The 57,671-nt window shown below is 64.7% G+C and carries 54 protein-coding genes and 1 tRNA gene (1 of these 55 running past the window's edge); 28 read left to right on the top strand and 27 right to left on the bottom strand.

Annotated elements, in window-relative coordinates:
* The 4 genes from VFA60_14770 to VFA60_14755 all read left to right on the top strand — a co-directional run.
* Positions 1–2,060 carry the 3' portion of a DUF2339 domain-containing protein gene (locus VFA60_14770; GenBank protein HZQ93053.1) on the top strand. Its footprint begins 523 nt before the window's first position, so the window shows 2,060 of its 2,583 coding nt (coding positions 524–2,583); its start codon lies off the left edge, out of view; its stop codon occupies positions 2,058–2,060.
* Positions 2,057–3,031: a M48 family metalloprotease gene (locus VFA60_14765; GenBank protein ID HZQ93052.1), complete on the top strand. Its 975-nt coding sequence runs from the start codon at positions 2,057–2,059 to the stop codon at positions 3,029–3,031. Before VFA60_14770 ends, VFA60_14765 begins: the two co-directional genes overlap by 4 nt.
* A 36-nt stretch (positions 3,032–3,067) precedes the next feature.
* On the top strand, positions 3,068–3,481 hold the full coding sequence (locus tag VFA60_14760; GenBank protein HZQ93051.1) for a secondary thiamine-phosphate synthase enzyme YjbQ: 414 nt from the start codon (positions 3,068–3,070) through the stop codon (positions 3,479–3,481).
* 80 nt (positions 3,482–3,561) lie between these two features.
* On the top strand, positions 3,562–4,263 hold the full coding sequence (locus tag VFA60_14755) for an iron-containing redox enzyme family protein (protein HZQ93050.1): 702 nt from the start codon (positions 3,562–3,564) through the stop codon (positions 4,261–4,263).
* Between the two features lie 118 nt (positions 4,264–4,381).
* Here VFA60_14755 and VFA60_14750 read toward each other — a convergent pair whose 3' ends face one another.
* Both VFA60_14750 and VFA60_14745 read right to left on the bottom strand, forming a co-directional pair.
* On the bottom strand, positions 4,382–5,164 hold the full coding sequence (locus VFA60_14750; GenBank protein HZQ93049.1) for a hypothetical protein: 783 nt from the start codon (positions 5,162–5,164) through the stop codon (positions 4,382–4,384).
* Positions 5,151–5,978: a DUF692 family protein gene (locus VFA60_14745; protein ID HZQ93048.1), complete on the bottom strand. Its 828-nt coding sequence runs from the start codon at positions 5,976–5,978 to the stop codon at positions 5,151–5,153. The genes VFA60_14750 and VFA60_14745 overlap by 14 nt, the downstream gene beginning before the upstream one ends.
* A gap of 397 nt (positions 5,979–6,375) precedes the next feature.
* On the opposite strand from VFA60_14745, the gene VFA60_14740 reads away from it, so the two are divergent.
* Positions 6,376–7,350 carry an L-histidine N(alpha)-methyltransferase gene (locus VFA60_14740; GenBank protein HZQ93047.1) on the top strand — a complete coding sequence of 325 codons (975 nt, stop codon included), beginning with the start codon at positions 6,376–6,378 and terminating at the stop codon, positions 7,348–7,350.
* Positions 7,351–7,420: 70 nt separating this feature from the next.
* On the opposite strand, the gene VFA60_14735 is transcribed toward VFA60_14740, so the two are convergent.
* The 4 genes from VFA60_14735 to VFA60_14720 form a co-directional block, all read right to left on the bottom strand.
* On the bottom strand, positions 7,421–9,178 hold the full coding sequence (locus tag VFA60_14735) for a metallopeptidase TldD-related protein (GenBank protein HZQ93046.1): 1,758 nt from the start codon (positions 9,176–9,178) through the stop codon (positions 7,421–7,423).
* Positions 9,175–10,959, bottom strand: coding sequence for a metallopeptidase TldD-related protein (locus VFA60_14730; GenBank protein HZQ93045.1), 1,785 nt, complete (start codon positions 10,957–10,959; stop codon positions 9,175–9,177). The genes VFA60_14735 and VFA60_14730 overlap by 4 nt, the downstream gene beginning before the upstream one ends.
* Positions 10,960–10,985: 26 nt before the next feature.
* Positions 10,986–12,083, bottom strand: a complete 1,098-nt coding sequence (locus VFA60_14725) for a nuclease (GenBank protein HZQ93044.1) — start codon at positions 12,081–12,083, stop codon at positions 10,986–10,988.
* A gap of 330 nt (positions 12,084–12,413) precedes the next feature.
* Positions 12,414–12,503 (bottom strand) — tRNA-Leu (locus VFA60_14720).
* 302 nt (positions 12,504–12,805) lie between these two features.
* On the opposite strand from VFA60_14720, the gene mgtE reads away from it, so the two are divergent.
* Complete coding sequence (gene mgtE, locus VFA60_14715) at positions 12,806–14,158, top strand: magnesium transporter (protein HZQ93043.1); 1,353 nt, start codon at positions 12,806–12,808, stop codon at positions 14,156–14,158.
* Between the two features lie 13 nt (positions 14,159–14,171).
* Here the strand turns inward: mgtE and VFA60_14710 are convergent, their stop codons facing one another.
* Together VFA60_14710 and VFA60_14705 are read right to left on the bottom strand one after the other, a co-directional pair.
* A complete protein-coding gene (locus VFA60_14710) occupies positions 14,172–14,495 on the bottom strand; it encodes a PilZ domain-containing protein (protein ID HZQ93042.1) in 324 nt (107 codons plus the stop codon).
* A 255-nt stretch (positions 14,496–14,750) separates the two neighbouring features.
* The gene (locus tag VFA60_14705) at positions 14,751–15,074 is read right to left on the bottom strand and encodes a PilZ domain-containing protein (GenBank protein HZQ93041.1); all 324 of its coding nucleotides are present in this window, start codon (positions 15,072–15,074) and stop codon (positions 14,751–14,753) included.
* Positions 15,075–15,415: 341 nt separating this feature from the next.
* Between VFA60_14705 and VFA60_14700 the strand changes: the two genes are divergently transcribed.
* On the top strand, positions 15,416–15,832 hold the full coding sequence (locus tag VFA60_14700) for a hypothetical protein (protein HZQ93040.1): 417 nt from the start codon (positions 15,416–15,418) through the stop codon (positions 15,830–15,832).
* 142 nt (positions 15,833–15,974) lie between these two features.
* On the opposite strand, the gene VFA60_14695 is transcribed toward VFA60_14700, so the two are convergent.
* Entirely contained in the window at positions 15,975–17,651 is a 1,677-nt protein-coding gene (locus tag VFA60_14695) for a carboxypeptidase-like regulatory domain-containing protein (protein HZQ93039.1), read from the bottom strand.
* A gap of 577 nt (positions 17,652–18,228) precedes the next feature.
* Between VFA60_14695 and VFA60_14690 the strand changes: the two genes are divergently transcribed.
* From VFA60_14690 to VFA60_14680, 3 genes are all read left to right on the top strand, one after another.
* Complete coding sequence (locus tag VFA60_14690) at positions 18,229–18,456, top strand: hypothetical protein (protein ID HZQ93038.1); 228 nt, start codon at positions 18,229–18,231, stop codon at positions 18,454–18,456.
* A gap of 196 nt (positions 18,457–18,652) precedes the next feature.
* Complete coding sequence (locus VFA60_14685; protein HZQ93037.1) at positions 18,653–19,270, top strand: DUF47 family protein; 618 nt, start codon at positions 18,653–18,655, stop codon at positions 19,268–19,270.
* A 96-nt stretch (positions 19,271–19,366) separates the two neighbouring features.
* Entirely contained in the window at positions 19,367–20,392 is a 1,026-nt protein-coding gene (locus VFA60_14680; protein ID HZQ93036.1) for an anion permease, read from the top strand.
* A 76-nt stretch (positions 20,393–20,468) separates the two neighbouring features.
* Here the strand turns inward: VFA60_14680 and ribB are convergent, their stop codons facing one another.
* Positions 20,469–21,632, bottom strand: coding sequence for a 3,4-dihydroxy-2-butanone-4-phosphate synthase (ribB, locus tag VFA60_14675; protein ID HZQ93035.1), 1,164 nt, complete (start codon positions 21,630–21,632; stop codon positions 20,469–20,471).
* 100 nt (positions 21,633–21,732) lie between these two features.
* Between ribB and VFA60_14670 the strand changes: the two genes are divergently transcribed.
* The 5 genes from VFA60_14670 to VFA60_14650 all read left to right on the top strand — a co-directional run bounded on the left by VFA60_14670 (position 21,733) and on the right by VFA60_14650 (position 29,352).
* Positions 21,733–22,749: a YncE family protein gene (locus tag VFA60_14670; GenBank protein HZQ93034.1), complete on the top strand. Its 1,017-nt coding sequence runs from the start codon at positions 21,733–21,735 to the stop codon at positions 22,747–22,749.
* A 111-nt stretch (positions 22,750–22,860) separates the two neighbouring features.
* Positions 22,861–24,051: a TolC family protein gene (locus VFA60_14665; protein ID HZQ93033.1), complete on the top strand. Its 1,191-nt coding sequence runs from the start codon at positions 22,861–22,863 to the stop codon at positions 24,049–24,051.
* A gap of 16 nt (positions 24,052–24,067) precedes the next feature.
* Complete coding sequence (locus VFA60_14660) at positions 24,068–25,135, top strand: efflux RND transporter periplasmic adaptor subunit (GenBank protein HZQ93032.1); 1,068 nt, start codon at positions 24,068–24,070, stop codon at positions 25,133–25,135.
* Positions 25,132–28,182: an efflux RND transporter permease subunit gene (locus VFA60_14655; GenBank protein ID HZQ93031.1), complete on the top strand. Its 3,051-nt coding sequence runs from the start codon at positions 25,132–25,134 to the stop codon at positions 28,180–28,182. Before VFA60_14660 ends, VFA60_14655 begins: the two co-directional genes overlap by 4 nt.
* 231 nt (positions 28,183–28,413) lie before the next feature.
* Positions 28,414–29,352 (top strand): alkaline phosphatase family protein, encoded by a 939-nt coding sequence (locus VFA60_14650; GenBank protein HZQ93030.1) that lies wholly within the window; start codon positions 28,414–28,416, stop codon positions 29,350–29,352.
* A gap of 12 nt (positions 29,353–29,364) precedes the next feature.
* Here VFA60_14650 and VFA60_14645 read toward each other — a convergent pair whose 3' ends face one another.
* From VFA60_14645 to VFA60_14625, 5 genes are all read right to left on the bottom strand, one after another.
* The gene (locus VFA60_14645; protein ID HZQ93029.1) at positions 29,365–29,775 is read right to left on the bottom strand and encodes a hypothetical protein; all 411 of its coding nucleotides are present in this window, start codon (positions 29,773–29,775) and stop codon (positions 29,365–29,367) included.
* Between the two features lie 133 nt (positions 29,776–29,908).
* Positions 29,909–30,172 carry a hypothetical protein gene (locus VFA60_14640; GenBank protein HZQ93028.1) on the bottom strand — a complete coding sequence of 88 codons (264 nt, stop codon included), beginning with the start codon at positions 30,170–30,172 and terminating at the stop codon, positions 29,909–29,911.
* 151 nt (positions 30,173–30,323) lie between these two features.
* Positions 30,324–30,830: a MerR family transcriptional regulator gene (locus VFA60_14635; protein HZQ93027.1), complete on the bottom strand. Its 507-nt coding sequence runs from the start codon at positions 30,828–30,830 to the stop codon at positions 30,324–30,326.
* A gap of 232 nt (positions 30,831–31,062) precedes the next feature.
* Positions 31,063–31,278 carry a sulfur carrier protein ThiS gene (thiS, locus tag VFA60_14630; protein ID HZQ93026.1) on the bottom strand — a complete coding sequence of 72 codons (216 nt, stop codon included), beginning with the start codon at positions 31,276–31,278 and terminating at the stop codon, positions 31,063–31,065.
* Positions 31,279–31,391: 113 nt separating this feature from the next.
* Entirely contained in the window at positions 31,392–31,685 is a 294-nt protein-coding gene (locus tag VFA60_14625) for a hypothetical protein (GenBank protein ID HZQ93025.1), read from the bottom strand.
* Between the two features lie 133 nt (positions 31,686–31,818).
* Between VFA60_14625 and VFA60_14620 the strand changes: the two genes are divergently transcribed.
* The 12 genes from VFA60_14620 (at position 31,819) to VFA60_14565 (ending at position 45,891) form a co-directional block, all read left to right on the top strand.
* Positions 31,819–32,232, top strand: coding sequence for an NADH-quinone oxidoreductase subunit A (locus VFA60_14620; protein ID HZQ93024.1), 414 nt, complete (start codon positions 31,819–31,821; stop codon positions 32,230–32,232).
* Complete coding sequence (locus VFA60_14615) at positions 32,225–32,713, top strand: NADH-quinone oxidoreductase subunit C (protein ID HZQ93023.1); 489 nt, start codon at positions 32,225–32,227, stop codon at positions 32,711–32,713. Before VFA60_14620 ends, VFA60_14615 begins: the two co-directional genes overlap by 8 nt.
* Positions 32,714–32,812: 99 nt before the next feature.
* Positions 32,813–34,018 carry an NADH dehydrogenase (quinone) subunit D gene (gene nuoD, locus VFA60_14610; protein ID HZQ93022.1) on the top strand — a complete coding sequence of 402 codons (1,206 nt, stop codon included), beginning with the start codon at positions 32,813–32,815 and terminating at the stop codon, positions 34,016–34,018.
* Positions 34,019–34,218: 200 nt separating this feature from the next.
* Positions 34,219–34,701: an NAD(P)H-dependent oxidoreductase subunit E gene (locus VFA60_14605; protein HZQ93021.1), complete on the top strand. Its 483-nt coding sequence runs from the start codon at positions 34,219–34,221 to the stop codon at positions 34,699–34,701.
* Positions 34,702–34,704: 3 nt separating this feature from the next.
* A complete protein-coding gene (nuoF, locus tag VFA60_14600; GenBank protein HZQ93020.1) occupies positions 34,705–36,024 on the top strand; it encodes an NADH-quinone oxidoreductase subunit NuoF in 1,320 nt (439 codons plus the stop codon).
* Positions 36,025–36,114: 90 nt separating this feature from the next.
* Positions 36,115–38,502 (top strand): molybdopterin-dependent oxidoreductase, encoded by a 2,388-nt coding sequence (locus tag VFA60_14595; protein ID HZQ93019.1) that lies wholly within the window; start codon positions 36,115–36,117, stop codon positions 38,500–38,502.
* A gap of 176 nt (positions 38,503–38,678) precedes the next feature.
* Positions 38,679–39,710, top strand: a complete 1,032-nt coding sequence (gene nuoH / locus VFA60_14590; GenBank protein ID HZQ93018.1) for an NADH-quinone oxidoreductase subunit NuoH — start codon at positions 38,679–38,681, stop codon at positions 39,708–39,710.
* Between the two features lie 127 nt (positions 39,711–39,837).
* Positions 39,838–40,359 (top strand): NADH-quinone oxidoreductase subunit J, encoded by a 522-nt coding sequence (locus VFA60_14585; GenBank protein HZQ93017.1) that lies wholly within the window; start codon positions 39,838–39,840, stop codon positions 40,357–40,359.
* The gene (nuoK, locus tag VFA60_14580; protein HZQ93016.1) at positions 40,359–40,661 is read left to right on the top strand and encodes an NADH-quinone oxidoreductase subunit NuoK; all 303 of its coding nucleotides are present in this window, start codon (positions 40,359–40,361) and stop codon (positions 40,659–40,661) included. The genes VFA60_14585 and nuoK (VFA60_14580) overlap by 1 nt, the downstream gene beginning before the upstream one ends.
* A 3-nt stretch (positions 40,662–40,664) precedes the next feature.
* Positions 40,665–42,929 carry an NADH-quinone oxidoreductase subunit L gene (gene nuoL / locus VFA60_14575; protein HZQ93015.1) on the top strand — a complete coding sequence of 755 codons (2,265 nt, stop codon included), beginning with the start codon at positions 40,665–40,667 and terminating at the stop codon, positions 42,927–42,929.
* Positions 42,926–44,437: an NADH-quinone oxidoreductase subunit M gene (locus VFA60_14570; GenBank protein HZQ93014.1), complete on the top strand. Its 1,512-nt coding sequence runs from the start codon at positions 42,926–42,928 to the stop codon at positions 44,435–44,437. Before nuoL (VFA60_14575) ends, VFA60_14570 begins: the two co-directional genes overlap by 4 nt.
* Positions 44,434–45,891 carry an NADH-quinone oxidoreductase subunit N gene (locus VFA60_14565; protein HZQ93013.1) on the top strand — a complete coding sequence of 486 codons (1,458 nt, stop codon included), beginning with the start codon at positions 44,434–44,436 and terminating at the stop codon, positions 45,889–45,891. The genes VFA60_14570 and VFA60_14565 overlap by 4 nt, the downstream gene beginning before the upstream one ends.
* Positions 45,892–45,988: 97 nt before the next feature.
* Here the strand turns inward: VFA60_14565 and VFA60_14560 are convergent, their stop codons facing one another.
* Positions 45,989–46,690 carry a hypothetical protein gene (locus VFA60_14560; protein HZQ93012.1) on the bottom strand — a complete coding sequence of 234 codons (702 nt, stop codon included), beginning with the start codon at positions 46,688–46,690 and terminating at the stop codon, positions 45,989–45,991.
* On the bottom strand, positions 46,687–47,601 hold the full coding sequence (locus VFA60_14555; protein HZQ93011.1) for an ABC transporter ATP-binding protein: 915 nt from the start codon (positions 47,599–47,601) through the stop codon (positions 46,687–46,689). Before VFA60_14555 ends, VFA60_14560 begins: the two co-directional genes overlap by 4 nt.
* 300 nt (positions 47,602–47,901) lie before the next feature.
* Here VFA60_14555 and VFA60_14550 point away from each other — a divergent pair, with 300 nt between their 5' ends.
* Entirely contained in the window at positions 47,902–48,252 is a 351-nt protein-coding gene (locus tag VFA60_14550) for a hypothetical protein (protein ID HZQ93010.1), read from the top strand.
* 29 nt (positions 48,253–48,281) lie between these two features.
* Here the strand turns inward: VFA60_14550 and VFA60_14545 are convergent, their stop codons facing one another.
* The 10 genes from VFA60_14545 to VFA60_14500 form a co-directional block, all read right to left on the bottom strand.
* Entirely contained in the window at positions 48,282–48,593 is a 312-nt protein-coding gene (locus VFA60_14545) for an ATP synthase F0 subunit C (GenBank protein ID HZQ93009.1), read from the bottom strand.
* 183 nt (positions 48,594–48,776) lie between these two features.
* Entirely contained in the window at positions 48,777–49,508 is a 732-nt protein-coding gene (atpB, locus tag VFA60_14540; GenBank protein HZQ93008.1) for a F0F1 ATP synthase subunit A, read from the bottom strand.
* A gap of 16 nt (positions 49,509–49,524) precedes the next feature.
* Entirely contained in the window at positions 49,525–49,968 is a 444-nt protein-coding gene (locus tag VFA60_14535; GenBank protein HZQ93007.1) for an ATP synthase subunit I, read from the bottom strand.
* Positions 49,965–50,207: an AtpZ/AtpI family protein gene (locus VFA60_14530; GenBank protein ID HZQ93006.1), complete on the bottom strand. Its 243-nt coding sequence runs from the start codon at positions 50,205–50,207 to the stop codon at positions 49,965–49,967. The genes VFA60_14535 and VFA60_14530 overlap by 4 nt, the downstream gene beginning before the upstream one ends.
* A 124-nt stretch (positions 50,208–50,331) precedes the next feature.
* Positions 50,332–51,861, bottom strand: coding sequence for an NADH-quinone oxidoreductase subunit N (locus VFA60_14525; GenBank protein ID HZQ93005.1), 1,530 nt, complete (start codon positions 51,859–51,861; stop codon positions 50,332–50,334).
* Entirely contained in the window at positions 51,858–53,447 is a 1,590-nt protein-coding gene (locus tag VFA60_14520; protein HZQ93004.1) for an NADH-quinone oxidoreductase subunit M, read from the bottom strand. The genes VFA60_14525 and VFA60_14520 overlap by 4 nt, the downstream gene beginning before the upstream one ends.
* A gap of 200 nt (positions 53,448–53,647) precedes the next feature.
* Positions 53,648–56,143 (bottom strand): NADH-quinone oxidoreductase subunit L, encoded by a 2,496-nt coding sequence (gene nuoL, locus VFA60_14515; GenBank protein HZQ93003.1) that lies wholly within the window; start codon positions 56,141–56,143, stop codon positions 53,648–53,650.
* A gap of 204 nt (positions 56,144–56,347) precedes the next feature.
* Complete coding sequence (gene nuoK, locus VFA60_14510; protein ID HZQ93002.1) at positions 56,348–56,653, bottom strand: NADH-quinone oxidoreductase subunit NuoK; 306 nt, start codon at positions 56,651–56,653, stop codon at positions 56,348–56,350.
* Positions 56,654–56,660: 7 nt separating this feature from the next.
* Entirely contained in the window at positions 56,661–57,161 is a 501-nt protein-coding gene (locus VFA60_14505; protein ID HZQ93001.1) for an NADH-quinone oxidoreductase subunit J, read from the bottom strand.
* Positions 57,162–57,166: 5 nt separating this feature from the next.
* Positions 57,167–57,671: NADH-quinone oxidoreductase subunit H (locus VFA60_14500; GenBank protein ID HZQ93000.1), on the bottom strand; the 505-nt coding region annotated here is incomplete at its 5' end.

The following is a 57,671-nucleotide window of genomic DNA, read 5'->3' as shown; positions in this document are numbered from 1 at the left end:
TGGTACTGCGGCGGCGCTGGTACCAACTGGAGGTCTTCGGAATTCTGGCGGCGTTCCTGGACCACTACCTGTGGCTCAGGCCGGTCATCGAGAAGCTGCCCTACCCACGGCCGCCGTTTCCGGAGTTCATGATCAGTGCGGGCCTGCTTGCTTTCTACTGGGCGATCTTTCGCGCGTCCTACCTGCTGCGGCGCGACATTGACGAGGAACAGGAAACGATCTCGACCGTCGCCGCCATCCTGAACGGCGCGCTCTTTCTCGGGCTGATGAAGTACCAGTCGGCGCATCCGGAATGGGCGTACCGGTTCCTGCTCCTGCTGGGTGCAGTCGAATTCCTGCTGGCGCAACTGCCCGCCGCGCGACGGCGCCGCACGCCGTTTGTGGTACTTGCGATCATCGGGTCAACGCTGATGGTGGCGGCCATCCCGTTCCGCTACTCGGGGTCGTCGCTGGCGGTACTGTGGCTGGTGGAGGCGGAGGCGCTGTTTCTGGCCGGCCTCTGGCTGCGCGAACTGGTGTTCCGGCGCTTGGGGATGCTGGTCGCGACGGTCACGACCGCATACCTCTTTGTCTGGGAGGCGCCGCGCGCTTACCACGCAAACAACTGGCACGTGAGCGTGACCTTGGCCGTCGCCGCTGCGGTCTTCTATCTCAACGCTCTATGGTTCGGCCGGCGCAATCGGCCGCTCTTTGCCGAGGGCATTGATCACGCGGCGTTGCGCGCGATCTCCCACTTCGGCGCCGCCGCCGTCCTGGTGGCGATCGGTCTGGCGGCGTCTGACGCGTGGGTGGGGCCGGGCTGGCTGGCGGCGGCCCTGCTGATGGCCGTTGCGGCCCGCGCGCTCGATGAGACCGACCTGACGCTGCAGTCCGTGGCCTTCGCGACCATCGCCGCCGCCCGCACGCTGGCCGTGAACACGCAACTGGAAACATCGTGGCACGGCGTCTCGGAGCGGCTGCTCACACTGGCGCTGGCGGCTGCGCTGCTTTACGCGCTGGCCGCCGCCCTGCGGCCACGCAAGCTGGGCCCGGTCAGCATCGCACCGGGGTTCACATGGGCGGCGTCATTTTTCGTCGCGCTGCTCGTCTGGTATGAATTGCGCCCGGTTGCGGTCGCGCCGGCATGGGCCGCGTTCGGCTTGGTCTTGGTTGAGACGAGCATCCCTCTTCGATCACGACACTTGCGTTGGCAGGGATACGCGGCGCTGGTGGCCGCCTTTGTCCGGATTCTCTTCGTCAATCTGAACGCAGACGGCGCGCCGGGCGAGATCAGCCCGCGTTTCTACACTACCGTGCCGGTCGCCCTGGTCCTTTATTACGCCTATACACGCGTGGCAACACTGGCCGAGCAGCATCCGAGAGAGGCGCGCTTATTCAGCAACCTCTATGCGTGGCTGGGAACCACGACGCTGGTCGCCCTGTCTTATTTCGAACTGGACCGCGACTGGGTGGCGGCGGCGTGGGCCGGCGTGGCCTTCGCGCTGGTGATAGTGGCGTGGGCAACGTCGCGTCGCACATTTCTGCACCAGGGCGTGCTGCTTGGATGTGCGGTTGCGGTTCGCGGATTGACGTACAACCTGCTGCAACTCCCGTATTTCTCGGTTACGCCCTGGCACAGCCGCTCGCTGACGACGGGCGTCGCCGTAGCGGGATTGTTGGCGGCGATGGCGGCCGCCATGCGGCTCGGCGACCGCGAGGCAACGGACGTGGGCCCGCTCGCATACCTGTGCGACGTCCGCCCCGAGCAGCCCCTGTTCTTCTCCGCGGTTGCCTTGCTCACCCTCATGCTCGGCTTCACCACGCGCAGCGGCATGATCACCGTTTCCTGGGGCCTGGAGGGCGTGGCCGTGTTTTTGTTTGCGCTGTGGGCCGGCGAACGCAGCTTCCGGCTGTGCGGTCTTGGCCTGCTCCTGCTCTGCGTGGGCAAGATTGCGGTCGTGGACTTCTGGGACCTGACGCTGCGCGACAAATGGATTACGCTCATCATTCTTGGCGGCGCCCTGATGCTGGTTTCGTTCCTCTATTCGCGGCATCGTGAAACTATCCGCCAATATTTATGAAGCGCTGGCTCGCCCTGCTTGTGGTATTGGCGTCGGCGGTCGCCGCAATCATCGTCGCCCAGCGGCGCAAGGCGGAAGCACCGGTCGGGGCACAGGCGGTGCTGAGCGCGATCGCCGACAGCGAACGGGGAGCCACACGCATACCCGCACGGCTCACCCGCATGCCGGACGAAGACGAGATCCGGTACGGAAATGAAATGGCGGGGCGCTGGCACGCTCGCACCTCGGTCGACGCGGCGGTGGAAGCGTATGTCAGCCGCGTCGGCTCGCGACTGGGGGCCTTCGCCCACCGCAAGCTTCCGTATAGGTTTCACTACATCGGAGACGCCGGCTTTATCAATGCCTTTGCCGTGCCCGGCGGGCATGTCTTCATCGGCGCCGGCTTGCTCTCGTTCATGGACAGTGAAGACGAGCTCGCTTCCGTTCTGGCGCACGAGATCGAGCACATTGACCACTACCATGCCGCCGAGCGCCTGCAGACGCGTGTCACCCTGCAGAAGTTGCCTGCCGGCGGCGCCTTGGCGGCCATTCCCATTGAGTTGTTCCAGGCGGGCTATGCGAAGGAACAGGAGTCGGAGGCGGACGTGGACGGCGTCAACCTGCTATGGCTCGCCGGCTACGCGCCCGTGGGCGCCCTGCGGATGTTTGAGAAGTTTGAGAAGTATGGGCCCGCCACCCCTACTCGCAAAGCGGCGTCGCCCGCGGGCGAAGTACTGCACATTGCCGGGGACTTGCTCGCGGGATATTTCCGCTCGCATCCTTTGGCCCGCGAGCGCGAGCAGGCAATTCGTGCCCTGATCAATGACAAGGGATGGCCCGCACGCGCCGAGCGCAGCTTGGAACTCGATTGCAGCGCCGGACGTGAGCAGCTGTCGACGCTCCGCCGTCGGTCACGCCCGGCCAACCCCCAAAAACCGGCCCCTCCGCCATGCGTTGTTCCCGGTATGCTGCGCCGCGACACCGGGCGTTGACCATTGCGCGCCGCGTGTTCGTTTATCCTTCCCCGCATGAAATTCCACACCGAATACCTGACGTTCAATACGAAGAAGCATCGCGAGTACGTGCACATCACGCCGCAGGTGGAGGCGGCGGTGCGCAAGAGCGGCGTGCGCGAGGGCATGGCGCTGGTGTCGGCGATGCACATCACCGCGGGCGTGTATGTGAATGACGATGAACCGGGGCTGATTGCCGACATCGACAAGTGGCTCGAGCAGCTGGCGCCGTTCCGGCAGGAGTATCTGCATCACCGGACCGGCGAGGACAACGGCGACTCGCATCTGAAGGCGCTGCTCATTCATCACCAGGTGACGCTCCCCATCACCAGCGGCAAACTCGACCTGGGGACGTGGCAGCGCGTGTTCTACGCCGAATTCGATGGGCAGCGGTCGAAGCGAGTGATCGTGAAGGTGATGGGCGAGTAAAGAGATTGGAGACGTGCCAATTGCCGAACTGCTAAATTTACCTTTACACTCTCTGAATCTCACTCGGAGTCAACTCACGAATGAACGACGCTGCTTTCGTTGCCGAACTTGATCGCCGCATTGCGAAGTACGACCTGCTATGCCATCCCTTCTATAAGGCATGGTCGGAGGGCTCGCTGACCCGCGCAGACCTGCGCGAGTACGCCGCCGATTACTACCACCACGTTGCGGCTTTCCCGGAGTACCTGGGCGAATTTGCTGCGCGGCTGCCGGAAGGCGAGCTATGCGCCGCGGTGAGTGCCAACCGCGACGACGAATTGGGTGTGAACTCTCCCGACGGGCGTCCGCATCATGAACTGTGGCTGCAGTTCGCTTCGGGCATGGGCGCTGGTGCGGGCCAGGTGAAGGACCGCGAACCGCTCCCGGAGCTGGCTGATCTGATATGGCACTTCCGGCGCGTGGCGCGCGAGGCCTCGCCCGTGGAAGCGCTGGCCAGCTTCTACGCCTACGAGTCGCAGGTGCCGCGAGTGGCGGCCGAGAAAGCGCGCGGATTGCGCGAGCGCTATGGCGCCGACGAGCATACCTGCCGATACTTCACGCTGCACACCACCGCTGACGCTCACCATTCACGCGTGTGGCGCGACCAGGTGTTGGCGGCGGTCGATTCGCCCGCAGCGAAAGCAGCCGCCCTCGACGCCGCGGAAGCTGCGGCGCGGGCATTGTGGACCGCGCTGGACGGCATCGACGCTGCGCGCCAGGAGCGGATGGCGAGCGTTCGGTAGCCGGCAGAAGTAGTCGATAGGAACGTAGCTCGGCTACGTCTTTATTTTTTTTTGTTGCGAAAAGGAAAACCTAAACGCAAGGGACAAGAAGGAACGAAGGGAGCCGTGCTGCCGCCGGCTATGTGGCCGGCGAAACTGCCTGTTGCGGCAAGATCACCGCGCCGATGCGCTCCAGGTCCGCCAGCATGGGCTCGGCGATCGAAGGCCGCACCCCGGAGGCGTGGATGATCTCCTGGCGCGCGCGCTTCCCGTCTACCGCTTCGAACAGCGAAAGGGCGTCGCTATCGATTTCCATCACGTACACGCGGCCGCCGTGCGTGCGCGAGAACAGCAGGCTCCACTTTCGTTCCATTTCCGGTGTCGGTTCCTGGCGCGCACGCAGACTGCCAACTACTTGCGGCAGGTACCAGTCCAGCTCCGCGGTCATGGCGCTTGTACCGCGGCGCGGCAACTGGGACGGCGCGCCGGGATCGGAGGTGGCGAGCTGCATGAAATACGCAATGTCGTACCGGAGCATGTCCCACCACCACGGCCCGAGTTCGGGGATGTGCGCCATCAGGTGTTGCTTGGCGAGCTGGGCCACGATGCGCGAGGTGAGGAACGAGCCGAGGACGCCGGTTTCCAGGAGCGGGCCAAAGCCGGGCTGGTCCACTGTTTCTTCGGGCAGGCGCCCGTAGTGCTCGGCCAGGAGGCGCGACGTGCGAAAGCCGCGCGCGAGGCGATCGCGGTAGTAGCGCCGGATCAGGAAGCGGGCGAAGCGCTCGGCTTTTTGTGCGTCGGCAGGAGTGAGCGGCAGGTTGGCGCTGCCCTGGGCGCGAAATTCACCGTCGGCGAGGTAGCGGATGATCTCGTCCTGCACGTCGCGGTCGCCGGACGGCGAAGGCTTTTCAGGCGATGCCAAACGCCCTCCGCGTGGCGCGCACCGATTCGAGCAGGACACCGGCGGTGAGCGAGGGCGCGAACGCGTCGAAGGTCACGGCGCGCAGCTTGGGCGCGCGCTCAGCCAGCCAGACGGCCAGCGCCAGGATCTCTTCTGACGGCGCCGCCGGCGCAATCCACGGCCCGTCGAGGTCGTGGTCGTGCTCCACGCCGGCCACGTGAATCTCCACCACGCGCTCCAGCGGAAATTGCGCCAGGTACTCGCGGGCGGCGCGACCGGAGTAGTGCGCGGCCAGCCACACGTGAGGCAGGTCGAGCAGCAGGCCGCAGCCGGTCTGGTCGAAGAAGCGGCGCAGGAATTCGGGCTCGCTCATCTGCGCGTGCTGCAGTGAAAAGAACCCGGGAATGTTCTCCATCACGAGCTCGGCCTGCACCGCGTCGCGCAGAATGCGGGCGTTGGCCACGAAGCGCGACAAAAACTCTTCCGTGTAGAGCGGCGGAAAGACGTAGTCGAGCGTGCGCCGGTGGTCCTGCGTGTGCAGGCACTGGAAGTGCTCGGCCACCCACGGGCCCTGGTAGCGCTGCTGCAAGTCGCGGGCGCGCGCCAGCGCGTGCTCACTGAGCGGATCGGAGAGCTGGCCCAGGTAGTCGTGCAGCAATAACGGATAACGCTCGCGAACAGTTTCGAAGTGGGCGTCGTTGGCGGCGGGCGGATCGGCCATGGCGAGGTGGTCAATCTCGTCACGCGCCTCGAGCAATGCCGAAGCGAGATGCGGATTGTAGAAAGCGCCGACCGCCAGGCGTCCTTCCGGCAGCGCGCGCGGGTCATTCGTCATGGACCAACCGCCGCAAACATCAGTGCAGCCGCCCCTGCACAGAAAAACTGACCTCCGCGGGACACTCCATGGTGGCCGCCGCGGAGGTCTGGGTGCAAGGTCAGCAGGAAGTTAGTGGCACGTGGGGGCTGTTTCGGAAGTCTCCACGAGCTTGAAATGGCTGTGACAAGTGGGAGCGACCTCCGCCGTCTCCACCAGTTTGAAGTTGTGGCAGGCCGGGGCCACGTCACTGATTTCGACAACCTTCATGCTTTCTCCTTTCGGGCAGGTGGCAGTTGCCCTGCGCACCCAGTCCCTAAAGACTTGGATTGTACGCCTGCGGCGCGCGTTGCGTGCAAGCCGGCCTCAAAAGAGCACCATGCGACAATACCGCTGAAAAATAATTGCGACCCGCTGCATGACGTCTTCATGGCAATCTGCCGATCAGGACTTTCCGGTCCGCGTGATGCTCACCGAGGCCGAGATAGCGCGCGACTTTGCCGCCGCCATCGAGCAGCGGTATCTCGACGAGAAGTTCTTCTACTGGCTGCCGCTCTCGGTGCAGGCCTGGGTGGACCTGGGTTCGGCGCCGGCTTACCGCAACGCGGACCGCGCATTGCAGGTGCTCACGGCCAACGCCGCGCGGCTCGCGGACTTGTGGCCGGATGCCCGCGTTCTCTGCGGCGTGGGCTGCGGCGACGGCAGCAAAGATGAAGCCCTGCTCCGCGGATTCGCGCACAAAGGGCGCCGCTTGCGTTACGTCGCCGCCGACTTCAGCGAGTCGCTGCTGGAGATGGCGTGCCGCCGCGCGCTCGCTGCCGGATGCGGCGCCGAAGGGGTGAAGTTCGACGTCACCAGCGCCGCACAGCTCGCTTCCCTTGCCCGAATCGCCGCCGGCAATGGCGGCGCAATCTTTGCGGTGCTGGGCAACACGCTGGGCGCCTTCGATCCGACCGGCTTTCCGGCGCGGTTGCAGAAGGTAATGCGTCCCGGCGATAGAACGATCTTCGATGGCGAGGTTTTCGCGGGTGAAGAAACCCTGCGCGGCTACGACCATCCCGTGAACCGTCGCTTTGCCTTTTCGCCGCTCGCCGGGCTCGGGCTGGAAGAGGGACGCGACGGCAAGCTGGTGTTCGAGCTGAGCAGCGCGCGGGCCGGCGAAGGCTTGCACGAGGTGGTGAAGTACTTCGTGCCCGCGCGGGACTTGCGCCTGAACGTGGCCGGGCGGGAGCTGGGGCTGAAAAAGGGCGAGCTCCTGCGCATGTCGGGCTCAGTGAAATACGACGAAACGGCGTTTTTTCGGCTCATTGAAGATGGCGGGTTCAGAGTGGAGCTCCGCGCGAAGTCGGAGGACGGTAAATTTCTGCTGGCCGGCGCGAGGCCCGAAGGCTAGCGGCCGAGGACGCACGGGACGCAGAGGAAAAGACAATCCAGAGCGCTCCCCGTCCTCTGCGGTCCGGGTCTTACGGGTGCTGCGCCGCGCCGCCCGGCGATGTCGTCCCGGGCGCCTGGAGCGCGACCTTGGTTCCCGGGGCGGGATACTGCGGCAGCTTGTCTTTGGCCTGAGCGCTGGGCTTGATGACCAGCTCGCCCATGAGGATGGACGGCGCGATCACTGAGTAGTTCACCACTTCGGCGTGGTTGTCCACTTTCGGATCGTCGCCGGCGGCGATCAGGTCGTTGCGCAGCGCGCGGGCGTCGAGCTGGCTGAACTCGGCGCCGCGCACCAGCTCCTCGCGTCCGTCGTTCACCCACACGCGGTAGAGAATTCCGGGCGCCAGGCCCAGCCCGGCGCCGCCCAGCGCTTTCACGTAATAGCCATAAGGCAATCCACGATCACGGCAAATATCAATCAGTTTTTGCCGCATGGCGGCGAACGTCTGCGGGGTGGAAACGTTCACGAACAGGTTCCCCACGTGCGGCATGGGCGCCATCATGCCCGGGCCGCGGCCGTGTCCATTGGAGCTGGGAAAATCGCGGATGGGCTGGCGGCCGAGCAGGTAGCTGACCAGCTCGCCCTTCTGGACCACGTTGACCGCGCGCGCTTTCACCCCCTCGTCGTCGTATTGATAGCTGCCCAGCAGGGTGCGGCCACCGAAAACGGAAACCGTGGGGTCATCCACCAGCGAAATGAAGTCGGGCAGCACGCGCGACTTGTAGCTGGAGGCGTATTCGCCGAGCGTCCGCGAGGTCGTCCCGGGACCGGGCTTGCGTCCGGCGACCGAGGGCGCGATGAGCCGCGCAAAGACGTTGCCGGCGGCGTCGCTGGAGAACAGCACCGGCCCGTGATACTCGTCGTCAACCAGCGGGGCCTTGCGCAGCTCGGCGAGCTGCGCGACCACCTGCTCGGCGGCCGCGCGATATTGCTCGGGCGAAGGCAGCTCAGCCGCCGCGCCCACCACGAACGAGCGGCTGCGTTCCAGGCGCATGCCGTCAGGAGCCTGCGTCTCGCCCTGCACATTGACGGCGTAAAGCGGCTCGGAGCGCCGCAGCACGGTACCTTCGCTGTTCACCAGGTAGCGCGTCTGCTCGCGGAACATGGCGTGGGCGACAAGCAGCTGCACGTCAGGATCGCTGCGATAGAGCGCGGTGGCCGACTCGAGCAGCCCGCGCCACTTCGCCGCGTCGAAGTCAAGCTTCTGCACCGGCGCCTCGTAGAAGGCCGGCTCCTCGTGCGAGAAATCGTCAGACGGCGTGGTGGCGCTCTCAAACTGCTTCAGCGCCGCCTGCTTGCGCGTGAAGGCTTCGATGGCCATCTTGTACGCCTTGTCGGTGGCGAGCCAGAGCTGGTGGCGCAGCGCCTGGACGTCGCCGTCAATTGGCATGAGGTCAATCGAGCCCTGGCCGGCGCCGAAGTAGCTGTCCTGTTTGTAGTCGCCAATGCGGACCACCGCGCGCAGCAGGCGCGCGCGCTGGCGCTGCTCCACGCGCACCGCCCCGAAGGCGGCCTCGGCCGTGTAGAGGTCCAGATCGGTGACGACGTACTCGATGTAGTACGGCCGCTGCATCTGCTCCAGCTGCAGCTGGTCCCTGGAGCGCGCCAGTTCCGCCTGCATGGCTTCGAGCACCGGATCGGCGGCGGGCACGGGGGCCGGCGCGGCGGCAGGCGGTTTTTGGTCGGCCGATTTTGCTGTTGCTTTTTGAGCGAGTAGCGGCGCGGCCGGCGACAGCAGGCAGATCAGCAACGCGCCGCGGATGGCGGCTTGGCAGGCGCGCGTCACGGCCGGCCTCCCTTCCCCGGCGCCGACGGCGCTGTGGGCGCGGCGTCTCTTGCGCCGGCCTTCTTTACCGGCGCGCCGGGCGCCGGCAGGATGGGCGGGCGGTCCTGCGTCTGGCGGCGCTTCTGCACTTCGATTTCCGAGAACAGCAGCGCCGGCGCCACCGCCGCAACCGGCACGGCGCCGGATTCGGCGCCGCACACGCCATTAAACACCTGCTGCTTGTCGCCGGCGGCGATGATGCGCGTGAGCGCCGCCAGCGGCGTGCCCACAATGTCCACGCCGCGCACCAGCTCGTCAGGGCGTCCGTCGGCGTAAACGCGCCACACCATCAGCGGCAGGATCTGGAAGGCCTGCGGCAACTGGCGCGTGGTCAGCGTAAATCCGCCGGCGATGTCCTCAAAGTAGAGGCCGTAGGGCTTGTTCTGCTTCTTCAACTCTTCGATGAAGCGGGCGCGCAGTTGCGAATCGGAGAGCGTTTGCGTGGAGCTGACGATCAGATTGCCCTGCCGTCCCACCGGCATCATGCCCGCTTCGCCGCGGCCGTGGCCGTTGGAGTTTTCAAAGCCGTGGATCGGCAGCCGCGAGAGCAGGAAGTCCTTCAGCACTCCGTCGCGCACCACTTCGACCTTGCGCGCGCGCACGCCCTCTTCGTCGTAGTCGTAGCTGCCGCTCAGGTCCACGCCATTGAGCTGCTGCACGGTGGGATCGTCAACCACGCTGAGAAATGCGGGCAGGACCTGCTGGTTAAGTTTTTTCGTGAACGTCTGGCCTTCCTGGATGCCGCGCTGGCGGTGCCCCTCCACGCGATGCCCGAGCACTTCGTGGAAGAACACGGCGGCGGCGCGTCCCGAGAGCAGCGCCGGGCCGTTGTAGGGCTCCACGACCGGCGCCACGCGCAGCTTCTCCAGGTCGCCAGCCATCTTCTCGATGCGCGCCATCACTTCGGCGTCGGAGGGCAGGCGGTCGAGGGTGGCGTCGTCGAAGTTCTCCGAGCGCAGCAGCTCCATGCCGTCATTGGCGCGGGTTTCGGCGACCGCGATGAGCCGCGCGCTGGGACGATGGCTCACGATGCGGCTGCCTTCGCTGGAAACGAAGTAGCGCGCCGTGTCGTCCACCACCAGCGTGACCGACGAGCCGTACACGTCAGGATGCGCGCGGAAGACCGCCGAGAACTTGCGCAGCTTCTGCTCCCAGGCGCCCACGTCAATGCGCGGCGGCGGCCTGACCGCGGCCACGCGCGACTCGGGCTGCTCCCTGGAGAAATCGGCCGAGGTGTCCTCTTCCTGCGCGCGCACGGCGGTGTTGGTCTTCACCTGGAGGTAAGCGCGGGCCGCGGTCTTGTATTCCTTGTCGGTGGTCTGCCAGAGGACGCGGGCGATGGCGTCAGGATCGTCGTTCAGCGGCAGCAGCGCGTTGGCAATGCCCGAGCCGCGGCTCTCGCCGTGCGTGTTGTCCAGCTCCGGCCCGGCCACGCGCACCGAAACGTCAACCATGCGGGTGTGGCGCACGGTGGTGCTCATCAGCGCGCCATGCGAGCCCACGATGGTGATGTTGTTCTTGTCGGTGGCGGCGTAGCTCAGGTAGTAGGGCGCCGGGTCGGCCTTCGACAGCGCGCCCATCGCCCGCTTCAGCTCCTGCTCCATCACGTTGAGCAGGACGGGAGCGGGGCCAGACGAATCCACGGCCGCCGCGACGCGCGCGGCTGCACCGCGCGCGGAAAACTGCGAAGGCAGACAAAACAGACACAACACCAGTGCGGCGAACGAAGCGGACTTCTTCATGGCGAGGTGACCAGTTTACCTGAAAGTTACTTCGGCGGCGGCCCCGGATTTTCCGGCTTCATCGGCGCCGGCGTCTTCGGCCCAGCCTTCCCAGACGCCGTGCCTGCACCCTTAGACACCGGCTTGGCGCCGCTGGCGCGCGCTTTCTGTCCCGGCGCGGCCGGCCTGGCGGGCTCGGCAAATGGATTCGGCGGCTCGACCGCGCTCTCCAGCCACGCCGTGTACCACAGGTTCAGCAGCATCTGCGCGCCGGCGGCCATGCGCGCGCGGACAAACTCCACGCCTTCCGGCGTTCCGGCGTCCTTGAACGCGCCGGTTTTTTCCAACTGGTAGAGCCGTTTCACCTGGCCGTTGGACTCGCGGATGTAGGCCATGTAATCGTCGAACGGATGCTGGAGCTTCACCGGCGGTTTAAGGCGATCGCCGATGTTCTGGAGATCCTTGAGATGGTTCTGGACAAACTGGCCTTCGAAGTTCCAGTGCGTCTTCTTGTCGGTGGTGTAGCCGTTGGGATTCGGGCCGGTCCAGCCGTTGTAATGAACGGTGGCGTGCAGCGGCTGCGAGGCGTCGGCCACGTAGTGCCCGAGCCATCCGGCGTAGAAAACGGCGTTCTGCTCGGCGGGAAGCGTGGGTTTCTTCTCCCGGCGCAGGCGCCGATACTCGCGGAAGGCGACCTTCAGCCGCCCGTAGATCTCCATGGCGATGTAGGGCTGCAAGCCCACGTGTTCGGGCAGAAGCGCCTCGACCTCGGCCGGCTTGGCGCCGGCGGCGACCGCGGCCGCGCGCTTCTCTTCCAGCTTGCGATAGAAGTCGTAGCGTCCCGGCGGCAGCGGTATGCCGGCGATCGTTTCCAGATTCAGGTAGTGGTCGGGCTCCTGCGACTGCTTCAGCTCGGGCTCGGTGTTGAAGCGCCACCGGTCCGGCTCCGGTCCCAGGTACTCGATGCGAGCCCGCGCCGACGCCGTGCGAAAGAACAGCGGCATGCTCTTCGGGACATGGCGCGCGGCCACACCGCTGATCAGCAGGTGTCCTTCATTGCCCCAACTGAAGAGGAATTCGAGGGGAAGAAGCACTGCCGCACACAGCAGCAGCGCCAGCAGGCGGCGCACGAGGTTGGGTCGCATAGGAGAGAAGCACGAACCTAACACAGCCGGGCCAGCCACTGAAACGCTTTCCGCAACTCTGACTGGGAGCGTCGTTCTCCGCTCGATGGCTGCCGGCCAACTCGTCCCCTCATTTCCGGCCAGGGGCGAGTCGGCTGAAAACATTTCTTCCCGCGCCCGTGACGTTGCTTCCTCGAACTCCGGTTTAGGCGCAAAGACAGCATCGAGGTTGCGGTGCAGATCAACGTCGAAGGAAGCTTCCGGTTTTACTGACGAACAGCAACGGGCCCACATCTGTCCTGGGCCGATCTCTGTCGTCTGGAGGTGGGCTTGTCATTGGGGGACCAGGTTTGGTGCCCGGGGACGGAGTCGAACCGTCACGGCCCTTTTGGGGCCTCGGGATTTTAAGTCCCGTGCGTCTGCCAGTTTCGCCACCCGGGCACGCTGCAATTCTAAACGCCGGTTTCGAAGGAGCGATCACTCCCGTGCGAAAAATGCCACCAAAGTCCGATAGACGCCTGCGCGCGGCAGCCGTTACTATGCCAACAGAGTTTGAACATGACCGACGACGGCAGTAGGTGCTGGAACCAACAACGCTGACCGACCTTATCCGTTGAGGACGCTCGTTTCCTGACCGCCCTCGTCCGACAAGGCCCGCCAGCCTGGTCGAGACGCGGGGCACAACTCTCGCCTTTCGCTTCTCGCGCTTCCCTGCTCGTGCCGTCGCTCGAAGGGAGATGACTGTGCGCGAAACACTCATTGAAAATCTGCGCGAAGCCCTGGGGCATCGCGGAAGATCGCTGGATCCGGCGGCCATCGGGAAGCTTGTTGGCGGCCTGCATCCGTCGGATGTCGCGGTGGTCCTCGACGAACTCACCTTGCCTGAGGCGGAACAGGTGTTTCGCCTGCTCGACAACGCGTGCGCCGCCGAGGCGCTCACGCACGCCGCGCCGGCGACCTGCGAGTACCTGCTGCGCACGTCGCCGCCGGCTCGCGTAGTGGCACTGCTCAACCGGCTGCCGGCCGACGAGGCGGCCGAAATCGTCTCGGAAGCAGGCGATGAAGGCCGCCAACTGCTCGCGCTCATGCCCAACGGCAACGCTCGCGACGTCAGGCAACTGCTCGACTATCCGGAGCAGACGGCCGGACGCCTGATGTCGACGCGCTTTGCGGCGGTGCCCCTCGGCATCTCGGCCGGTCGCGCGCTCGACTATGTGCGCGCCAGCGCCGCGACCGCGGAGACGATTGCCGCCGTCTATGTGCTCGACGGCGCCGACCGGCTCGCAGGCGTTTTCAGTATCCGCGACTTGTTGCGCGCGCGTCCGGAGCAGCCCATTGCCGAGATCATGACGCGCGACGTTGTCGCAGTGCACCCGGAAACCGATCAGCAGGAGGTGGCCCAGATCATCTCCCGCTACGACCTTCCGGCGGTCCCGGTCACCGACGCGCAGGAACGGCCGCTGGGCATCGTTACCGTAGACGACGTGCTCGACGTGGTCGCCGAGGAGTTCAACGAGGACATTGCCAGCCTGATCGGCGCCGACGCGGCCGAAATGGACCGCCGCACGCCGGCGCAGGTCGCGCGTCTGCGCCTGCCGTGGCTGCTGGGTACGATGTTGATCGAGCTGGGTGCGGGCGGCATCATTGCGCAGTTCGACAACGTGCTCCGGCAAGTGATTCTGCTGGCATCGTTTATGCCGGTGATTTCGGCGGTTTCGGGAAATGTCGGGCTGCAAGCGGCGACCATGGTCGTCCGCGGGCTCGACACCGGTCACGTGACGCTTGCGAACTGGGCCAAAGCAGTGCGGCGTGAACTGGCCACGGCGCTGGCCATCGCGCTGGTGGCCGGCGGCGCGCTGGCCGCGGTCGCCGTGCTCTGGTCGCGGCGCATCCCGTTTGGCTTTGTGGTGGGCGCGGCGATGATGTGCTCCATCATCACCGCCGGTCTCATGGGCACGGTGATTCCCATGCTCTCGAAGCGCTTCGGGTTCGATCCCGCCACGACGGCTGGACCGTTCGAGACCGCGTTTCAGGACGTGATCGGGTTCTCGGTTTTCCTGGGAATGGCGACGTGGCTGTCGCGGTTCCTTGCATAGCTGATGCCCGAGGCTATGCCTTGCGCAGCAGAATCGCGCGGCGGTCGTCGGTGCGTAAGCCGCTTTCCCACTGCTGGCCGGCGGGGCGCGTCCAGACCACGATGGCGGGCAAGTCCAGGTCGGCGGTGAGCACATGGACGGTGAGTCCCGATTGCATCTCCTTTTCGTGCCGCACGCGGAGGCCGCGCTCGCTCACGTCCAGGACGCGACCGGCGCACAGCACCTTGGCCTCGCCTTCGGTCTGGAGTACGACGACCTGGTCGGCGACGAAGCGCGGGTAGGCGCGGCGCTCGACGGGGTTTTTCGGTCGCTGTGGAGGCGGTTGCGGCATGAGCATGCGGCGGTGATGTGCCAGCCGTCGGCCAGAATTATTCCGCAACGCGAGCTGGCGGGACAGCGGAATCGGGGAGCGCGCATTACAAAGGTCACCTGGTAAAGCAGTGAAAAGTGGATAGTGAATATGCACGCCGGGAGCACTTGGAAGTGGAAAATGGCGAGGATGGCCGGGAGTCGAAGTGAGGCTTTCGGAAAGCGAGCCCGACGCCGATGGCCGCTCTTCTCGCTATTCATTCACTGTCCACTCTCCACTTCCTCAGCGCCCGGTAAGCAGCATGGTGCGGGCATCGTCGGTTCGCAGGCCGCTCTCCCAGCGGTTTTCGATACGGCGGGTCCAGACGACGGTGGCGACCAGGTCCATGCTCGGCGTGAGTACGTGGACCACTCCCCCCGGACTGAGCGGATGATCATGTTCGAGCCGCATGCCCTTCGGGCTGGCGTCGCGCACCCGTCCCGACATCACCAGCGGCTTTTCACCTTCCACGCTGACGACCACCTGCTGATCGGCAAAACAGCGAGGCGCGGCGCGCCGCTCCACCTCCGCCTTCGACGCTGCGCCACGCAGCACCTCTTTGAACATACAGGGCCTCCCTTGCGTACAGGAAACTGCGCCTGGTTCAGCTTACGAAGAAGATGCGCCCGCCGGCGCGGCAAGCTGCCAAACAGGGATTACCAGTGGCGAAGCGATTTCCCAAACTGGTCCGAGTTCTCTTTTTGCTTGGTGCAGGCTGAGCCCGGCTCTACCATCGTTTTGACCCGGACGCCCGGGTTGGCCGGGCCTGCCGGAAACTTTTTCGTCGTCGGTCGTAATGATCGGAAAGAGGCGTCATGTTCTGCAACCAGTGCGGATCTGAGGTAACGCGTGGGATGTCGGCCTGCCCGAAGTGTGGCGCGGTAGTACCGGTCACAACCGCTGTTCCGGTGGCAGGGAGACCCAGCGCGCCGGGGGCGGGGCGGGTTGAGCGGCACATCGGCATTCTGGCGGTATTGTGGATGATTTACTCGGTGCTGCACGCCATCGCGGGCGCGTGCATGCTGCTGGTGTCGCGCGTCATCCTGGCGCACATAGCGGCTGCCGGCGGCGAGGGGCCGCCCCCGTTTGTGCGGCCGCTGATATCGGCAATCGGTTTGGTCATCCTGGTGAAGGGCGCGTTGGGTCTGGCGGCGGGTGTTGGCCTGATGCAGCGCGCCACCTGGGCGCGCATGCTGGCCATCGTGCTGGGCGTGATCAGCCTGATCAATATGCCGTTCGGCACCGCGCTCGGCATTTACACGCTGTGGGTGCTGATGGGCAGCGGCTCGGACCGCGAATACGAACAGCTGGCCGCAGCTGTGTGAAGGGCAGCAGTCAGCACTCAGCACTCAGCAGTCAGCACTCAGCCCCCGAACGGCTTCAGCGAGGGTCGCGGCTTGAGCCGGGATGTGCAAGGGCTGAATGCTGAGTGCTAACTGCTGATTGCTGACTGCTGAGTGCTGCCGTTTACTGGTCCGCGCTGGTTTCGCTCGCCGGAATCAGCTTGAGGGTCAGCGAAGGCTGCGAGCTTTCGCCGATCTCCACGCGCGAGCCGCGGTCTTCATACTTGCGCATGAACTCCGGGTCCTGCCACGCCCCGGCTTCGATCTGCTCAAACGCATAAACGCGATACTTGCCCGGCGTAATGCCGCGAACGGAGAAGTGTCCGTACTGGTCCGAGCGTCCCGAGGCGAAGAGGCGGCCCAGCTCGTTCTTGCGCTCGGGCACCAGCACCACCTGAGCGCCGGCCCACGGCTTGTGGTCGCCATCTTCCACCGCGCCCTGTACCGCGCCGGCATTCTGGCTGACGACGATCTCCAGCGGCTGCAGCTTGGCGCCGGTCTGGACCACCAGTTCCTTGTCGAGCAGGTCCTGGTTCCCCATGCGGACGGACTTCAGATACGAGGTCTCGCCGGCGTTGTTCACGTTCACGCGGTAAGACCCCTGGCCGAGGTTCTCGATGACGAAGCTGCCGTCATCTTTCACGCGGGCTGAGCCGCCAAAGCCCGAGAGCGGCAGGAACGTGGCCTGCGTCAGCAACACCGTGACCGGCGGGCGCCCGGCCGGGAGTGGCGGCCCCTCGATGCGCACCTGGCCTTCGATCGTGGAACCGGCGGAAAGAACCAGCTGCACGCCTTCCACATCCTGCGTGCCCACGTCGAGGTTCATGTAGGCGCTGTAGCGCTTGCCTTCATCCATTTGCTGCGTCATCAGGACGTAGGCGCCGGGCAGGATGCCGCGCAACTGGAATTCGCCTTCCGCGTTCTGGACGTAGGCTGTCGAGGAAAAATTGCCGAAGAAGCCGCTGGTGATGGAGCTTCGTGGCAGGACAAAGACCGAGGAATTGATCGCGGGTTTTCCGGTTGCGGCGTTGATCACCCGGCCGCGCACGCTGACCGCGCGCTGCGGAACGAGCTGAAAATCAACCTCCTGCTCCTCGCCCGCCCGCACCAGCATGGCCTGGGCGCTGGCGGCATCCGTCGTGGCCGGGTAGTAGGTGGTTGGATAGCTCATGTCGGCTTCGGTGCTCACTGTGCCGTCGCGAACGAACTCGACCTGGCCGGGATCGCGATAGGTGGCGCTGACGTAGTACTTCCCCGGCGGCAGGTCGTGGATGCGATACATGCCGCGGTCGTCGGTCTGACCGTAGCCGCGCGGACGCAGCATGCGCTGCCCACGCTGGTATCCGTACTGCATCGCCTGCACGCCGACGTAGCTGAGCGGCTCGCCGTCATTGTCGAGCACGCGGCCGCTGATGACGGCGGCGCGCGTCATGCGCAGCGCGATGTCTTTCGTGTTCGACCCCGGCGCCAGCGTGAGCGGTGTTCCCGGCCGGTTCGCGGCTGTGGCGCCGTAGTACTGCTGCGCGTATCCGTTGCGCGTGGCGCTCAGCGTGTAGCGCCCGGAGTCAAGTTCTTTAAAGATGAAATGACCTTCCTGGTCGGTGGTCGCCACAAATTGGCGCATGCGCTGCGCGGCTTGGTTCGTGCCGGGCGTCTGCGGCGTGAGGGTCTGCTCGCGAACCATAATGACGCGCGCCTTCCTCAGCGGCTCACCGGTGTCGGCCGCCAGCACGCGGCCTTCGAGCGTGCACAGCTCCGCCGGCTTGGCGGTGAGCGGCGCGGGCGTCTTCGGCGTGCTCATCGATGGCGCCGGGTTTTGGCCGTGTGCGGCCGTGGTGGCTGCTAGGGCGATCCATAAGACGAGTTGCCGCCGCGAAACGTGCATGCGCAACAACCTCCAGGGCAAGCTGTGCCGAGGAACGAAGGCCCGCGGGATTATTGCTGAGTTCCTGAAGATTGGGGTAGGTCAATTAACGCCATGCGCGCCAATGGTTCGTATCCACGCCGTAGGGTGACGATAACCAGTCACTTTGGCCTTAAGCTGCTGAAAAATAAACTAGTTGCAGTGGAGTCCAGGGAGAATGCCTGGACCTGCCCTCCGGGCGAGGCCCCTCTACCCTCTTCTAAGCATCAGCAAACAAAGCGTTTACTATTAAACCAATGCCCCATTTTCTGATTGCTACAAGGGCGCGGTTCGCGTAAAATAACCGGTCTTTTTGAGCGCGGTTTCTGTCCGTGAACATAGGTCGCGGGTCTTTGTAACCTCGTGAATCCAAAATACGACCCGGGGAATCCAAATTTGCGTAGGCCCGGTGCAAGGGCGGTTTTGATACCCGATCAGTTGATAAGGACCTTTTAGAAAGAGGCAGGACTCATCCATGGCTAAGCGACGCGGCAATCCAAACTGGGGCAAGCCGGAGCCGATTGGCCCGGTCACTCCCACCATCACCGAGTTCGAGCAGGTGGTGAAGGAGTTCAAGCTCCAGCCCGACCAGTACATCCGCTCCACCCGTTTGCGCGAATGGGCGCGGCGCAACAAGAACTCGAAGTTCATCCCCGAGCCACTGCTCGAGGCCTGGGGTTTCGAGATCGAATCCACTCTGTAACTGCTCCTGCAAGCGGAAAACAGGCCGCCGGAAACGGCGGCCTGTTTCTTTTTCCGCGCTCACGGACGGGGCCCGGCGACGCCCTGACGGCCAGCAGCCGCCGGTTTGACGCTACTTTTGCCTGCGTGAGATATTGAGTGGCTTTTTCACGCTGCCCCGTGCAGTGGGGCCCAACGTCGCCTTCGGAGCCGCCCGATTGGTCCGCATCGTCCCGCGTGACGTCAAGTTTTTCGACATGTTTGCCCAGATGGCCGGGAACCTTACCGAAGGCGCCCGCCTGCTGGCCGACATCCTGGCCAACTACAACAGCTCTGATCCGCGCCTGCAGAAGATCAAGGACGTGGAGCACCGTGGCGACGAGATGACTCACGCCATCCTCACCAAGCTCAACCAGACGTTCATCACCCCCTTCGACCGCGAGGACATTCATCACCTGGCGTCGTCGCTTGACGACGTCCTCGACTTCGTCAATGCGGCCGGAGAGCGCTTGCAGGTCTACAAGATCACCAACCCGCCGCCGGCGGCGGCCGAATTGGCGCAGCTCATCGTCCGCCAATGCGAGCAACTGGAGAAGGCCATGGCGCTGCTCGACCGCAACAAAAGCGGCGTCCTGAACTACTGTGTGGAGATCAACCGCCTGGAAAACGAAGCCGATGGCGTTGCCCGCGAGGCGATCGGGCGGCTGTTCGAGCGTGAAAAAGATCCCATCGCGCTGATCAAGCTGAAAGAGCTGTTCGAGGTGCTCGAGACGGCCACCGACAAGGCCGAAGACGTGGCCAACGTGCTGGAGACCGTGGTGCTGAAGAGCACGTGAGCCGCAATTCGGATCGTCCTGCTTTGATTTCCCTTTTGGCTTCGCGCGAGCCGTTGTTCTCGCGGACATCGTCGCAAGCGGAGATATAAGGACACAGTGGAAACCTCCACCTGGCTGCTGCTGATCACGGTCCTGACCGCGCTGATATTCGACTTCCTGAACGGCTTCCACGACGCGGCCAACAGCATCGCGACCGTGGTCTCCACGCGCGTGTTGTCGCCACGCCTGGCGGTGGTGTGGGCGGCGGTGTTCAACTTCCTGGCCGCGTTCTTCCTGGGCACGGCGGTCGCCAAGACCATTGGCAAGGGGATGATCCACCTGGAGGTGGTCACACAGTACGTCGTCCTTGCCGGGCTGGTCGGCGCGATCGTGTGGGACCTGCTCACGTGGTGGTGGGGACTGCCGACTTCGAGTTCTCACGCGCTGATCGGCGGCTATGCCGGCGCCGCCGTGGCCCGCGCCGGTTTTGGCGCCATCCTGCCCGAGGGCTGGACCAAGACGCTCATCTTCATCGTGGTGGCGCCGGTCATGGGCATGGTGCTGGCGCTGGTGTTCATGACCACCGTCTACTGGCTTTTCCGGAACAAGGCGCCGCAACAGGTGGACTCATGGTTCCGAAAGGCGCAGCTGCTTTCCGCGGCCGCCTATAGCCTGGGACACGGCGGCAACGACGCGCAGAAGACCATGGGCATTGTGGCCGGCGCCCTCTACACCGCCGGGTTGATGAGCAAGCAGGAGGTCGCGACGAACTGGGGCGTCTACCACTGGCCAATTATTCTCGCCGCGCACTTGGCGATCGCCCTTGGAACGTACTTTGGCGGCTGGCGCATCGTGCACACCATGGGCTCGAAGATCACCAAGCTGAAGCCGGTGGGCGGCTTTTGCGCCGAAAGCGCCGGCGCCGTCACGCTCTTCGGCACCGCGCTGGCCGGCATTCCCGTCTCGACCACGCACACCATCACCGGCGCCATCATCGGCGTAGGCGCGATCAATCGCCTGTCAGCGGTGAGGTGGGGCGTTGCCACGCGCATCGTGTGGGCGTGGATCTTGACCATTCCGGCGTCGGCCGCCGTGGCCGCGCTGGTCTACTGGGCGATTCGGTTCTTCCATCCGGGAGCCTAGCTCAATTTCAAAATACAAAGTGAAAATCAATGCCAAGTGCGGCGCTGCTGACGCGCCCAACACCTGGGGGTGGTCCCTAATTTTGAATTTTTAGTTTTGAATTGGCGATCGGCACCTGCTCCACGATCTTCACCGCGAAGCCTTCCAGGGCGGCCACGCGCCGGGGGTGGTTCGTCAGCAGGCGGATGCTGTGCAGGTTCAGGTCCGAGAGGATCTGCGCGCCGATGCCGATCTCGCGCTGGGTGGTGCGCTGGTGCTCGAGGCGCTGCGGATCGCGCACTTCGCGGTGGAAGGTGAGGACGCGCTGCCCGTCCACGCGCTCCACGGTAAAGCCCCGGCCGGTGGAGTGCAGATAAATCACCGCGCCGAGCCCTTCCTTGGCGATCCGCTTCATGGATCCTTCCAGCGACTCGCGGCAGCCGCACCAGGTGGCGCCAAAGATGTCGCCGGCAACGCAGTGCGAGTGCATGCGCACCAGCACCGGCCCGGAGGCGTGCTCCACGTCGCCGCGCACCAGCGCCATGTGGGTGGAGCCGTCGCTTTCGCTCTCGTAGGCGATCATGCGGAAGTCGCCGAAGCGCGTGGGCAGCAGCGACTCGCCAACCCGGCGCACACAGCGCTCGTGCTGCAGCCGGTAGCGGATGAGTTCGGCCACCGTCAGCATCTTCAGGTTGTGCCTGCGGCAGAACTCGATGAGGTGCGGCACGCGCGCCATGGTGCCGTCTTCATTCATGATCTCGCAGATCACGCCCGCCGGAACCAGTCCGGCCATGCGCGCCAGATCGACGGCCGCTTCCGTCTGCCCGGCCCGCACCAGCACGCCGCCCTTTTTCGCCTTCAGCGGAAAAATGTGACCGGGGCGCGCCAGGTCGCCGGGGCGCGACTTGGGATCGATCGCCACCTGAATCGTATGGGCGCGGTCGTAGGCGCTGATGCCTGTCGTCACGCCTTCGCGCGCGTCGATCGATTCGCAAAACGCGGTGCCGTAGTTGCTCGTGTTCTCCACCGTCATGGGGCCGATGCGCAGGTGGTCGAGCCGCTCTTCGGTCAGCGCCAGGCACACCAGCCCGCGGCCCTCGCGCGCCATGAAGTTGATCGCTTCCGGCGTGACTTTTTCGGCAGCCAGCGTCAGGTCGCCCTCGTTTTCGCGGTCTTCGTCGTCCACCACCACGACCATGCGTCCATCGCGGATGTCGGCGATGGCGGTGGGGACGTCGCTAAATGGCGCCTGCGGTGACATGGCTGGAGGAAGCAATTTTAGCAGCTACGGAGCAAATTTTTGCCGGTGCTGCGCGGTGAGAGAGCTGCGCTGCCCTATAATTCCGCCCTTCGGAGGGATCATGAAGAAGTTCACGTCTGTCCTCTTATTGGTGTTCTCGGCCGCGATCTCGGCGTCCGGCGAGACCGGCTACAAGGTGGTTGCCAAATATCCCATTCCCGGCGACGGCGGCTTCGACTACGTGTACATCGACAGCGCCGCGCGCCGCGTCTACCTCTCGCACGGCACGCAGGTGGACATCGTGGACGCCGACTCCGGAAAAGTGGTTGGCGCCATCGCCGACACGCCCGGCGTGCACGGCGTCGCCGTCGCGCCCGAGTTCAAGCACGGCTTCACCAGCAACGGCCGCGAGAACAAGGTCTCCATGTTCGATCCCGCCACACTGGCGCTGATCAAGAAGATTGACGTGGGCAAGGGCCCCGACGGCATCTACTACGATCCCGCGACAAAGCGCGTGTTCACCAACAACCACGGCACGCACGACATCACCGCCATTGACGCTTCCACTGGCGAGGTCGTCGGCACGGTCAAGCTGGAAGGCGACGGCGAGCAGGCCGTGATCGGCTCGAACGGACTGATCTACGTGAACAGCGAGGAGAGCGGCGAGGTCGTGGTGTTCGATCCCAGGTCGCTCGAAGTGAAAAACCGCTTCGCCATCGGCGTCGCCAAGGTGCCGACCGGCCTGGCATACGACAGCAAAACCAACCGTCTGTTCATCGGCACGCGCGACGAGCCCAGGATGGTGGTGATGGACGCCGCCAATGGCAAGGTCATCGGCAGCTTCCCCATCGGCAAGGGCGTGGACTACGCGGCGTTCGATCCGTCGTCGAACCTGGTTATGTTCTCCTGCGGTGAAGGCGTGCTGAACCTCTTCCACGAGAAGTCGGCCGACCAATACGAAGACGCGGGCGCAGTGAAGACGCAGCCCGGCGCCAGGACCATGGCATTCGACCCCAGGACGAAGAAGGTGTTCCTTTCCGCGGCCGAGTACGTGGAAACGCCTGCGGCCGACCCGTCACAGCGTCCTCGGCGCACCATCAAGCCGGGGTCGTTCGTGATCCTGGTAGTGGGCAAGTAACGTTTTCCGCTCCGGCGGCGGCGCATTGCGCGCTCCGCAGCGGCGGAGTACGATGCGCATTTCCTGCTTCCTAGCGCGGGCGTCTTACTCTTGACACGTCATCTTCCGGCGATGTGCTCATTGCTGTTGCTGCTGCCCCAGCCGGCGGCGGCGCAGCAGGCGCTCGACCTGAAGACTGCGCTTGCGGCAGCCCAGACGGGCAACCTGGAGCTGCGCGCCGCGCGCCAGCAGCGCGCCATTGCGCTGGCCGGCATCACCACGGCGCGACAGCTGCCCAATCCTGCGCTGGGATTCACGGCCGCGCGCGATACGCCGCACGAAGGCGTCGCGCTCGACCTGCCTATCGAACTCGGCGGCAAGCGGTCCAAGCGCATCGCGCTGGCGCAGGAAGAGCAGAAAGCCATCGAGGTCGACATCGGCGTGCTGGAGCGGCAGGTGCGCCGCCGCACGCGCGAGGCGTTCTTCCGCTCCCTGGTGGCACGCGCGCAAAGCCAACAGGCGAAGACCGCGCTCGACCTGGCCAACCGCACGCGCGACATCGCGCAGAGCCGCTTCGATGCCGGCGACGTCGCCCAGCTCGACGTGTTCCAGGCCGACGTCGAGGCCGCCCGCGCCGCCGCCGATTACCAGCTGACCGTGCAGGCGCAGCGCTCGGCCGATGTCCTGCTGGCGGCGCTGCTGAATCGGCCCCTGAGCGATCAGCTTGGGCTGGCCGGCAACGCCGAGGAATTGCCGCCGGCCGCGACGCTCGAGACGGTCACGGCGCAAGCCATGGAGTCGAACTCCGATCTGCTGAAGACGTCGCAGGACCTGCGCAGCGAAGAACGCCGCCTGGCCCTGGCCAGGGCGCAGCGCATCCCGAACGTAGATCTCTCCGCCGGCGCCGACTTCAATTCGCCCCCGGACTTCCAGGCCGGCGCCAAAGGCGGGATCACCGTGACGCTACCGCTGCTCTACCACGGCCAGGGCGAAGTCGCCGCGTCCAGCGCGCGGCTCGAGCTGCTTCGCCTCACGCTTGGCTTTCAGCGCATCAATGCCTCGGCGCAGGTGGCCGCGGCCTATTACGACTACCTCGCCAAGGCCAACCAGGCGCAGCAGTACTCGCAGCGCATCGTGCCGGAGATGGTCCGGCTGCTGGAGATGGCCGAGGAAAGCTACCGCTCCGGAAAGAGCAACCTGCTCACGCTCATTGACGCGCAGCGCCGCCTGAGCGACACACGCAAGTCCTATTTGGACACGCTTCTCGCGGCGCATACTTCCTTTGCCGCGCTGGAGGAAACCGTGGGAGCGCCCCTTGACTAACGCTCGCCGACGTCTTTTGTTCCCACTCGCGCTCACGCTCGCGCTCTCCGCCTGCGGCAAGAACGCCGCGGAAGAAAAAACCGAGAGCGCGGTGCCGGAAGTCACGGTCACGAAGGTGAAGAAGGGCGAGATTGCGGCCAGCCTGATCGTTACCGGCAACCTGGCCTCGCTCCCGAATCGCGACGCCAAGATCGCGCCGCTGGTGCCGGGACGCATCGCGCGCGTCTCGGTGGTTGAGGGCGACCGCGTCGCCGCCGGACAGGAGCTGGCGGAACTCGACAGCACGCTGCTGCGCGAACAGGAACGCCAGACCGAAGCCGCAGTGGCCCAGGCGCAGGCTTCGTTGAACAACGCCCGCATCGCCGAGCAGCGCGAGGAAGGCCTGCTGGGGCGCGGCATCTCGTCGCGCAAAGAAGTGGAAGACGCGCGCACCGCCGCGGCCGTGGCCGAGGCCACGCTGAAGCAGGCGCAGGCGGCGCTGGCCACCGCGAAGGCGCAACTCGAGCGCGCCATCGTGCGGGCGCCCTTCGCCGGCACCGTGGTGCGGCGCTTCGTCAACGCCGGCGAGCAGGTGGACGGCACCGCGGCGCAGCCGGTGGTCGAGGTCGCCGACGTCAATCCGCTCGAGCTTCTCGGCACTGTACCCGCAACGCGGCTGGGCGAGATCAGGACGGGCGAGAAATTCCAGGTCGAAACCAATGCGGCTTCCGGAAGCAGGTTCACCGCCGTCGTCGTTTCGGTTCTCCCGGCGGTTGATCCCGCCACGAACAATGGCACGGTGCGCATCCGCATCGAGAACCCAAGCGCCGCTCTCAAGCTGGGCGAATTCCTCTCCGTCGAGTTGCCGCTCAGGCAGCGTGGGCCGCGCCTGGTGCTGCCGCGTGCCGCCGTCTATCCCGACGAGAACGGAGCGCCGCACGTCTACAAAGTCAACGGCGACTCGACCGAGTTCGTGCCGGTCGAAATCGGCATTCAGACCAGGGACGCGGTCGAAGTCCTCTCCGGCGTGAACGAGGGCGACACCGTGGTGCTCACCGGCGGATACGGCCTGCCGGAAAAAGCAAAAGTGCGGATTCGGCAATGAACCTGGTCCGGGCATGCCGCAACAACAGCCGCGCGGTGTTTCTCCTGACCGCGATGCTGACAATGGCCGGGGCCGTCGCGCTCACGCGCCTGCCCAGCAATATTTATCCGGAGCTGAACTTCCCGCGCATCGTTGTTCTTGTGCACGCCGGCGACCTCTCGCCCGAAACGATGCTGCTCACCGTCACGCGGCCCATCGAAGAGCAGGTCTCGACCGTGCTCGGCGTCCGCCGCGTGCGCTCGCGGACGATCCGCGGCGGCAGCGAGATTTCCGTGCTGTTCAGCGACAACATGGACATGCAGCAGGCGCTGCAACTGGTGCAGGCGCGCGTCAACGAAGCCCGCGCCAACCTGCCGCCCGATACCGAGATCCAGGTCGAGCGCCTGAGTCCAACCGTGTGGCCCATCCTCAGCCTGGTGCTGAACGGCAACGTCCCCGACGCCGACCTGCGCGACTATGCCGTCTACAACCTGCGTCCAGCGTTCAGCCGCGTGCCCGGCGTCGCCCGCGTGGAGGTTGACGCCACCGACACGCGCGAGATCTCCGTCGTCATCGATCCGCAGAAGGCGCTTGCGCACCGGCTCAGCCTTACCGACATCGCGGACCGCCTGAAGGCGACCAACAACATCTCGAGCGTTGGCCGCCTCGACGCCAACTATCAGCAGTTTTTGGTGCTTACCAACTCGCAGTACAGGAGCGTGGACGACATCGGCAACACCGTGGTCGGCGCCGACGCCACCAACCCTGTGCGCCTGCGCGACATTGCCATCGTGCGCGAAGGCACGGCCGACCGGCGGACCCTGGTCACCGGCAACGGCAAGCCGGCAGCCATCATTAACGTGACGCGCCAGATCGGCGGCAACATCCTGAACGTGGCAAGGCAGGTGAAGGACATCGCGTTTTCCTCGGCGAACCTTATCCCCGCCACGCTGCACCTCTCGGTGGTGTACGACCTGGCCGAGTTCGTGGCTGAATCGATCGCCAGCGTGCGCGATGCCATCATCATCGGCGCGGTGCTGGCAGTGGTAGTCCTGTTCGTCTTCCTGCGCGACCTGCGCATCACCGTGGTCGCCGCCCTCAGCCTCCCGCTGACGGTGATCGCCACGTTTTTCTTCGTCGCGCTGCTCGGCGGCACCTTGAACCTGATGTCGCTCGGCGGGCTGGCCATCGCCATCGGTCTGGTGATCGACGACGCCGTCGTGGTCGTCGAAAACATCTACCGTCACATCGGCCAGGGTGAGACCGCCGAAGCCGCCGCCGAAAAAGGCACGCAGGAGTTGATCGGCCCGGTGGTGGGCTCCACGCTCACTACGGTTGTCGTTTTCCTGCCGCTCGGGTTCTTGAAGGGCGCCGTCGGCGAGTTCTTCGTGGCGCTGTCGGTCACCCTCACCGCGTCCGTGCTGCTCTCTCTGGTCTTTTCGCTGTTCCTGGTGCCGCTCGTCGCGGAATTTCTACTGGGGCGCAGCAGCTTTCGCGAGTCGTCCGCGCGGTTCATCGAGCCGGTGAACCGGCTGTACGAGCGCGGCATCCGCTGGGCGCTCGGCCGCAGGCTCGTGGTCAGCGCCGCCGCGGCCCTAATGATCGCCGCCGCCGTGGTCGCATACCTGAACCTCGGCACCGGTTTCTTGCCCGAGATGGACGAAGGCGGCTTCGTCATCGACTACTTGACGCCCGCCGGCACATCGTTGAGTGAAACCGACGCGCTGGTGCGCCAGATCGAAGCCAAAGTCGCCAAGCTGCCGGAGTTGGCGGCATTCTCGCGCCGCACCGGCGCCGAGCTCGGCCTGTTTGCCACCGAGCAGAACAAGGGCGACATTTTGGTCAAGCTCAAGCCGCGCTCGGAGCGCAACCGCAGCGCCGACGAGATCATGGCCGGCCTCCGCCAGCAGATCACCTCCGGCATCGCCGGCGTGGACGTGGAGTTCATCCAGATTCTGCAGGACATGCTCGGTGATCTGGAAGGTTCGCCCGAGCCGGTCGAGGTGAAGATCTTCGGCAACAACAGCGACGAGTTGAACCGCATCGCCGACGAGCTCGGCCCGCGGATCGAGAAAGTCGCCGGCATCGTGGACTTCAAGGGCCCGCGGCGCGGCAATCCTGAGCTGGTCATCAATGTTGACCCGGCGCTGGCGGCGCACGTCGGGCTGACGGTGGACCAGGTCTCGCAGCAGGTGAGCTCGGGCCTGCTGGGAAACTCGGCGACCGACTTCCGCCTGAGCGACCGGCTGATTCCCATTCGCCTGCGCTATCCCGACGCGTTTCGCTTCCAGGAAGCCAGCATCCGGCAATTCCCCATCGTGACGCCCGCCAAGCAGACCGTGCCGCTGCAGTCGCTGGCAAGCATCGGGCAATCGCGCGGGCAAAACGAGCTGCTGCGCGAGAACCAGCGCCTGATGGTGGTGCTCACCGCGCGCCTGGAGAACCGCGACCTGGGCAGCGCCATCGCCGACGTGCGAAAAATCCTGGGCGACGCCCGGCTGCCCGTCGGCTACACGTGGGAGATCGGCGGCCAGTACGAGAGCCAGCAAAGCTCGTTCCGCGAGCTGTTGTTCGTGCTGGCGCTTTCCATCGCGGCAGTCTTCACCGTGCTGGTGATTCAGTTCCGCGCGTACCTGCCGGCGCTGGTCATCATCTCGGCCGCGCCCATGTCGCTGGTCGGCGTCTTTCTGCTGTTGCTCGTCACGCGCACGCCGCTCAACGTGTCTTCCTTCATGGGCATCATCCTGATGGTGGGGCTGGTGGTAAAGAACGGCATCATCCTGTTCGAGTACTACGAGCGGCTGCACGGCACCATGCCGGTCAGCGAAGCGCTCGTGGCCGCCGGGCGCATCCGCCTGCGCCCCATTCTGATGACCACCCTGTGCACGCTCTTCGGACTGCTGCCCCTGGCGCTGGGCATCGGCTCCGGCGCCGAGCTGCAGAAGCCGCTGGCCATCGCGGTGATCGGCGGGCTCACAGTCTCCACGCTGATCACGCTGGTCGCGATCCCGGTCTTCTACAGCTCGGTGCAGAGGATCGCGACCCCGCCGGAGGCCGGGCAGAACTGATTCCCGCGCCGGCGACTGATGCTGTCGCTTTCCGCTGCCCTTTCGGCGGCGATGCCTCTTCCCTGGTGAGCCAAATTGATGTCTGGCTTGAACCCGGCCGCGTTCAGTCGGCCGTTCACGTCTTGGCCGCGAAGTGGTTGAAGACGAATACGTCCCTGGCCGCGAAGGGCATCCGCACGCGGCGGCAGGGAATCTAACCCCCTGATGTTCACAAGAGCATTTTGGAACCGGATGCGCCGTCTGGCGGCGCCGCTGGTGGCTGCCGGTATGTTTTTCGGTTGCGGCGGCTCATCGTCTTCCGGCGGTGGGACGACGGCCGGCTCCCCGCCGCCGGAGGCGGTCCAAGCTCAAGCGACGCCGATCTATCTCGTCGTGCTGGAAAACACATCGTACGCATCTGTCATCGGCAACCCGGTGATGCCCTTCTTTAATTCCCTGCCGGCGCGCGGCGCGCTGGCAACGGCCTACTTCGGCAACACCCACCCGTCGCTGCCCAACTACTTCATGCTCACCACCGGCCGGCTGATCGCCGGCGACGACAGCTTCTCCGGCACGGTCGATTCCGATAACGTCGTGCGCCAGCTCGCGGCCGCCGGAAAGACCTGGCACGCGTACCTGGAGAGCCTGCCGTCTCGCGGATATCTGGGCGATGACGTTTATCCCTATATCAAGCACCACAATCCGTTCGCATATCTCACCGACGTCGTCAACAATCCAGCGCAGGCGGGGAACCTGCGGCCATTTTCCGAGTTCGCGGCCGATTCTGCCGCGGACCGCGTCGCGGACTTCAATTTCATCGTCCCCAACAACCTGCACAATGCACACGACTGCCCCGACGGCACATCGAACTGCTCCCTGAGTGTGAAACTCGCTGCGGCCGACGGCTGGCTGGGTTCACATATCGGTCCGTTGCTCGGGAGCAGCTCGTTCAACCAGCACGGCCTGCTGATCATCCTGTTCGATGAAGGCGCCGTTCATGACACGCAAAACGGCGGCGGACACGTTGCCTGCCTTCTCATCGGACCTGCCGTGCGGCAGGGCCTGCAATCCGCGACTTTGTTCCAGCACCAGAGCACGCTTCGCCTGGTGCTCGAGTTGCTCGGCGCCGGCGGGCTGCCGGGAGCGGCCGGCGGAGCAGCCCCGATGAACGGATTCTTCAGCGTCGGCTGAGCGTCGGGCAGGCTACGGCTCGGGACCGTACCCCAGGCCATGCAGCAGCGTGTTGGCCTCGGTGAGCGAGGCAACGACGAAGAAGTTCGGACGCGACGACCGTACCATCTTCTTGTAGCCGCGCGCCATCTCCCGCGCCAGCGGCGCGGGCGCCACCACGATGTGCGGCGTCTGCTCGCTGAACAGGCTTTTGCTTTGCGCCAGCCGGGAAAGCGTCTCCGGAGAAATGGACGCGGTCAATGCGGCTGCGCTCAAGTCCACCACGTCGGCGAACTCGGGGTTGAAGTCGGGATCGCCCTGGATGGTCGCCTGGTGGCGCAGCAGTTCGTCGCCGGTCACAGGACCGTGGAAGGTGGAGTAAACGATCCGCCGCCGCGGATCGATCTTCACAATGGCCGGCATGCAGGAAAGTCGAAGGGCCATCTTCTCATGTCCGGGAAGTCGCGGAACGCGTTCACGGAGAAGCTAAGGGATTTGCCTGAGGCAAAAAAAAATCGGGAGCGGCGACGTGCCGCTCCCTTGCTCTGCTCAGGCCAACTTGGCCGGCGCGCGCTCCTCAGCTGGGCTTGCGCACCAGAATGTCGCTATCGCGGATGAAGAACTGTGCCGAGCACTGGTCCGATCCGCAGATCACCGGCAGCAGTCCCGCGATCTGGCGCTTGGTGATCAGGCCCAGCGAGCCGCATTCGGGGCAAGCGAGCACGGCCCAGTAGGGATCTTCGCTCTCGCCCACCTCGCCGGCATTTTCCAGAACGAACAACGTGCCCGGGCCCATCTGCTCGGGGATCCACTCGTTCAGGACGTTGATCTCTGCGACCATGGCACCTCCGTGTTCGGTGATCGGGTTGCTGTCGTTTCAGAGCCCGGCCGATCGGGTGCTGCTTGTATTGAACGCTTCCAGCGGGCTGAGAAGCGCCCTTTCCCGCCGTCCGCTCCAAACCTAAGTAACCGCCACAACACCCCGCCGGTAACTACCCGGCGCGGCGCCGCACGCTCGGCTGCACACGCGCGCGCGCAGCTGGCTTGCGCCGAGCCGCCCGCCCATTGCGCCGGCCCCTTGCATCGAGGCCGCGCAGCTCCGCTTTCACCTGGCGCACCGTGTCGCTCAGGCAGACGGCGAACATGGGCTGGCGCGCGTTCTTCAGAATGTCAATCACCTGCCGGGCCGAGGTTTCCAGGTACACCGTGCGACCGTCGGTGAGCAGGTGGCAGTCCGAGCCGGCGCTGACCGTGTCCACCAGCCGCTTGCCAAGCTCGCGCTGCAGGAAGCGCATCACCTTGCGCACGCGCTGCAGCGAGAAGCCCTTGCGCCGCAGCTCGCAGATGACGGCGATTTCGGCGAGGTCGGCCATCGAGTAGAGCCGGTTGCGCCCCTCGCGCGCCGGCGCCACGATGCCGCGCTCATCCCACCACTGCAGCTGGCGCGGCGTGATGCCCGTCAGCTCCACCACCCGGTTCGACGTGTACCCTTTTTCCATGCGCAAACAAAAAACTGCAAAAATGTTTAAAACATTCTAGGGGTCAATTGTGTGATGTCAACGGGATTCAGGGGTAACGGAGAGGATTCCTGAGGAAAAACGGGAGTTGCAGTCATCCTGCGCGAGTCCCGAGCGAAGGCGAGGGGCGAGTCGTAAGGATCGCTGCCTCACCCAGCACTCGCGGATCGAGTAGGGATCCTTCGACTTGCCGTCGCCTGCGCTCCGGCGGCGCTCAGGATGACCGAAAAGAGCCGCCGCCCACGAAGTGCACAATCTCCAGCCGATCGCCGTCGGCGACCGGTGTCGAAGACCACTGCCCCCGTGGCACGATGTCGCGATTCAATTCCACCGCCACGCGATCAGCTTTCATGGCGAGTTGGGCGACCAGGTCGGCCACGCTCGCCAGTTGCGGAAACTCGCGCTCTTCTCCGTTGATGATGAGGCGCATCTCAGTTCACAGTTTACCGTTTTCAGTTCACAGCAAACCAAGCCGCCGCTGAATGGGCCTGAACTGTGAATTGTGAATTGTGAACTGTGAACTGTGAACTGTGAACTCGCGACCTACGCGCCCGACGTCCCGCCGTGCTCCTCGGGATGCAGCACATCATCCACCTTCCCTGCCCGCACGGCTTCGACCACGAGCTTGTGCTGCGCCTTGAGCAGCTCGTGCATCTTGTCTTCCGAGAAGCCGGGCTGGCCCACCTGCTCGGCGTAGGACGTGGCGCGCTTGCCGAGAATGCGGCCGCGCACGAAGACCTGCGTTTGCAGAAGCTGCTGGCGCTGGCGCGCCTCGCTCTGCACGTGATAGACCGTGTCGCCGTTTTTTACTTCCGTGTTAAACCCGAAAATGGTCACCGTGGCCGCCTGCGCACCGCACTGTGAAACGCCGCTAAACACGCGGCTTTCAGCAACTTGACACCCGTGAGCGTGAAATCTATAACTGAATGTTTCCCTGTCGCAGCGCGCGCATTATATACAGTGCGTTCTTATGCCTGAAAACTATTTCGCCCGCTACGTGCCGCTGCTCCTTCAAGGCTGCGTGGCGTTGTTGATCGCGGGCGCGATGGTGACCCTCTCCTGGCTGCTCGGCAAGCACCGGCCCAGCCGCGTCAAACTCCAGCCCTACGAATGCGGCATCACGCCCACCGGCGACGCCCGCCAGAGCTTCTCGGTGAAGTTCTACCTCGTCGCTATGCTGTTCATCCTGTTCGACGTGGAAGCCGTCTTCCTCTACCCCTGGGCGGTGATTTTCCGCGAGCTGAAGATGTTCGGATTCTGGGAGATGCTGGTGTACATCGGCATCGTGCTGGTCGGCTTCTTCTACGTATGGAAGAAAGGCGTCCTCGACTGGGCGGGCGAAAGCCGATCGCGGAGCGCTTCCTGGGGTGCGAATCATGATTGACCCCGCCATCACCGACCTGGCCCAGCTTGGCCAGCAGCCCACGATCGCCGCGCTGCAAGCCTGGAACCCGGCCGCGGTACAGTCGGCCAGGCTCGACCGCGGCGAACTCACCGTCTGGATCGAGCGTGCCTATCTGCGCGAGGCCTGCGCCCTGCTGCGCAGCGGCCTGAAGTTCACCGCGCTCGCCGACCTGACCTGCGTGGACTGGTATCCAAGCGAGCCGCGCTTCGAGGTCGTCTATCACCTGCTCTCGATGGAGCGCAAAGACCGCGTGCGGCTGAAGGTCCGCCTGGCGGGCACGGACCTCGACATTGAATCAGTGACCGGCGTCTGGCCGGCGGCGAATTTTTTTGAGCGCGAGGTCTTTGACCTGTTCGGCGTGCGCTTCTCCGGGCATCCGAACCTGAATCGCCTGCTCATGCCGCAGGACTGGAAGGGACATCCGCTGCGCAAGGACTATCCGGTGGAGGGATACCGCTGACGATCTTGTGATTTGTTATTTGTGATTTGCTATTGAGCGCGCTGCGCCTCGATCGGCAAAACAATTGACAAATAACAAATGACCAACAGCAAATAACAAATGGCACACCTGACTCCCACTCCCGTTCTCGAGCCCGGCCAGGACCGCACCATGATCCTGAACATGGGCCCGCAGCATCCGTCCACGCACGGCGTGCTGCGCCTGCTGCTGGAAATTGACGGCGAGAACGTGGTGCGCATGATGCCTGACATCGGCTACCTGCACACCGGCATCGAGAAGACGTGCGAGGCCAAGTTCTACCAGCAGGTCGTCCCGCTCACCGACCGCATCGACTATCTCTGCCCCATGACCAACAACCTGGCCTACTGCCTGGCGGTCGAAAAGCTCCTCGGCCTGGAGGTTCCGCCGCGCGCGCAGTGGATCCGCGTGATGCTCAACGAGCTCACCCGCATCTCGTCGCACCTGGTATGGCTGGGCACACACGCGCTCGACATCGGCGCGATGTCGGTCTTTCTTTATTGCTTCCGCGAGCGTGAAGACATCCTGCGGCTGTTCGAAGCCGTGAGCGGCCAGCGCATGATGACGTCGTACTTCCGCGTGGGCGGGCTGGCGCTGGAGCCGCCGCTCGGCTTCATGGACCGCGTCCGCAAGTTCGCCGACCGCTTCCCCGATCGCGTGGACGAGTACGAGGCCCTGCTCACCGGCAATCCCATTTTCCAGGGACGCCTCAAGGGCGTGGCCCACATATCGGCCGGCGACGCCATCGCGCTCGGCGTCACCGGCCCCACGCTGCGCGCCAGCGGCGTGGACTGGGACCTGCGCCGCGACCAGCCCTACTCCGGCTACGAACATTTCAAATTCAACGTGCCGATCTCGCGCGACGGCGATGTGTGGGCGCGCTACATCGTGCGCGTGCAGGAGATGCGCGAGTCCATCGCCATGGTTCGCCAGGCGCTCGACGGCATGCCCGAAGGCCCAGTGAAAGCCGACGCGCCCAAGGTCGTCCTGCCCGATCGCGACAAGATGAAGACGCAGATGGAGGCGCTCATCTACCACTTCAAGATCGTCACCGAAGGCTTCGCGGTGCCGGCGGGCGAGGTCTACATGCCCATCGAATCGCCGCGCGGCGAAATGGGCTACTACGTGGTCAGCGATGGCACGGCGAAGCCATACCGCGTCCACATGCGCGCTCCATCGTTCGCGAATTTGCAGGCGCTTGCGCCCATGTGCGAAGGCCGCTTGATCGCCGACGTGGTCGCCGCCATCGGGAGCATCGACATCGTGCTGGGAGAAATAGACCGATAACGACACTGCGGATGAGTCTGTGCTGTGGTGGGAGCTTTTGTTGGAAGCAGGCTGCGTAGAAAAGGAGCCATCGTACCCTTACTGCAAGAAGCGCGCGAACTGACCGCAATCTTTACGGCTTCGCAGAATACCGCACGGTCAGGCCGTTGATTCGGCAGTTCGGCAATTCGGCGGTTCGGCAGTCAGAAACGACTTTGCAAATGCCACCGGTCTCCGACCAACTCGATCGCTTCTTCACCGAGAAAATGCGTGATTACCCCACGCAACGATCTTTTCTCGTGCCGATGCTCCTCTACACGCAGGACGAACTGGGCTACCTGACCGAAGAGGCCATCGCCTACATCGCCGAAAAGACCGCGCTGACCGAACTCGAGGTGCGCAACGTGATCAGCTACTACTCCATGCTGACCACCCGGCCCCGCGGACGCTTCCACGTGCAGGTGTGCACCAACATCAGCTGCCTGCTGCGCGGCGGCGATGAAGTGTTCGACTACTGCCGCGAAAAACTCGGCATCGGCCACAAACAGACCACGCCCGACGGCCTCTTCACGCTGGAAGAAGTGGAGTGCATCGGCGCCTGCTCCTGGGCCCCGGCAATGCAGGTGAACTACGACTTTTACGAAAACCTGACGCAGGAAAGCGTCGACGCAGTCTTTGATCAGCTGAGAGCTAAGGGCCAATAGCCAATGGCGACTCTGGTGAGCCATCCCGACGAGAAGAAGGTGGTTTCCTCGCGCTTCGGAAAAGGAGCCGCGAACATCGACACCTATTTATCGCTCGACGGCTACAAGGCCGTGCAGAAGGCGCTCAAACTCGGCGCCGACGGCATCATCGGCGAGATGAAGGCATCGAACCTCCGCGGACGCGGCGGCGCCGGCTTCCCCACCGGCATGAAGTGGTCGTTCGTGCCCAAGGAATCACCCAAGCCGAAGTACATCCTGTGCAACGGCGACGAGTCCGAGCCCGGCACCTGCAAAGACCGCCTCATCCTGGAGCACGATCCGCACGCCGTCATCGAAGGCGTGGTCATCGCCGGACTCTCGGTCGGCGCCAAGGTCGGCTACATCTATATCCGCGGCGAGTACCGCTACCTGGTCGACATCATGCGCAAGGCGATTGCCGACGCCTACGCGCGCGGCTTCCTGGGTAAGAACATCTTCGGCTCCGGCGTCGACTTCGACTGTTACTGGCACACCGGCGCCGGCGCCTACGAGGTCGGCGAAGAATCGGCGCTCATGGAGTCGCTTGAAGGCAAGCGCGGCATCCCGCGCATCCGCCCGCCGTTTCCGGCCGTCGTCGGCCTGTGGGGCGGGCCCACGGTCATTAATAATGTGGAGACGCTCGCGTCCGTTCCGCACGTCATCCTGGGCGGCGGCGAGTGGTATGCGTCGCTGGGCACGCCGAAGAACGGCGGCACGCGCCTGTTCTGCCTCTCCGGACACGTCAACAGGCCCGGCGTGTACGAACTCCCGCTCGGCTACAACCTGCGCAAGATGATTTACGACGTGGCCGGCGGCATCCCGGATGGACACGGGCTCAAGGCCGTCGTGCCCGGCGGCTCGTCCACGCCGCTGCTCAAGCCGGAAGAAATCGACGTCGCCATGGACTTCGATTCGCTCATGAAGATCGGCACGTTCCTCGGATCGGGCGGCGTCGTCGTGGTGGACGACCACACCTGCATGGTGAAGTTCGCGCTGCGCATCATGAAGTTCTACCAGCACGAGAGCTGCGGCTGGTGCATCCCCTGCCGCGAAGGCACCGACTGGCTCAAGAAGACGCTTACCCGCTTCCACGCCGGCGGCGGGTTAAAGAAGGACATTGATAACATCCAGTATCTGGCTGAAAACATGCTGGGACGCACGTTCTGCCCGCTGGGCGACGCCGCCGCCATGCCGATCATTGCCATCGTAAAAAAGTGGCGCAACGAATTTGAAGACCACCTGAACGGCAAGCCGTGCCCATTTGAAGAACACGGCGCAGTAACGCAGTTGCCGGTGCTGGCGTGAAGATTGAGAAATTGAGAAATCGGGTAATTGAGAAAATGTCTCGGCCGGCCCATTTACCCGATGACTCAATCACCCGATTCGCCGATTGCTATGCCTGACGGAAAGATGGTCACAATCACGGTAGATGGCAAGCAGGTACAGGCTCCCGCGGGCACGCTCCTCATCGAGGCCTGCAAGAGCGTGGGCATCGAGGTGCCGTCGTTCTGCTATTACCCGGGTCTCTCGCTCCAGGCCGCCTGCCGCATGTGCCTGGTCGAGATCGAGAAGATGCCGAAGATGCAGACGGCCTGCACCGTCCCCATCACCGACGGCATGGTCGTCACCACCGCCAGCGAAAAAGTCCGCCAGGCGCGCAAGTCCACGCTCGAGTTTCTGCTCGGCAACCATCCGCTCGACTGCCCCGTCTGCGACGCCGGCGGCGAGTGCGAACTGCAGGACATGACCTTCAGCTACGGCGCCGCCGAATCGCGCTTCATGGAAGCCAAGCTCCACAAAGAAGAGCAGCAGTGGTCGCCGGTGGTCTTCTTCGACCGGCCGCGCTGCATCCTCTGCTACCGCTGCGTGCGCGTCTGCGGCGAGGCCATGGACGTGTGGGCGCTCGGCGTGCAGAACCGCGGCGCCGCCTCCGTCATCGCGCCCAACCAGGGCGACCACCTGGAATGCGAAGAGTGCGGCATGTGCATCGATATCTGCCCGGTCGGCGCGCTCACCTCGGGCGCTTATCGCTACAAGACGCGCCCCTGGGAGATGAAGCACGTCGGCACGCCGTGCATGCATTGCGCCGATGGCTGCAAGACCACGCTCGGCGTCCGCCGCAACGAAGGCGGACTGCAGATCGTCCGCGGGGACAATCGCGACAAGAGCGGCATCAACGGCGACTTCCTCTGCATCAAGGGCCGCTACGCCTTCGACGTCACGCAGAACGACGAGCGCGTCACCCAGCCGCTCCTCCGCCGCAACCAGCACCTGGTGCCTGCGACCTGGGAAGAGGCGTTCGAAGCCGCAGCGACTGGGCTGCGCTCGGCGCTTGAAAACGGCGGGCCCGAGTCAGTCGGCGTGATCGGCTCCAACCGCACTACCAACGAAGAGAACTACCTGCTCCAGAAATTTGCGCGCACGGTGCTGGGCACCAACAACATCGACCATCATCGCACCGCCGACTTCCCTGCTTTCTCCGCCGCGTTGCGCGGCGCGAAGGGCAAAACGGCCAGCATGCGCGACCTGTTCACCGCGCCCGCTATTCTGGTAATCGGCAACGATCCTACCGAGCAGCACCCGCTCGCCGCCTACAACATCCGCAACAACGTCCGCCTGCACAAGGCGCGGCTCTACGTGGTGAACGACGCGCCCATCAAGCTGCGCCGCCAGGCAACGGTGTTCATCCAGGTCTCGGAAAACAACGGCGAGGCGCGCTTCGTCGAGTTCCTCGCATCATCGTCGGGCGCGCCCTCCGATCTCGGCGTGAATGGCTCGACGCCCGAGTCGCTAGCCGCCCTGCGCGACAAGCTCAAGGCGGAGGCTGCGCTCACCGTCATTTTTGGCGCCGAGCTCCGCGGTCCGGCGATCGCGGACCTGGTCCGCGCGCTGCCCAACGCCAACTTTATGTGCCTGGGTGACTACGCCAACTCGCGCGGCGCGGCCGACATGGGCCTCTACCCCGACCTGCTCCCCGGCTACGTTCCCCTGGCCGATGGCGCGCGCTATTCGGTCGAGTGGAAGGCGGCGTTTCCCACGCGGTCCGGCCTCGCGCTGCCGGAAATGTTCTCCGCCGCGCGCGACGGCAAGCTGGGCGCGCTCTACGTGGTCGGATCGAATCCCGTCGCCCGCTATGGCATCGATCCGTTCGGGCTCTCGCGCACCTTCGTCGTGGTGCACGACATGTTCCTCACCGAGACGGCGATGCTGGCCGACGTCGTGTTCCCGGCCGCCTGCGCCTACGAGAAAGAGGGCACATTCACCAACACCGCCGGCGACCTGCAGCTGGTGAAGAAGGCCGGCGACGTGACCGGCACCAGGTCCGATTTCGAAATCATTGTGCGCGTGGCCGAGCGGCTGGGTTGCGACGTTCACCGGCTCGTCCCCTTCGGCCCGGGTAGCACTCGCGTTGACATGGGACAGTCGCGCGGCGCGCAGTCCGGCGAGGCCGATCGGCACGCAGTCTGGCTCGAAGCTCACGGCCTGGAGCCGAAGCTGAGCCCGCTGGATCCGATGGCGATCCTCGACGAGATTCAGCGCCTCGTCCCCGGCTACGCGCCCGAACACGGCGTCAGCCGGCGGAACCTGGTCGCCGGCAACGATGTGCACACGGCCGCCGCCGAGATGGGCCAGTTCAGCGTCGCGCAGGACCCGGGTCTGATCGTGCCGTCGGAAGATTCCCTGTTCACCTCCGGCACCCTCGGCCGCTACTCCAACACGCTGCAATCGGTCATCGAGCGGCGCGCCGACAAGCCGCTGGAGAAAAAGGAACAGTTGGTCTAGTCCCAGGCTTCACGTTTTGCGGTTCAAGTTTCATCAAGTGGCGACTGGCAACTGACTTTGTGCTTTGAAGGGGCGCGGCTTCCAGCCGCGCCGTTGGTGGAGCAAGCAAAGTGTAATGGGCCTTGGCCCTGAAGTACTTTGGTTTCGCTGACAACTGAGAACCGAGAACTGAGAACTTGAGTCTCCTTACCGACACCATCGTTTCGCTGGTCAAGATCGCGATCACGCTCTTCGTGCTGTTGACGGCGGTCGCTTATGCTGTCTGGCTCGAGCGCAAATTGGTTGGAAGGATGCAGAACCGCTGGGGCCCCACGCGCGTCGGCCCGTTCGGCCTGCTGCAGCCGCTGGCCGACGGCCTGAAGTTCATCCTGAAGGAAGACATCATCCCGGCCAACGTCTATCGGCCGCTCTACATTCTTGCGCCAATCCTGTCGGTCACTCTGGCGCTGCTTTCCATCAGTGTGATCCCGATCGGCGACCGCATCACCATCGGCAACTTCACCACGCCCATCCAGATCACCGACGTCAACATCGGCCTGCTCATCATCCTTGGCGTCACATCCATCGGCGTGTACGGCATCGCGCTGGCCGGCTGGTCGTCGAACAGCAAGTACTCGCTGCTCGGCTCGCTGCGCGCCAGCGCGCAGATGGTGAGTTATGAGCTGGCGCTCGGCCTGTCGCTCATCGGCGTGCTCATCTTCGCCGGCAGCTTCAGCCTGCGCGACATCGTGACCAGCCAGCTCCACGGCCACTGGAACATTGTGTGGCGCGGGCAGATTGTCGCCTTCTTCATTTACCTGATGGCCGCCTTCGCCGAGACCAACCGCATCCCCTTCGACCTGCCGGAAGCAGAAACCGAGCTCGTAGCCGGCTATCACACCGAGTACAGCGCCATGAAGTTCGCCATGTTCTTCATGGCCGAGTACACCAACATGATCACGGTCGCGTGCCTCGCCACCATCCTGTTCTTGGGCGGATGGGACGGCCCCGACTTCGCTCCGGCCTCCTGGACGCTGCTGCGCCAGCTTTTGCCTGTGTTCTGGTTCCTGCTGAAAGTTTTCGCGTTCATCTTTCTTTACATTTGGATCCGCGGCACGCTGCCGCGCTTCCGTTATGACCAGCTGATGTCCTTTGGCTGGAAATTTCTGCTGCCCGTCGCGATTGCGAACATTCTCGTGACGAGCTTGGTGGTCGGATTGATGAGTTAATTTTTGGGTGGGCGGGCGCTTGGCGCTTGGCAATTGGCATTGAGCCGTCAGGTTCTCGCGGAGTGGCACGGGGCCACACGGGCCAAGTGCCGAGCGCTAAATGCTAAGTGCCGGGTCCTGAACGGAAATGCACTTAACTTTATTCATCATCTTCGCCGCAGCCTGCGTGGCGGGCGCGCTGAACCTGCTGATTCAGCGCCATCCCATCAACAGCGCGCTTTCGCTCATCGTCGTGATGGCGTCGCTGGCGGCGCTCTACATGCTGCTGGGCGCCGAATTCGTGGCCGCCATCCAGGTGATCGTCTACGCCGGCGCCATCATGGTGCTGTTCGTGTTCGTCATCATGCTGCTCAACGCCGGCGAAGAGGAGCGCACCCGCGGCAGCCGTGTGGCCACTCGATTCGGCGTTCCAGCTGTGCTGCTGCTGGCTGGCGTGGTCACCTATGTCCTGATGCGCCAATCCGGCGTGCTCCCCGTCGGCGCGCTCTACGGGCCGCCGCAGCAGGTCGGGCGCCTGCTCTTCCGCGACTTCCTGCTGCCCTTCGAAGTGACGTCTGTTTTGATCCTCATCGCCATCATGGGCGCGGTGGTGCTGGCCCAGCGCGCGCGGAGCCAGGAAAGCGAAGCACCTGGGCGGAGGGAGCCGTAATGGTCCCCATCGCCTGCTACCTGGTGCTCAGCGCCGTCCTGTTCGCGCTCGGCGTGGCCGGGTTCCTCATCAAGCGCAACATCATCACGATTTTCATGTCCATCGAGCTGATGCTCAACGCGGTGAACCTGTCGTTCGTGGCCTTCGCGGCGCAGTGGCAGCAGCTCAGCGGACAGGTATTTGTTTTCTTCGTCATGGTCGTGGCCGCCGCCGAGGCCGCCGTCGGCCTGGCCATCATTATTAGTGTGTACCGCACGCGCGAGACCCTGAACGTGGACCGCGTGAACCTGCTGAAGCTATAGCGAATGACCGAATCGCTCCATCTCTGGCTCATCCCGCTGCTGCCGCTCCTCGGCGCGGCCATCAACGGCCTCGCCGGACGCCGCTTGCCGAAGCCCGCCGTGTCGGCGATCGCGCTGACGAGCACCGCGCTTTCGTTCGCTGTCGCCGTGTGGGCCGCGATCCGCTTCTTCGGCCTCCCGCATGACGCCATCCCGCACGTGGAAAGCTACGGCTCCTGGATCACCGCCGGCCCATTCTCCGCCGGATTCACCCTCTACCTCGACCAGCTTTCGCTGCTCATGCTTTTCATCGTGACCGGCGTCGGCTTCCTCATCCACGTGTACTCGGTCGGATACATGGCCGAAGAAGGCGGCTATTACCGCTTCTTCTCCTATCTGAACCTGTTCATGTTCTTCATGCTCACGCTGGTGCTGGCCGGCAACTACCTGCTGATGTTTGTGGGCTGGGAAGGCGTGGGCCTGGCGTCGTACCTGCTCATCGGCTTTTACTTCCGCCGCGACTCGGCCTCGGGCGCCGGCAAGAAAGCGTTCATCGTCAACCGCGTCGGCGACTTCGGTTTCATCATCGCGCTGTTTCTGATCATCAAGCACTTCGGCTCGCTTGATTTCGGCCGCGTGTTCTCCTCCATCGGCGCGCTGCCCTCCGACGCCACCACTGCCCTGCTGACCACCATCGCCTTGCTGCTGCTCGTCGGCGCCACCGGCAAGAGCGCGCAGGTTCCGCTCTACGTCTGGCTGCCCGATGCGATGGAAGGCCCCACGCCGGTTTCCGCGCTCATCCACGCCGCCACCATGGTCACCGCCGGCGTGTACATGATCGCGCGCTCGCACGCCATCTTCGACCGCGCCCCCGCAGCGCTGATCGTTGTCGGCAGCATCGGCGCCGCCACCGCGCTTTTCGCCGCCACCATCGCAGTGGCGCAGAACGACATCAAGCGCGTCCTCGCCTACTCCACCATCTCGCAGCTGGGATACATGGTCATGGCCTGCGGCGTCACCGCCTACTCCGCCGCCATGTTCCACCTCATGACGCATGCCTTCTTCAAGGCGCTGCTCTTCCTCGCGGCCGGCTCGGTGATCCACGCGCTCGGCGGCGAGCAGGACATGCGCCACATGGGCGGGCTCCGCACCAAGGTCCCGGTCACGTTCTGGACCATGACGGCCGGCGTGCTGGCCATCGCCGGCGCGCCTCTGTTCAGCGGCTTTTTCAGTAAAGACGAAATTCTCTGGCGCACCGAAGTGAGCCCCTTCGGCGGCGCCGGTCTGTGGCTCGTCGGCTGGATCACCGCCGGCCTCACCTCCTTCTATATGTTCCGGCTGTGGTTCCTCACGTTCTTCGGCGAGCTCCGCGGCGCCCGCCAGGGACACGCCGAGCCCGCGCACGCCGCTCCGCCCGCTCGCGTCGCGCCTGTCGCGCCAAAAGACGGCGCTCTCGTGGAAGTCGACGTCCCCATTCGCGACGTTGACGCCGTCACCGCCGAACTCATGCAGCGCGACGCCCGCGCCCTGAAGGTCGAGGAGCACGGCGAGCGCGCCACCATCCGCGCCGAACTGCGCACCGCCAGGCTGATGTACTTTGAAGCCGAAGTGCGCGAGATGACCGAGGACCGCGCCATCGTGAACGTCCACTTCGCGCAAGCCACGACCGCTCAGCAAGCGTCCGCCCGCGAAGGGCGCGCGCACGAAGGACACGTGCACGAGTCGCCGCGCGTGATGCTGGCGCCGCTCGTGATCCTCGCCGTGCTTTCGGTGATCGGCGGATACGTGGGCGTACCGGCGGCAATGGGTGGCAGCAATCGCTTTGAGCGCTTTCTTGGGCCGGTATTCGCAACCGGCGAGGCGGCCGCTGCTCGCGCTCCCGAAGCCTCGGCGGCAAGCGAGCTCATCTTCACCTTCCTCGCCACGCTCGCCGGCGCCGCCGGCTTCCTCCTCGCCTGGCACATCTACCTGCGGCGGGCAGGACTCGCCGAGCAACTCCGCCGGCGCTTTGCCGGCCTCTACGGCGTCCTTTCGCACAAGTACTACATCGACGAGCTCTACGACGCGGCCATTGTCCGGCCGCTGTACGCCATCTCGCGTGACCTGCTGTGGCGCGGGCTCGATGTGAGCACCATTGACGCCGCCGTCAACGAAGCCGCCGGCGGCGCGCGCGGCATTTCCGGCCGCATCCGCCGCATGCAGTCGGGCAACATTCGCTCCTACGCCGGATGGGTGGCCGCCGGCGCCGCCGTGGTTGTGGTCTACATGATCGTGGCAGGTGTGCGATGAACGAGAGCATCCTCAGCATCGTCGTCTTCGCGCCCGCCGCCGGCGCGCTGCTGCTGGCAGCGCTGCCGCGCCGCGACCAGGTCATTCGCTGGACGGCGTTGAGCGTCTCGCTGGCCGCTTTCCTGTTCTCGATCCACCTGCCGCGTTTCTTCGAGCGCGGCAACGCCGGCTTCCAGTTCGAGCTCGACCGCCAGTGGATCGCCTCGCCCAACATCCACTACCACGTCGCCGTCGACGGCATCTCCATGTGGCTCGTCGTCCTGACCGCGTTCCTGGTGCCGCTGTGCGTGCTCATCTCGTGGCGTTCGGTGCACGATCGCGTGAAGGAATTCTTCATCCTGCTGCTGCTGCTCGAGTCGGCGCTGCTCGGCGTCTTTGTTTCGCTCGATCTGTTCCTCTTTTATTTCTTCTGGGAAGCCACGCTCATTCCGATGGCGCTGCTCATCGGCATGTACGGACACGAGCGCCGCATCTACGCCGCCGTGAAGTTTTTCCTCTACACGGCGATCGCCTCTGTGTTCATGCTCGCCGCCATCCTCTGGCTCTACGCGCAGACCGGCAGCTTCGACTTCGTGGTCATCCGCGCCGCGCTCGCCTCCGGACGACTCGCCCCGTCTGCCTCCGCGATCATGTGGCTCTTCCTCGGCTTCTTCGTCGCGTTCGCCGTGAAGGTGCCGCTGTTCCCGCTGCACACCTGGCTGCCCGACGCCCACGTCGAAGCGCCCACCGCCGGCTCGGTGCTGCTCGCCGCCGTGCTCCTGAAGATGGGCACCTACGGCATGCTGCGCTTCAACCTCGGGTTCTTCCCCGACGAAGCGCAGCGGCAGTCGCCGTGGATCGTGGCGCTGGCCATCATCGGGATCATCTACGGCGCGCTCGTCGCCATGGTGCAGCCGAATCTGAAGAAGCTCATCGCCTACTCATCGGTCAGCCATCTCGGCTTCGTCGTGCTCGGCATCTTCACTTTCACCGCAGCCGGCGCCGACGGCGCCGTCTACCAGATGCTGAACCACGGCGTCTCCACCGGCGCGCTGTTCATGCTCGCCGGCATGCTCTACGAGCGCCGCCACACGTACGAGATCAGCCACTATGGCGGCCTGGCCACGCCCATGCCGGTGTACGCCACGCTGTTTCTGCTGGTCACGCTCTCCTCCATCGGCCTGCCGCTGATGAACGGTTTCGTCGGCGAATTCCTGGTGCTCAGCGGCGCCTTCCAGGCGCGCGGCGTCTACGGCGTGCTCGCCGCCACCGGCGTGATCTGGAGCGCTGTCTACATGCTCTGGACGGTGCAGCGCGTCTTCTACGGTGAAGTCCGCAATCCGGCCAACGCTGCCCTGCCCGACGCCGTCGGACGCGAGCGCCTGGCGCTGATTCCGCTCGTTGTGATGGCGCTGGTGATGGGCGTTCTGCCGAACCTGTGGCTCGGCGGCATCGATCCCGCGGTGCGCGCCGCGCTGGAGCCGCTGCGCCACGCCGTGGCACAGATCGCAACCCAGGTGACCCGATGATTCCCCCCGGCGACTACATCCGCATCCTGCCCGAGCTGGTATTCGCCTTCTTCGGCGCCATGGTCATGCTGCTCGATCCGCTCATGGACGAGAGCGCCAGCCGCCGCCCGCTCGGCATTCTGGCGCTTATCGGCTCGCTGCTTGCGCTGGCCACCGCCTTCTACCAGACCGGGTACACCGGCGCCGCGTTCTTCGGCATGGTGCGCGTGGACGCCTTCAGCATCTTTTTCCACGTAGTGGTGGCGGGCGTGGCCGCGCTAGCAACGCTGGCATCGCTTGAATACTTCGAGGTGAACGGCCTGCGTGCCGGCGAGTACTACGGGCTTATCCTGCTCGGCGCCGTAGGCATGTCGCTCATGTCCTCGGCAGTGGAGTTGGTGCTGATCTTCATCGCGCTGGAGATTTCGTCCATCTCCACCTACATCCTCGCCGGCTTCCGCCGCGGCGTGGCCGCCAGCACGGAGTCGTCGCTGAAGTACTTCCTGCTGGGCTCGTTCGCGACGGCATTTTTCCTCTACGGCGTTGCTCTCATCTTCGGCGCCACCGGGTCCACCAGCGTTTACGCCATCGCCGCGGCGCTGCACGCCGGCTCGCCGGGCCTGCTCACTTACGCCGCCGTCGCCCTGATGTTCGTCGGCCTCGGCTTCAAGGTCGCCTCCGCGCCGTTCCACGTTTGGACGCCCGACGTCTACGAAGGCGCGCCCGCGCCGGTGGTCGCGCTCATGTCCACCGGCCCGAAAGCTGCGGCCTTCGCCGTGCTGCTGCGCGTGCTTTTTGGCGCGGCGATGCCGGGATGGTTTTGGCTGGTATGGGTCTCGGCCGCGCTCTCCATGACGCTCGGCAACCTGGGCGCGCTGGTGCAGACGAACGTCAAGCGCCTGCTCGCCTACTCCTCCATCGCGCACGCCGGCTATCTGCTCGTCGCCTTCACCGGGTCGGAGATCGGCATTCGCGCCGCCATCTTCTACGCCGCCTCGTACGCGGTGATGAACGTGGGCGCGTTCGCCATCGTCAGCCACCTCGCGAGCCGCGGCGAGCGCTACGTCACGCTCGACGATTACGCCGGCCTCGGGCGCCGCTCACCCGTGCTCGCCGCGGCGCTCACCATCCTGCTGCTCTCGCTCATCGGAATTCCCGCCACCGGCGGCTTCTTCGCCAAGTTCTACGCCTTCGCCGCCGCCTTCCAGGCGAACCTGGTGTGGCTGGGCCTGATCGCTGTGATCAACAGCGCCGTCGCGACGTACTACTACCTGCGGCTGATCGTCGTGATGTACATGCGCGAGCCGGTGTCCGGCATGGAACCGGTCGCGCCCGCCTCGCCCGCGCTGGCCGTCGCTGTTGTGGCCAGCGTAGCCATCACGATTTACCTCGGCGTGCTTCCCGGACGCGTCCTCGACTACGCCGCCCAAGGCGCGCGCGACCTGCTGGGCGCGGCCTCGCTCGCTGCCCGCTAACGAAACATCGAAGGGGCATCCTGGGCCCGCGGTATGCGGGCCCGGCACCGAAGCAGTTCGTGGGCGCCACCGTCGCGTTGCGGAAGACGGCTGATTTCTACTCGGCGGCCATCGCCACATCGCGCCGCTCAAACACTGCCGTCGCCGCCAGCCAGAGCAAGAGCGCTTCCCCGAGCGCAAGCCCGGCCGCGGTCGACGGCGCGTGCCACTCCGGCTGAAACTGAAATCCAAAGAGCGCGTGCACCAGCGCCGTAGCGGGCAGCGCTTCGACACCGCTCGCGCCCTCGAGGCCAAGCTGCGCCGCCACGGCAATCACCGTGGCGCTCGCCGCGAGCAGCGGGTGCAGAAACGTCGAGAAGAAAATCGCGAGGCTGGCCACCAGCGCCGCCGCCGCCATCAGCAGCAGCGCATAGGCGGGCAGGTGGGCACCCGGCCAGTGGACGCGCGCCGCCATCCACCAGCCGGCAATGCACACGCTGACGGCGGCGATCACTCCCAGTGACGCCGATCCCAGCAGCAGCCCCGCCAGGTACTGCCCGCGCTCCACCGCTTTGGAGAGCACCGCCAGGATGCGGCGCGAGCGCCGCTCCTGGTGGATGGCGCCCGCCGCGATCAGCACCGGCAGCGCCACGGCGTAGGCCGCCTGCTGGCGCAGGAAAAACAGCGCATCGTCACGCGAGAGCCGCTCATCCAGGCCAAACAACGCCGCGCTGCCGAACACCCACACCAGCAGCACAAGCACGAACCAGCGCTGCTCGCGCAGGAAGTTGCCCGCAATGAGCACAACCGGACGCATCACTGGTTGCTCCCGCTCTCCGACGTCATCTCGACGAAGATTTCCTCCAGCGAGCGCCGCGCCGGGTTCACCGCCACGATCTCGCCGCCCGCGGCCCATACGCGCTCGATGGCGGCGCGCTGTGCCGCGCGCGGCACCGTGAACTGCACCACGCCGTCTCTCGCCTCCGCGCCGGGAAACATCGCCGGCGCCACGTTGCGGACAGCCAGTTCGCTCTGGTCGTGCCGCTCCAGCAGGTCGCCGGTCTTCGCCACGCGCACTAGCCGCCCGCGATGCAGGATGCCGACGCGGTCGCAGATGAGTTCCACCTCCGAGAGCAGGTGCGAGCTGAGGAACACCGTTTTGCCGCGCTCGCGCGCCTTCAGCAGCAGCTCGCGGACCGCCACGCGCCCCAGCGGATCGAGCGCCGACGTGGGTTCGTCGAGCATCAGCAGCTCGGGATCGTTGACCAGTGCCTGCGCCAGGCCCACGCGCTGCTGCATGCCGCGCGAAAAGCGGCCGGCATTGCGGCCGGCATCGGCGGTGAGCTCCAGCTCCTCCAGTACCTGGCGCACGCGCTCGCGCAGAAACCGCCCGCGCATCCCGTTGAGTGCGCCGTAGAAGGCGACCAGCTTGCGTGCCGGCCGGTGATAAAGCGCCACGTTTTCGGCCAAAAACCCCACCCGCGCCCGCGTGGGCGCATGTCCAAAGGCGCGGCCCAGCATGCGGCCGGCGCCGCGCGTCGGCCGCGTGAAGCCCATCGCGATGTGGATGGCAGTGGTCTTGCCGGCGCCATTCGGCCCGAGGAAGCCGAAGATTTCGCCACGCTCGACGGCCAACGAGAAATCCTCGAGCGCCACCAGCGGCTCCGGCCGCAGCCCCACCCGCCGCCGGTAGTGCTTGGTGATGCCCTCGAACTCGAGCACCGCAGCCATCGCCAGTATTGTAGATGTGGGGCTTCGGACGGGTGCGGCTTCGGGAACTGCCGCTCTTGGCTATTGGCTCTCACGATGTAGCGACGGGCGCCCTCGCCCGTCGGCACGCCAGCAACCGCCTTCAGGGCTACCGATAAGGCCGTGCGCGCTTTGCAGCTCCAACAACAAGTGGCGCTTGCTTCACCACTCCGCTCGCGCTATATTCTTATCTTTCGCCCGGCGCTTTGCGCCGGGCGCATCATTTTTGCGCAGTACAGGCCGCCGGGGTTCACCCCGGCGGCCTGTTCTTTTGGAGCCGCCATGACCGACGTCGAACGCGACATTCAGTCGAAATACGAACCCGTCCTCACCCTCTTTTTCTCCGGACGCCTCACCGGCCTCAACCACGCCCGCCACGTGGCCGTGGCCAACATCCTGCGCCGCCTGCCGCACGGGCGCGAACTCATGCACCTGGGGCTGCGCATCACCGCCATCCGCAACGGCGTTCGCGAGAAGTACAACGAAGCCATGACCGACTTCTACTGGGACAACCTCGACGGCACGCTGCCCGGCCTGAGCACGTTCGCGGATGTCCTGGCGCCATCACAAAACGAAGGCCCCTGCCCGGCGACGCCGGACAGGGGCCACGAACCCACGACCGCAGAGACGTAGCTTGCTACGTCTCCTGTGTCCGCAGAAGACTACCCCGTGACCTTCGCAAAAATGACCACCAGCGTGAACAGCACCAGCGACTCGATGAACGCCAGGCCCAGAATCAGCGCCAGCTGGATTCCGGGACGCGCCGACGGGTTCCGCGCCAGGCCCTCGCAGGCCGCCGACGCGACCCTCGACTGCCCCAGCGCCGCCAGCGCCACGGCCAGCGCCATGGCGAAGCCGGAGGTAATGGCGATCCAGTTGGTGCCGCCCGCCGCGGCCGGCGCCGTGCCCTGCGCGAACGCAGGCGTCACCAGCAGCAGCATGCCCGCCAGCACGATGAATGTTGCTTTCTTCATGTTGCTCTCTCCTCGTATGAATTGCCGCCAGTGGGTGGTTGACGTCATCCTCGTGCAGACGCCCTCACGCTCGCGGAACTGCAGTTCTCGGTTCTCAGCTCCCGGTTCTCAGTTGACGCCCGTCCCACCCGCACTCACCAGGCCATCGCCTCGAACTGAGAACCGACAACTGAGAACTGCTTCTCAATGTTCGTGCGCGGTCGCTTCCGACAAATACACCGTCGCCAGCAGCACGAAGATGTACGTCTGAATGAACGACACGCCGATGTGCAGGCCCATGAACAGGACCGGAATCCCGATCGGCACCAGCGAAAAGAAGACCAGCGTCACCATGTCGCCCGCGAACATGTTGGCGAAGAGACGAATGGTAAGCGAGAGGATGCGCGCCAGGTGGCTGCACACTTCGATCAGGAACATCAGCGGCGCCAGCCACCACACCGGCCCCATGAAGTGCTTCAGGTAGCCGAAGCCGTTCGCGCGAATGCCCTGGAAGTGGTAGTAGCACCAGGTGAGGATCGCGCACCCGAGCGGCACCGAGGGTATCGCCGTCGGCGACTCGAACCCCGGGACCAGTCCGATGAGGTTGCACGTCAGGATGTAGAGCCCAAGCGTCACCAGGTACGGGGTGTAGGCCTCGTAACCATGTCCGATGATCTCGTGGCTCTGGTTGGCCACGAAGCCGCGCACCCACTCCAGCGTGAGCTGCAGCGCCCCGGGCGACTCCACCGAGAGCCGCGTGCGCACAATGATGAAGAACAGCGTGAGCAGGATGACGACCAGCACCTGCATCGCGACCGCATTGCTGATGGGCGCCTCGGGAAAATGAGGATGGATGCCGAGCGCGTTCAGCAGGGCCGTGACCGGGCCGCCCAGCAGGCGGTTGAGCAGTTCTGTAAAGGGCAGTTGTTCGTGCATCCGCTGTGGTTGCTGACTAAATTCCGCGATGCAGCGCGGTCCAGGCTTCCCACGCGGCCTCGCACATCATGGCGGCCGCCGGCAGACACAGGCCGAGCATGAATCCGTAGAAGCCTGCCAGGGAAACATTGAATATAGCATAGCCCGCCGCGGCCACCCAAAGGTAGCGCCCCAGGAAGCGCGCCACGATGCGTCCGCCGCGCTCTCGGCCCGCGCCGGTCGTGATCCGGTCAGCCAGGCCGTTGACCGCGCGCGCCAGCGCCCGGAAATTGTGCCAGGAGATCGCTCCTCCCAAAGCCGCGCCCAGCGCGCCTTCCCAGCCCTTCCACAAAAACGCGCCAACCGCGCCCGGGATGACGAGGATGAGCGTGAAACGCGCCACTCGCTCCACCGCGCCGCCGTAGAACAACTCCGCCTGCGCCGCCGCGCGCTCCTCCGCCGAAACCAAGCGTGCATTCATTGCTTCGTGTCCGTGGAAGTCACGCTGCGAATGAGCTGGATGAATCCCACCACCGCGCCGAAGATCAGTCCGGCCAGATACAGCCACTTCGTGTGCAGCCACTTGTCGAGGAGCAATCCGAAGATCAGTCCGATCAGGACCGCCGCAGGCAGAATGAACCCGATCTCCGAGTAGCGCGCAATCTGCGCCATCGGGTTTTCGCGCTTTGGATTGTCCTGCTTGGATTCAGGCGCGCCCACAAGCAGAGGTTAGCACGCGGCTGGAGCACTCAGCACTCAGCCCCTGACGGCTTCAGCGAAAATGCGCGCAGCTTTCGCCGGGCTGTGCACTGGCTGAATGCTGATTGCTGAACGCTGAGTGCTGCTACTTCACCAGCTGCGCCACGCTCGCCGTCTGCGGCAATTGCAGCGACCAGTTCGCCACGCGGATGAACCACTCCGGGAAAATGCCGATGTACACGGTCGCCAGCGCCGTCACCGCCAGCGCCACCGCCACACCCGGGGACGGACGCACCGGCTCGGCATCGAGCGCCTCGCGCATGAACATCGCGTTGGCGATCTTCAGGTAGTAGTAGAGCGAAACCGCCACGTAGATCACCGCCAGCGACGCCAGCACGTAGTGTCCGCTCTCCATCAGCCCAAGGAAGATGAAGTATTTCCCGTAAAAGCCGGCCAGCGGCGGAATCCCCGCCAGCGAGAGCAGGAAGATCAGCATCAGCACGGCTTCGGTGGGCGCCTTGAAGAACAGCCCTGAGATATCGTCCAGCTCGTCGCCGATAATGTCGCGCCGCCGCAGCGAGATGATCACCGCGAACGCGCCCAGATTCATGAACGTGTACACCAGCAGGTACACGATGATGCCCTTCACGCCGGTCGCGCTCGGCGACGCCCTGTCTCCCGCCGCCAGGCCCAGCAGCATGTAGCCCACGTGCGCGATCGAGGAATACGCCAGCAGCCGCTTCAGGTTGCTCTGCGTCAGCGCCGCCAGGTTCCCGCCCGTCATGGTCGCGATGGCGACAAAGATGACCAGCGGCAGGTACTCCGGCCGCAGCGGGTTCAGCCCGTTCAGGAAGATGCGCAGCAGCAGCGCCCACGCCGCCGACTTCCCCGCCACCGACATGAATCCCGTGATCGCCGTGGGCGCGCCTTCGTACGCGTCGGGCGCCCACTGGTGGAACGGCACGGCCGCAATTTTGAAGAACAGTCCCGCGGCCGTGGTGATCAGCGCCAGCGCATGCACCGGTCCGAACTGCTGCCCTTGCAGCCGCGCGGCAATCTGTCCCAGGTTCGTGGAGCCGGTCAGACCGTAGAAGAGCGAAAGCCCGTACGCGAAGATGCCGCTGGAAAACGCGCCCAGCAGCAGATACTTCAGCGCCGCTTCGTTCGACCGCCGGTCGTTGCGCAGAAACCCGACCAGCACGTACGTCGAGATGGCCATCAGCTCCAGGCCGATGAACAGAATAATGATGTCGTATCCGGCGGCCATGCACATCATGCCGGCAACCGAGAACAATATGAGCGCGTAGTACTCGCCGTGCTGCTCGTTCTCCACGTCGAGGTAGCGCGCCGACATCAGCACCGTGATCGCCGCCGCCGCCAGGAACAGATACCAGAAGAAGATGGCGAACGGGTCCACCGCCCACGAGCCCATGAAGCCCACGTGCAGCGGCGCCATGCCGCGCAGCGCGGTGTTGTGATACGCAAGCTGGATCTTGTAGACCGCGACCGCTGAGAAAACGAGCCCGGCGAACGCCGACCACGCGTTCACCACCTTCCACTCGCGCGGCAGGATCAGGTCAATCAGCAGCGTGCCCAACCCGAACATCGTGACCATGATTACCGGCAGCGAGAGCAGGTAATCCGCGCTGTTGAAGAATTGCGAGGTCAGGGTCAACGTCCGCTCTCCTGCGCGGCAGCCGCCGTCGGCGCCGCCTGCTTGCGCTGCGCCTCAACGGCCGGCTTGAGTCCCGGATAATCCGGCCGCGCCACGCGCACAATCTGGTTCACCGGCTGCTCCAGTATCTGGAAGAGCGGCTTGGGATACACGCCGATCCACACCGCCAGAATCACCAGCGGCGCAAACGTCAGCAGCTCGCGCGGCGTCAGGTCATGTAGCTTTTCGTTCTTGGGATTCGTGACTGGTCCGAAGAACACGCGCTGATACAGCCACAGCAGGTACGCCGCGCCCAGCACCACGCCGCTCACCGCCCACGCCGCCCACGCGCGCTGCTCCGCGAACGCGCCTTGGAGGATGGTGAACTCGCCAATGAATCCGTTCAGCAGCGGCAGCCCGAGCGACGACATGAACATGATCAGCGTGATCGTGGCGTACCACGGCATCACGGTGCTGATGCCGCCGTACTCGGCGATCTCGCGCGTGTGCCGCCGCTCGTAGAGAATGCCCACGATCAGGAACAGCGCGCCGGTCGAGATGCCGTGGTTGACCTGCTGAATCACCGAGCCGCTCAGACCGAGCGGATTCAGCGCGAAAATTCCCAGCGTGCAGAAGCCCAGGTGGCTCACCGACGAGTACGCCACCAGCTTCTTCATGTCCTTCTGCATCAGCGAAACCAGCGCGCCGTAGATGATTCCCACGATCGAGAGGAAGATCATCCAGAAGCGCACCTTGGCATTCATCGCCACCGCCGGGAACAGCGGCAGCGAGAAGCGGATCAGCCCGTACGTGCCCATCTTCAGCAGCACGCCGGCCAGGATCACCGAACCCGCCGTCGGCGCCTCCACGTGCGCGTCGGGCAGCCAGGTGTGGAACGGGAACATCGGCACCTTGATCGCGAACCCGACGAAGAACGCAATGAACAGGAGAACAGCAGCGCCGCCCGTGATCTGCGGCGCCGTCTGGTAGAGCGCTTCGATGCTGAACGTGTACTGCCCGGTCACGCTGTGATGGTGGTAGTACAGGTAAAGGATGCCGAGCAGCATCAGCACCGAGCCCACCAGCGTGTACAGGAAAAACTTGATGGCGGCGTAAAGTTTGCGCGGCCCGCCCCAGATGCCGATGAGCAGGTACATCGGCACCAGCATCACTTCCCAGAACACATAGAAGAGGAAGAAATCCAGCGCCATGAAGACGCCGAGCATGCCCGTCTGCAGCACCAGGAACCACACGTAGTATTCCTTGGTGCGCTCCTGGATCGCCTCCCACGACGAGAGGATCGAGATCCACCCCAGCAGCGTCGTCAGCATGATCAGCAGGAAGCTGATGCCGTCGATGCCGAGCACGTAGCCGGCGCCGATCGAGGGGATCCAGTTCCCCGGCGCGCCTTCCACGAACTTGAAGCCGGGCTGGTCCTTCACCGCCCAGAACATCGGCGCCAGCGGCAGCGAGACCAGGAATCCCGCCAGCGCAAAGATGTTCGCCAGCCACCGGATGGCGTCCTTGTTCTCGCGCGGCACAAACAGCAGCAGCGCCGCCCCCACCAGCGGAACAAACAGAATGATCGAAAGTATGTGTTGCTGCATTTTTTCTCTGGACCCGCTTTCCGCTTCCCGCTCTCCGCTCCCCGTTATCCAGAGAGCATGCGGGCTCCATTTACCCGATTACCCGATTTCTCAATTCCCCGGTCCCTCCGGGGCCTTTGTGCAAGCTTCGCGCCCTTCGTGTGAACCGCTCTTGCCTTTGCCTTCGTGAAACGTGAAACGGGAAACGTGAAACCTGCCTTTCAATCCCCGTGCGCCGCGCTCGCCCTCTGCCCCGGCGCCGCGCCGCTGGGCGCGCGGAAAATCAGATAAAGGACCAGGCACAGCGCGCCGAACGCCGCCAGATACCCCAACGCCTCGAGCGTCCGCCGCGTGTACCAGTTGAAGTAGTAGCCCGTCAGCCCGACCAGGCCCGCCACCATCACCAGCGCGTAGAACTGCACCAGGCCCCACTGCACCAGCCGCATGGGATACGACAGCCCGCGAATCACCAGCGCCGGACCGTTCACCAGCAGCCCATCGATGATCCACTTGTCCCAGGCATTGGAAATCGTGCCGGAAAGCTTCGTGATCCAGCCGGCGCCGTTCACGCCGCCGTCAATCACGTTCGCGTCAAACTTCCAAAGCGCCGTGCCCAGCCCCATCGCGCCCAGGCGTTCGTCGCCCGCAATCGGCCGCCGCCCGGTGAACGCCGTGTCATAAATCTCGTCCACGTAGTACTTGTTGAGCAGCGTCGAGTACACCGGCTGCGACGCGCGCTCGATCGGCTCGCGGAATCCCGGCCCGGCATCCTTGTATGCGCGATACGCCATGCCAAGCCCGGCAAACGCCGCGGCAACCGAGAGGATCATGAGGCCGTACTCCACCGGGCTGGTGTGCTCCTCTTCTTTCTTTCCTGCCGCGAGCTGTGCCGCCTCACCGGTACGGACAAGTTCGCGCGCTTCCGGCGCGAACACCGGCTCCAGGAACTTCTCAAACCGATTGCTGCCGCCCAGCGAATGCGGCAGGCCGAGATACCCGGCGAAGATCGCGAAGAACGCCAGCGCCACCAGCGGGAACGTCATCGAGGGCGGCGACTCGTGGATGTGCGGCTCCACGTCCGCGTCCACGCGCGACTTGCTGAAGAACGTCAGCCACATCAGCCGGAACATGTAGAACGAGGTCATCAGCGCGGTGGCGAACGCGATGTACCACAGGAAGCGGAACGCGCCGTTCTGCGACGACCACGTCTGCCACAGGATCTCGTCCTTGGAGAAGAAGCCCGCCAGGCCCGGAATGCCGGCGATGGCCAGCGTGCCGATCATCATCGTCCAGTAGGTGATCGGGATCTTGTGCCGCAGCGCGCCCATCTTGCGCATGTCCTGCTGGCCAGCCAGCGCGTGGATCACCGCGCCCGAGCCGAGGAACAGCAGCGCCTTGAAGAACGCATGCGTGAACACGTGGAACACGCCCGCGGCGAACGCGCCCACGCCCAGCGCCAGGAACATGTATCCCAGCTGCGAGACCGTTGAGTACGCCAGCACGCGCTTGATGTCGTTCTGCACCAGGCCGATCGAGGCGGCAAAGATGGCGGTGATCGCGCCCACGATGGCCACGATCTTCATCGTTTCCGGCGCCAGCACGAACAGCGCATTCGAGCGCGCCACCATGTACACGCCCGCCGTCACCATGGTCGCGGCGTGGATCAGCGCCGAAACCGGCGTGGGACCTTCCATCGCGTCCGGCAGCCACACATAGAGCGGCACCTGCGCCGACTTCCCGCACGCCCCGATGAACAGCATCAGCGTGGCGAAGGTGATGAGCGGATCGCCCACCTGGAACTGTCCGCTGCGCGCCATCTCCGTCACCGTCGTGAAGCGGATCGAGCCGAAGTACCACGCGATGCTGAACAGCCCGAGCACGAAGCCGGCGTCACCCACGCGGTTGGTGATGAACGCCTTGTTGGCCGCCGTCGAGGCCGAGTGCCGCAGGAAGTAGAACCCGATCAGCAGATACGAACACAGGCCCACGCCTTCCCACCCCACGAACATCATGGCGTAGTTGTTCCCCAGGATCAGCGTGAGCATGGAGAACATGAACAGGTTCAGGTATCCGAAGAAGCGGTAGTAGCCGCCTTCGTGCGCCATGTACCCGGTGGAGTAAATGTGGATCAGCATCCCCACCCCGGTCACGAACAGCAGCCATATAGAAGAAAGCGGATCGAGCAGAAACCCGCACTCAGCCTTGAACTCGGCCGACCGCCCGTCGGCGGTCGCATAGTTCAGGTGGCCGTCGCCGGAGCCCATCCAGACGTAGAGAATTTTCTCGAAGGGCTTGCCGTGCTTGGTGGCGGCGAAATCGGTGTACTGCCAAACCGCCATCACCGACCACAAAAACGCGATGACCACTACGCCCACGCAAACCGCGTTGACGAATGCCTTCGGCAGCCGCTCCGGAGGATGCGCCTCGCCATGGCCTCCATGCGCCGACGTTCCGTGCGCACCGGGGCCGCGACCAGCAGCGGTGTTCGAATCCAAAGAAGACGAAATTGCGTGGGAGTGCGAGTTCGCCGGCCCATGCGCGGCATGCGGGTCATAGGCCGCCACCGCCGGACTGCCGTCGGCCACGTCATGCGGATCGTGCTCGCCGTGCTCGCCGGCAGTGCTCGGCCCAGGCAGCGGCCGCCCAAAGAAAAACATCACCGCCGCGCCGAACAGCGGCAGCAGCGGCACAACCCAGATGTAATCTAAGAAGAACATTCAGTCCTAATTCTTAGCTGGCACCTGCAAAACCGCTTGCAAAATAAAATCCCGAGCGCAGCGAGGGATCCCTATTGCCATCCCCGCTATTCCGCGTGAGCCCCGAGCCTTCCTTCGTGCCCTTCGTGCAACCTTCGTGTCCTTCGTGTGAACCGGTGTTGACCTTGATCCGCGTTCATCCGCGTAAATCCGCGGTAAGGGGTTTCACCACTTCAGCAGGTCCACCTCGTCCACGTTCACCGTCTCTTTGTTCCGGAAGAACGCGATCAGGATTCCCAGCCCCACGGCCGCCTCGGCCGCGGCGTCGGTGATCACGAAGATCGAGAACACCTGCCCGTGCAGCCCGTAGAGCCGCGAAAACGCCACCAGGTTCAGGTTCACCGCGTTCAGGATCAGCTCGATGGACATGAGCACAATCACCACATTGCGCCGCGTGAGCACACCAATCGTCCCGATGGCGAACAACGCCGCCGCCACGACCAGATAGTGCAAGATGGTGATCTCGCCCATGGTTTCGCTAGATCCTTTTCTTCGCCATCACCACCGCGCCCACGATCGCCACCAGCAGCAGCAGCGACGCCACCTCGAACGGCAACAGGTAATTCCCGTACAGCATGATCCCGACCTGCTGCGTGTTCGCCGTCTCCGGCATGGGCGCCACGCGCTGCGGGAAGATCCCGCTGCCCTGGAAATAAATAAAGACGAACATCGCCGCCAGTACGCCCGTGGCCAGCAGCCCGACCAGCCATTGCCGGTTGAACTGCTGCTCGCGCTCGTTTTTCTCGATCGAAACCAGCATGATCACGAACAGGAACAGCACCATGATCCCGCCGGCATACAGAATGATCTGAACGCCGGCCACGAAAGGCGCGTACAGCATCAGGTAGATCCCAGCCAACGCCAGCAGGGTGAGAATCAACGCCAGCGCCGAGTGCACCGGGTTGCGGCGCGTGATCACCAGCACGCCACCCAGCAAGGCCAGCGCTGACAAGAAATAGAAGAAGAAAGATGTGGCCACTGGTGTCATTTCAGCGCGACCCCCACAACCGCGGTAACGATCAGCACACCGATCGCAGTCGGCAGCATCACCTTCCAGCCCACTTTCATCAGCTGGTCAAAACGGTAGCGCGGAAATGTGGCGCGATACCAGATATAGAGGTACATGAACACCGCCACCTTCGCCACAAACCAATAAACGTCCTGGATGCGATCGCGGACCGGCGGAATAAAAAGGACCAACCCGATCAACGCCAGCGCCCCGCCGAACGCGGCCAGACCGATGGTCTGAATTTTGAAATAAGGATGCTTCGGCATCCTGCTGACCCCGAGGAAAGCGAAGCCAGCGAGCACAAGAAAGGTCGCGGCCGGGAACAGCGAAAACAGGAACTCCCATCCCGATCCGGTCAGCGCATTGGGAAACGGCCGCAACCATCCGCCCAGCCACAGCGTCACCGCGACCGACGATACCGCGATCATGGCCGCGTATTCGCCCAGCATAAATAAAGACCAGCGGAAACCGCTGTACTCG

The organism is Terriglobales bacterium (assembly GCA_035651995.1).
Classification (GTDB): Bacteria; Acidobacteriota; Terriglobia; order Terriglobales; family Acidobacteriaceae; genus DASRER01.
Note: the sequence above shows the minus strand (reverse complement) of the source record. Positions and strands in the feature narration are given on the sequence as shown.

Coding starts and splice junctions, on each gene's coding strand:
- VFA60_14635 (HZQ93027.1), bottom strand. CDS start 30,830: ATGGAAAAAGGGTACACGTCGAACCGGGTGGTGGAGCTGACGGGCATC.
- VFA60_14690 (HZQ93038.1), top strand. CDS start 18,229: ATGGCTAAGCGACGCGGCAATCCAAACTGGGGCAAGCCGGAGCCGATT.
- VFA60_14555 (HZQ93011.1), bottom strand. CDS start 47,601: ATGGCTGCGGTGCTCGAGTTCGAGGGCATCACCAAGCACTACCGGCGG.
- nuoK (HZQ93002.1), bottom strand. CDS start 56,653: ATGGGCGAGATCACCATCTTGCACTATCTGGTCGTGGCGGCGGCGTTG.
- nuoL (HZQ93015.1), top strand. CDS start 40,665: ATGACCGAATCGCTCCATCTCTGGCTCATCCCGCTGCTGCCGCTCCTC.
- VFA60_14640 (HZQ93028.1), bottom strand. CDS start 30,172: ATGGTCGCAGAGATCAACGTCCTGAACGAGTGGATCCCCGAGCAGATG.
- VFA60_14585 (HZQ93017.1), top strand. CDS start 39,838: ATGCACTTAACTTTATTCATCATCTTCGCCGCAGCCTGCGTGGCGGGC.
- nuoL (HZQ93003.1), bottom strand. CDS start 56,143: ATGTTCTTCTTAGATTACATCTGGGTTGTGCCGCTGCTGCCGCTGTTC.
- VFA60_14695 (HZQ93039.1), bottom strand. CDS start 17,651: ATGAGCACGCCGAAGACGCCCGCGCCGCTCACCGCCAAGCCGGCGGAG.
- VFA60_14755 (HZQ93050.1), top strand. CDS start 3,562: ATGAACGACGCTGCTTTCGTTGCCGAACTTGATCGCCGCATTGCGAAG.
- VFA60_14615 (HZQ93023.1), top strand. CDS start 32,225: ATGATTGACCCCGCCATCACCGACCTGGCCCAGCTTGGCCAGCAGCCC.
- VFA60_14535 (HZQ93007.1), bottom strand. CDS start 49,968: ATGAATGCACGCTTGGTTTCGGCGGAGGAGCGCGCGGCGGCGCAGGCG.
- ribB (HZQ93035.1), bottom strand. CDS start 21,632: ATGTCACCGCAGGCGCCATTTAGCGACGTCCCCACCGCCATCGCCGAC.
- VFA60_14665 (HZQ93033.1), top strand. CDS start 22,861: ATGTGCTCATTGCTGTTGCTGCTGCCCCAGCCGGCGGCGGCGCAGCAG.
- VFA60_14645 (HZQ93029.1), bottom strand. CDS start 29,775: ATGGCCCTTCGACTTTCCTGCATGCCGGCCATTGTGAAGATCGATCCG.
- VFA60_14520 (HZQ93004.1), bottom strand. CDS start 53,447: ATGCAGCAACACATACTTTCGATCATTCTGTTTGTTCCGCTGGTGGGG.
- VFA60_14710 (HZQ93042.1), bottom strand. CDS start 14,495: ATGCTCATGCCGCAACCGCCTCCACAGCGACCGAAAAACCCCGTCGAG.
- VFA60_14765 (HZQ93052.1), top strand. CDS start 2,057: ATGAAGCGCTGGCTCGCCCTGCTTGTGGTATTGGCGTCGGCGGTCGCC.
- VFA60_14670 (HZQ93034.1), top strand. CDS start 21,733: ATGAAGAAGTTCACGTCTGTCCTCTTATTGGTGTTCTCGGCCGCGATC.
- VFA60_14725 (HZQ93044.1), bottom strand. CDS start 12,083: ATGCGACCCAACCTCGTGCGCCGCCTGCTGGCGCTGCTGCTGTGTGCG.
- nuoK (HZQ93016.1), top strand. CDS start 40,359: ATGGTCCCCATCGCCTGCTACCTGGTGCTCAGCGCCGTCCTGTTCGCG.
- nuoD (HZQ93022.1), top strand. CDS start 32,813: ATGGCACACCTGACTCCCACTCCCGTTCTCGAGCCCGGCCAGGACCGC.
- VFA60_14605 (HZQ93021.1), top strand. CDS start 34,219: ATGCCACCGGTCTCCGACCAACTCGATCGCTTCTTCACCGAGAAAATG.
- nuoF (HZQ93020.1), top strand. CDS start 34,705: ATGGCGACTCTGGTGAGCCATCCCGACGAGAAGAAGGTGGTTTCCTCG.
- atpB (HZQ93008.1), bottom strand. CDS start 49,508: ATGCACGAACAACTGCCCTTTACAGAACTGCTCAACCGCCTGCTGGGC.
- VFA60_14550 (HZQ93010.1), top strand. CDS start 47,902: ATGACCGACGTCGAACGCGACATTCAGTCGAAATACGAACCCGTCCTC.
- VFA60_14595 (HZQ93019.1), top strand. CDS start 36,115: ATGCCTGACGGAAAGATGGTCACAATCACGGTAGATGGCAAGCAGGTA.
- VFA60_14760 (HZQ93051.1), top strand. CDS start 3,068: ATGAAATTCCACACCGAATACCTGACGTTCAATACGAAGAAGCATCGC.
- VFA60_14565 (HZQ93013.1), top strand. CDS start 44,434: ATGATTCCCCCCGGCGACTACATCCGCATCCTGCCCGAGCTGGTATTC.
- VFA60_14730 (HZQ93045.1), bottom strand. CDS start 10,959: ATGAAGAAGTCCGCTTCGTTCGCCGCACTGGTGTTGTGTCTGTTTTGT.
- VFA60_14655 (HZQ93031.1), top strand. CDS start 25,132: ATGAACCTGGTCCGGGCATGCCGCAACAACAGCCGCGCGGTGTTTCTC.
- thiS (HZQ93026.1), bottom strand. CDS start 31,278: ATGCGCCTCATCATCAACGGAGAAGAGCGCGAGTTTCCGCAACTGGCG.
- VFA60_14570 (HZQ93014.1), top strand. CDS start 42,926: ATGAACGAGAGCATCCTCAGCATCGTCGTCTTCGCGCCCGCCGCCGGC.
- VFA60_14745 (HZQ93048.1), bottom strand. CDS start 5,978: ATGACGAATGACCCGCGCGCGCTGCCGGAAGGACGCCTGGCGGTCGGC.
- VFA60_14545 (HZQ93009.1), bottom strand. CDS start 48,593: ATGAAGAAAGCAACATTCATCGTGCTGGCGGGCATGCTGCTGCTGGTG.
- VFA60_14620 (HZQ93024.1), top strand. CDS start 31,819: ATGCCTGAAAACTATTTCGCCCGCTACGTGCCGCTGCTCCTTCAAGGC.
- VFA60_14650 (HZQ93030.1), top strand. CDS start 28,414: ATGCGCCGTCTGGCGGCGCCGCTGGTGGCTGCCGGTATGTTTTTCGGT.
- VFA60_14705 (HZQ93041.1), bottom strand. CDS start 15,074: ATGTTCAAAGAGGTGCTGCGTGGCGCAGCGTCGAAGGCGGAGGTGGAG.
- VFA60_14740 (HZQ93047.1), top strand. CDS start 6,376: ATGACGTCTTCATGGCAATCTGCCGATCAGGACTTTCCGGTCCGCGTG.